59 protein-coding genes, 1 riboswitch and 1 other annotated feature (2 of these 61 cut by a window edge) are annotated in these 57,036 nt (G+C 45.6%); of the genes, 28 read left to right on the top strand and 31 right to left on the bottom strand.

Annotation, left to right across the window (positions count from 1 at the left end):
- The 7 genes from F0265_RS14175 to F0265_RS14145 form a co-directional block, all read left to right on the top strand.
- On the top strand, window positions 1-1,730 hold the 3' portion of the coding sequence (locus F0265_RS14175; protein WP_171749368.1) for a response regulator. Its footprint begins 787 nt before the window's first position; the window shows 1,730 of its 2,517 coding nt (coding positions 788-2,517); its start codon lies beyond the left edge, outside the window; it ends in the stop codon at window positions 1,728-1,730.
- A 291-nt stretch (window positions 1,731-2,021) separates the two neighbouring features.
- On the top strand, window positions 2,022-2,264 hold the full coding sequence (locus tag F0265_RS14170) for a hypothetical protein (protein ID WP_171749367.1): 243 nt from the start codon (window positions 2,022-2,024) through the stop codon (window positions 2,262-2,264).
- A 125-nt stretch (window positions 2,265-2,389) separates the two neighbouring features.
- Window positions 2,390-2,941, top strand: a complete 552-nt coding sequence (locus F0265_RS14165) for a septation protein A (RefSeq protein ID WP_171749366.1) — start codon at window positions 2,390-2,392, stop codon at window positions 2,939-2,941.
- Between the two features lie 92 nt (window positions 2,942-3,033).
- A complete protein-coding gene (gene yciA / locus F0265_RS14160) occupies window positions 3,034-3,432 on the top strand; it encodes an acyl-CoA thioester hydrolase YciA (RefSeq protein ID WP_171749365.1) in 399 nt (132 codons plus the stop codon).
- A gap of 113 nt (window positions 3,433-3,545) precedes the next feature.
- Entirely contained in the window at window positions 3,546-3,842 is a 297-nt protein-coding gene (locus F0265_RS14155) for a YciI family protein (RefSeq protein WP_171749364.1), read from the top strand.
- A gap of 1 nt (window position 3,843) precedes the next feature.
- A complete protein-coding gene (locus F0265_RS14150; protein ID WP_171749363.1) occupies window positions 3,844-4,242 on the top strand; it encodes a GspS/AspS pilotin family protein in 399 nt (132 codons plus the stop codon).
- Window positions 4,243-4,581: 339 nt separating this feature from the next.
- Window positions 4,582-4,803 carry a hypothetical protein gene (locus F0265_RS14145; RefSeq protein WP_006962739.1) on the top strand — a complete coding sequence of 74 codons (222 nt, stop codon included), beginning with the start codon at window positions 4,582-4,584 and terminating at the stop codon, window positions 4,801-4,803.
- Window positions 4,804-4,865: 62 nt separating this feature from the next.
- Here the strand turns inward: F0265_RS14145 and F0265_RS14140 are convergent, their stop codons facing one another.
- Window positions 4,866-5,114, bottom strand: coding sequence for a DUF1289 domain-containing protein (locus tag F0265_RS14140; protein WP_006962740.1), 249 nt, complete (start codon window positions 5,112-5,114; stop codon window positions 4,866-4,868).
- 213 nt (window positions 5,115-5,327) lie between these two features.
- Between F0265_RS14140 and F0265_RS14135 the strand changes: the two genes are divergently transcribed.
- From F0265_RS14135 to F0265_RS14115, 5 genes are all read left to right on the top strand, one after another.
- Entirely contained in the window at window positions 5,328-5,774 is a 447-nt protein-coding gene (locus tag F0265_RS14135) for an META domain-containing protein (RefSeq protein WP_019277059.1), read from the top strand.
- Window positions 5,775-5,977: 203 nt separating this feature from the next.
- Window positions 5,978-7,120 (top strand): ABC transporter substrate-binding protein, encoded by a 1,143-nt coding sequence (locus tag F0265_RS14130; protein WP_171749362.1) that lies wholly within the window; start codon window positions 5,978-5,980, stop codon window positions 7,118-7,120.
- Between the two features lie 27 nt (window positions 7,121-7,147).
- The gene (locus F0265_RS14125; protein WP_171749361.1) at window positions 7,148-8,857 is read left to right on the top strand and encodes a thiamine ABC transporter permease; all 1,710 of its coding nucleotides are present in this window, start codon (window positions 7,148-7,150) and stop codon (window positions 8,855-8,857) included.
- The gene (locus F0265_RS14120) at window positions 8,823-9,470 is read left to right on the top strand and encodes an ATP-binding cassette domain-containing protein (protein ID WP_171749360.1); all 648 of its coding nucleotides are present in this window, start codon (window positions 8,823-8,825) and stop codon (window positions 9,468-9,470) included. Before F0265_RS14125 ends, F0265_RS14120 begins: the two co-directional genes overlap by 35 nt.
- The gene (locus tag F0265_RS14115) at window positions 9,463-10,068 is read left to right on the top strand and encodes a CDP-alcohol phosphatidyltransferase family protein (RefSeq protein ID WP_171749359.1); all 606 of its coding nucleotides are present in this window, start codon (window positions 9,463-9,465) and stop codon (window positions 10,066-10,068) included. Before F0265_RS14120 ends, F0265_RS14115 begins: the two co-directional genes overlap by 8 nt.
- A gap of 272 nt (window positions 10,069-10,340) precedes the next feature.
- Here the strand turns inward: F0265_RS14115 and F0265_RS14110 are convergent, their stop codons facing one another.
- The 3 genes from F0265_RS14110 to F0265_RS14100 form a co-directional block, all read right to left on the bottom strand.
- A complete protein-coding gene (locus tag F0265_RS14110; RefSeq protein WP_171749484.1) occupies window positions 10,341-11,273 on the bottom strand; it encodes a class I SAM-dependent methyltransferase in 933 nt (310 codons plus the stop codon).
- An 11-nt stretch (window positions 11,274-11,284) separates the two neighbouring features.
- Window positions 11,285-11,980: a TIGR01621 family pseudouridine synthase gene (locus tag F0265_RS14105; RefSeq protein ID WP_171749358.1), complete on the bottom strand. Its 696-nt coding sequence runs from the start codon at window positions 11,978-11,980 to the stop codon at window positions 11,285-11,287.
- Window positions 11,981-12,102: 122 nt separating this feature from the next.
- Window positions 12,103-13,533: a sodium-dependent transporter gene (locus F0265_RS14100; RefSeq protein WP_029236244.1), complete on the bottom strand. Its 1,431-nt coding sequence runs from the start codon at window positions 13,531-13,533 to the stop codon at window positions 12,103-12,105.
- 406 nt (window positions 13,534-13,939) lie between these two features.
- On the opposite strand from F0265_RS14100, the gene cls reads away from it, so the two are divergent.
- From cls to F0265_RS14080, 4 genes are all read left to right on the top strand, one after another.
- Window positions 13,940-15,394, top strand: a complete 1,455-nt coding sequence (gene cls / locus F0265_RS14095) for a cardiolipin synthase (RefSeq protein WP_171749357.1) — start codon at window positions 13,940-13,942, stop codon at window positions 15,392-15,394.
- Window positions 15,395-15,481: 87 nt separating this feature from the next.
- Window positions 15,482-16,687, top strand: a complete 1,206-nt coding sequence (locus tag F0265_RS14090) for a cystathionine beta-lyase (protein WP_171749356.1) — start codon at window positions 15,482-15,484, stop codon at window positions 16,685-16,687.
- Window positions 16,688-16,916: 229 nt separating this feature from the next.
- On the top strand, window positions 16,917-17,852 hold the full coding sequence (locus F0265_RS14085) for a triacylglycerol lipase (RefSeq protein ID WP_171749355.1): 936 nt from the start codon (window positions 16,917-16,919) through the stop codon (window positions 17,850-17,852).
- A 10-nt stretch (window positions 17,853-17,862) separates the two neighbouring features.
- Window positions 17,863-18,720: a lipase secretion chaperone gene (locus F0265_RS14080; RefSeq protein WP_171749354.1), complete on the top strand. Its 858-nt coding sequence runs from the start codon at window positions 17,863-17,865 to the stop codon at window positions 18,718-18,720.
- A 21-nt stretch (window positions 18,721-18,741) separates the two neighbouring features.
- Here the strand turns inward: F0265_RS14080 and F0265_RS14075 are convergent, their stop codons facing one another.
- The 7 genes from F0265_RS14075 to pspA form a co-directional block, all read right to left on the bottom strand.
- On the bottom strand, window positions 18,742-19,302 hold the full coding sequence (locus tag F0265_RS14075) for a DNA-3-methyladenine glycosylase I (protein ID WP_171749353.1): 561 nt from the start codon (window positions 19,300-19,302) through the stop codon (window positions 18,742-18,744).
- 61 nt (window positions 19,303-19,363) lie between these two features.
- Window positions 19,364-22,465, bottom strand: a complete 3,102-nt coding sequence (locus tag F0265_RS14070) for an efflux RND transporter permease subunit (protein ID WP_171749352.1) — start codon at window positions 22,463-22,465, stop codon at window positions 19,364-19,366.
- On the bottom strand, window positions 22,458-23,543 hold the full coding sequence (locus tag F0265_RS14065; RefSeq protein WP_171749351.1) for an efflux RND transporter periplasmic adaptor subunit: 1,086 nt from the start codon (window positions 23,541-23,543) through the stop codon (window positions 22,458-22,460). The genes F0265_RS14070 and F0265_RS14065 overlap by 8 nt, the downstream gene beginning before the upstream one ends.
- Window position 23,544: 1 nt before the next feature.
- On the bottom strand, window positions 23,545-24,576 hold the full coding sequence (locus F0265_RS14060; protein WP_038155884.1) for an efflux RND transporter periplasmic adaptor subunit: 1,032 nt from the start codon (window positions 24,574-24,576) through the stop codon (window positions 23,545-23,547).
- A 134-nt stretch (window positions 24,577-24,710) separates the two neighbouring features.
- Window positions 24,711-25,100 (bottom strand): envelope stress response membrane protein PspC, encoded by a 390-nt coding sequence (gene pspC, locus F0265_RS14055; RefSeq protein ID WP_171749483.1) that lies wholly within the window; start codon window positions 25,098-25,100, stop codon window positions 24,711-24,713.
- Complete coding sequence (gene pspB / locus F0265_RS14050; protein ID WP_006962759.1) at window positions 25,093-25,326, bottom strand: envelope stress response membrane protein PspB; 234 nt, start codon at window positions 25,324-25,326, stop codon at window positions 25,093-25,095. Before pspB ends, pspC begins: the two co-directional genes overlap by 8 nt.
- Before the next feature lie 183 nt (window positions 25,327-25,509).
- A complete protein-coding gene (gene pspA / locus F0265_RS14045) occupies window positions 25,510-26,178 on the bottom strand; it encodes a phage shock protein PspA (RefSeq protein ID WP_006962760.1) in 669 nt (222 codons plus the stop codon).
- Window positions 26,179-26,393: 215 nt separating this feature from the next.
- On the opposite strand from pspA, the gene pspF reads away from it, so the two are divergent.
- The 7 genes from pspF (at window position 26,394) to F0265_RS14010 (ending at window position 33,552) form a co-directional block, all read left to right on the top strand.
- Window positions 26,394-27,392, top strand: coding sequence for a phage shock protein operon transcriptional activator (gene pspF / locus F0265_RS14040; RefSeq protein WP_171749350.1), 999 nt, complete (start codon window positions 26,394-26,396; stop codon window positions 27,390-27,392).
- A 110-nt stretch (window positions 27,393-27,502) separates the two neighbouring features.
- A complete protein-coding gene (locus F0265_RS14035) occupies window positions 27,503-29,122 on the top strand; it encodes an ABC transporter substrate-binding protein (RefSeq protein WP_171749349.1) in 1,620 nt (539 codons plus the stop codon).
- Complete coding sequence (locus F0265_RS14030; protein WP_019277075.1) at window positions 29,122-30,084, top strand: ABC transporter permease subunit; 963 nt, start codon at window positions 29,122-29,124, stop codon at window positions 30,082-30,084. The genes F0265_RS14035 and F0265_RS14030 overlap by 1 nt, the downstream gene beginning before the upstream one ends.
- Window positions 30,071-30,958, top strand: a complete 888-nt coding sequence (sapC, locus tag F0265_RS14025) for a putrescine export ABC transporter permease SapC (RefSeq protein ID WP_171749348.1) — start codon at window positions 30,071-30,073, stop codon at window positions 30,956-30,958. The genes F0265_RS14030 and sapC overlap by 14 nt, the downstream gene beginning before the upstream one ends.
- Window positions 30,958-31,956 carry an oligopeptide/dipeptide ABC transporter ATP-binding protein gene (locus F0265_RS14020; RefSeq protein WP_038510673.1) on the top strand — a complete coding sequence of 333 codons (999 nt, stop codon included), beginning with the start codon at window positions 30,958-30,960 and terminating at the stop codon, window positions 31,954-31,956. The genes sapC and F0265_RS14020 overlap by 1 nt, the downstream gene beginning before the upstream one ends.
- A complete protein-coding gene (locus tag F0265_RS14015; RefSeq protein ID WP_006962766.1) occupies window positions 31,953-32,738 on the top strand; it encodes an ATP-binding cassette domain-containing protein in 786 nt (261 codons plus the stop codon). Before F0265_RS14020 ends, F0265_RS14015 begins: the two co-directional genes overlap by 4 nt.
- A gap of 28 nt (window positions 32,739-32,766) precedes the next feature.
- Entirely contained in the window at window positions 32,767-33,552 is a 786-nt protein-coding gene (locus F0265_RS14010) for a DUF2927 domain-containing protein (RefSeq protein ID WP_171749347.1), read from the top strand.
- A gap of 16 nt (window positions 33,553-33,568) precedes the next feature.
- Here F0265_RS14010 and F0265_RS14005 read toward each other — a convergent pair whose 3' ends face one another.
- A complete protein-coding gene (locus F0265_RS14005) occupies window positions 33,569-33,952 on the bottom strand; it encodes a DUF2750 domain-containing protein (RefSeq protein WP_171749346.1) in 384 nt (127 codons plus the stop codon).
- Window positions 33,953-34,021: 69 nt separating this feature from the next.
- Window positions 34,022-34,927, bottom strand: a complete 906-nt coding sequence (locus F0265_RS14000) for a manganese-dependent inorganic pyrophosphatase (RefSeq protein WP_171749345.1) — start codon at window positions 34,925-34,927, stop codon at window positions 34,022-34,024.
- 184 nt (window positions 34,928-35,111) lie between these two features.
- On the opposite strand from F0265_RS14000, the gene F0265_RS13995 reads away from it, so the two are divergent.
- Window positions 35,112-36,326, top strand: coding sequence for a putative manganese transporter (locus tag F0265_RS13995; protein ID WP_171749344.1), 1,215 nt, complete (start codon window positions 35,112-35,114; stop codon window positions 36,324-36,326).
- Window positions 36,327-36,392: 66 nt separating this feature from the next.
- Here F0265_RS13995 and F0265_RS13990 read toward each other — a convergent pair whose 3' ends face one another.
- From F0265_RS13990 to F0265_RS13945, 10 genes are all read right to left on the bottom strand, one after another.
- Window positions 36,393-37,136, bottom strand: coding sequence for a YebC/PmpR family DNA-binding transcriptional regulator (locus F0265_RS13990; protein WP_006962771.1), 744 nt, complete (start codon window positions 37,134-37,136; stop codon window positions 36,393-36,395).
- A gap of 86 nt (window positions 37,137-37,222) precedes the next feature.
- The gene (gene hisIE / locus F0265_RS13985; protein ID WP_006962772.1) at window positions 37,223-37,858 is read right to left on the bottom strand and encodes a bifunctional phosphoribosyl-AMP cyclohydrolase/phosphoribosyl-ATP diphosphatase HisIE; all 636 of its coding nucleotides are present in this window, start codon (window positions 37,856-37,858) and stop codon (window positions 37,223-37,225) included.
- Window positions 37,855-38,628, bottom strand: a complete 774-nt coding sequence (gene hisF / locus F0265_RS13980; RefSeq protein WP_099080561.1) for an imidazole glycerol phosphate synthase subunit HisF — start codon at window positions 38,626-38,628, stop codon at window positions 37,855-37,857. Before hisF ends, hisIE begins: the two co-directional genes overlap by 4 nt.
- Window positions 38,610-39,347: a 1-(5-phosphoribosyl)-5-[(5-phosphoribosylamino)methylideneamino]imidazole-4-carboxamide isomerase gene (gene hisA / locus F0265_RS13975; protein WP_171749343.1), complete on the bottom strand. Its 738-nt coding sequence runs from the start codon at window positions 39,345-39,347 to the stop codon at window positions 38,610-38,612. Before hisA ends, hisF begins: the two co-directional genes overlap by 19 nt.
- A 12-nt stretch (window positions 39,348-39,359) precedes the next feature.
- Window positions 39,360-39,974: an imidazole glycerol phosphate synthase subunit HisH gene (hisH, locus tag F0265_RS13970; RefSeq protein ID WP_171749342.1), complete on the bottom strand. Its 615-nt coding sequence runs from the start codon at window positions 39,972-39,974 to the stop codon at window positions 39,360-39,362.
- A gap of 26 nt (window positions 39,975-40,000) precedes the next feature.
- Entirely contained in the window at window positions 40,001-41,074 is a 1,074-nt protein-coding gene (gene hisB / locus F0265_RS13965; RefSeq protein ID WP_019275701.1) for a bifunctional histidinol-phosphatase/imidazoleglycerol-phosphate dehydratase HisB, read from the bottom strand.
- A gap of 68 nt (window positions 41,075-41,142) precedes the next feature.
- Window positions 41,143-42,183 (bottom strand): histidinol-phosphate transaminase, encoded by a 1,041-nt coding sequence (gene hisC / locus F0265_RS13960; RefSeq protein ID WP_171749341.1) that lies wholly within the window; start codon window positions 42,181-42,183, stop codon window positions 41,143-41,145.
- A 12-nt stretch (window positions 42,184-42,195) separates the two neighbouring features.
- Window positions 42,196-43,488, bottom strand: coding sequence for a histidinol dehydrogenase (gene hisD / locus F0265_RS13955; RefSeq protein WP_171749340.1), 1,293 nt, complete (start codon window positions 43,486-43,488; stop codon window positions 42,196-42,198).
- A gap of 5 nt (window positions 43,489-43,493) precedes the next feature.
- Complete coding sequence (hisG, locus tag F0265_RS13950) at window positions 43,494-44,390, bottom strand: ATP phosphoribosyltransferase (protein ID WP_006962779.1); 897 nt, start codon at window positions 44,388-44,390, stop codon at window positions 43,494-43,496.
- A 40-nt stretch (window positions 44,391-44,430) separates the two neighbouring features.
- Window positions 44,431-44,567 (bottom strand) — a sequence feature (His leader region).
- A 174-nt stretch (window positions 44,568-44,741) separates the two neighbouring features.
- Window positions 44,742-46,343, bottom strand: coding sequence for a Na+/H+ antiporter NhaC family protein (locus F0265_RS13945; RefSeq protein ID WP_171749339.1), 1,602 nt, complete (start codon window positions 46,341-46,343; stop codon window positions 44,742-44,744).
- 113 nt (window positions 46,344-46,456) lie between these two features.
- A riboswitch (Lysine riboswitch) is annotated at window positions 46,457-46,639 on the bottom strand.
- Between the two features lie 609 nt (window positions 46,640-47,248).
- On the opposite strand from F0265_RS13945, the gene F0265_RS13940 reads away from it, so the two are divergent.
- On the top strand, window positions 47,249-47,656 hold the full coding sequence (locus F0265_RS13940; protein ID WP_171749338.1) for an H-NS family nucleoid-associated regulatory protein: 408 nt from the start codon (window positions 47,249-47,251) through the stop codon (window positions 47,654-47,656).
- Window positions 47,657-47,745: 89 nt separating this feature from the next.
- Here the strand turns inward: F0265_RS13940 and F0265_RS13935 are convergent, their stop codons facing one another.
- Both F0265_RS13935 and F0265_RS13930 read right to left on the bottom strand, forming a co-directional pair.
- Window positions 47,746-49,050 carry an inosine/guanosine kinase gene (locus F0265_RS13935; RefSeq protein WP_171749337.1) on the bottom strand — a complete coding sequence of 435 codons (1,305 nt, stop codon included), beginning with the start codon at window positions 49,048-49,050 and terminating at the stop codon, window positions 47,746-47,748.
- 222 nt (window positions 49,051-49,272) lie between these two features.
- Entirely contained in the window at window positions 49,273-49,542 is a 270-nt protein-coding gene (locus F0265_RS13930; RefSeq protein ID WP_006962783.1) for a hypothetical protein, read from the bottom strand.
- Window positions 49,543-49,736: 194 nt separating this feature from the next.
- On the opposite strand from F0265_RS13930, the gene mnmA reads away from it, so the two are divergent.
- From mnmA to purB, 3 genes are all read left to right on the top strand, one after another.
- Window positions 49,737-50,858, top strand: a complete 1,122-nt coding sequence (gene mnmA, locus F0265_RS13925) for a tRNA 2-thiouridine(34) synthase MnmA (RefSeq protein ID WP_006962784.1) — start codon at window positions 49,737-49,739, stop codon at window positions 50,856-50,858.
- A 28-nt stretch (window positions 50,859-50,886) separates the two neighbouring features.
- On the top strand, window positions 50,887-51,504 hold the full coding sequence (gene hflD / locus F0265_RS13920) for a high frequency lysogenization protein HflD (RefSeq protein ID WP_171749336.1): 618 nt from the start codon (window positions 50,887-50,889) through the stop codon (window positions 51,502-51,504).
- A 149-nt stretch (window positions 51,505-51,653) separates the two neighbouring features.
- A complete protein-coding gene (gene purB, locus F0265_RS13915; protein ID WP_171749335.1) occupies window positions 51,654-53,024 on the top strand; it encodes an adenylosuccinate lyase in 1,371 nt (456 codons plus the stop codon).
- 87 nt (window positions 53,025-53,111) lie between these two features.
- Here purB and F0265_RS13910 read toward each other — a convergent pair whose 3' ends face one another.
- The 6 genes in view from F0265_RS13910 to F0265_RS13885 are tightly spaced (at most 2 nt apart) and all read right to left on the bottom strand, a layout consistent with a single transcriptional unit that may run on beyond the window.
- Window positions 53,112-53,645: a DUF3833 domain-containing protein gene (locus tag F0265_RS13910; protein ID WP_171749334.1), complete on the bottom strand. Its 534-nt coding sequence runs from the start codon at window positions 53,643-53,645 to the stop codon at window positions 53,112-53,114.
- Window position 53,646: 1 nt separating this feature from the next.
- Window positions 53,647-54,198, bottom strand: coding sequence for a chalcone isomerase family protein (locus F0265_RS13905; protein ID WP_171749333.1), 552 nt, complete (start codon window positions 54,196-54,198; stop codon window positions 53,647-53,649).
- Entirely contained in the window at window positions 54,152-54,679 is a 528-nt protein-coding gene (locus F0265_RS13900; RefSeq protein WP_171749332.1) for a DUF2878 domain-containing protein, read from the bottom strand. The genes F0265_RS13905 and F0265_RS13900 overlap by 47 nt, the downstream gene beginning before the upstream one ends.
- 2 nt (window positions 54,680-54,681) lie before the next feature.
- A complete protein-coding gene (locus tag F0265_RS13895; protein ID WP_171749331.1) occupies window positions 54,682-55,920 on the bottom strand; it encodes a cyclopropane-fatty-acyl-phospholipid synthase family protein in 1,239 nt (412 codons plus the stop codon).
- Window positions 55,917-56,714, bottom strand: a complete 798-nt coding sequence (locus F0265_RS13890) for a DUF1365 family protein (protein ID WP_171749330.1) — start codon at window positions 56,712-56,714, stop codon at window positions 55,917-55,919. Before F0265_RS13890 ends, F0265_RS13895 begins: the two co-directional genes overlap by 4 nt.
- A protein-coding gene (locus F0265_RS13885; RefSeq protein WP_171749329.1) for an NAD(P)/FAD-dependent oxidoreductase crosses the window boundary here: on the bottom strand, window positions 56,714-57,036 show its end. 958 nt of this gene lie beyond the right edge of the window; the window shows 323 of its 1,281 coding nt (coding positions 959-1,281); the start codon falls outside the window, past its right edge; the stop codon is at window positions 56,714-56,716. Before F0265_RS13885 ends, F0265_RS13890 begins: the two co-directional genes overlap by 1 nt.

Raw genomic sequence — 57,036 nt, 5'->3', positions numbered from 1 at the left:
CCCTTATTTATGCGAGTTTGATTTCAATACCTTACCCCTTTGGTGAGATGACATTGACCGACGTATTATTATTGGTCTTGCTCGTTGGTATGACCTGGCAAACACTCTACAAAAAGATTCAAAAAGGTGTCAGCCTACTTCTATACGGCGATTCATTATGTCCGGTGGAACGTATTTCTCGTTTGGAAGAAGAATTTCAGCGCTCACCTGCTCAAGCAATGGAAAGCCTTGCCGATTATTTAGAAGTTCCCAAAGACAAGCTTCGTTTACTTGATGACTATCAAGGAGCAAATCTTTACCGTGCATATTTTAAAGGTCACAGCGCCGCACTCGTCATCGAAGAAATTGAAGAGGTGTTATCGCAATCCGGAAATCATACGTTAAGCCTGATTCACAACAACATGAGCAAAACGCAATCTGCCCTTGTTCTGCCTATATATGAAAGTAAAAACAATCTTTCACATGTTTTAGTTTCAAGCTCTAAGAGCGATGGTGTGTATTTTTCTTTTGAAGAGCTATCAGCATTAGAGCGAGTGTTTCAAAAAGTACAAGTACATATTAACTACGAACGTGAGATTCGTCAGTCACAAGCTTTAGCCAGTTCAATTGCTCATGAGATGCGTAACCCCTTTGCCCAAGTCCAGTTTCAGTTTGAACATCTAGGGTCGGGAATCAATAACAACCGACCACCTGAGGAGCTTGTGACGCATGTGAACAAAGGAAAACAGGCAATAAAACGCGGTCACCAGCTAATTGACATCATCATGCGAGAAGTGGGTAATGCATCACTCGCTCAAGAGCCTGTGATCCCTTCATCTATGTCATCGGTGATACTTGCAGCAGTGAATCAGTATGGTTTTGATGACGACTCTATGCGTCAAAGAGTCCACTTAGATATTGAACAAGATTTTGTCGTCAAAATAAACGAAACCTTATTTAATTTCGTTCTCTTCAATTTACTACGTAATGCGATATATTATTTTGACTCCTACCCGAACAGCACAATAACAATACGAACGTTAAAAGGTGATGACCAAAACCAAGTCGTATTTTCTGATAGTGGTCCCGGAATTCCTGAAGCATACCTATCTCAAATATTCGACGATTTCTTTAGCCACAAAAAGAGCGGTGGCAGTGGACTAGGATTGGGATACTGTAAGCGAGTCATGAAAGCCTTTGGTGGTTCTATACGTTGCGAGTCGCAGGAAGGTCAATTCACAACATTTTATTTGTCTTTTCCATCGATGCCTGACACCACTAATGTCAAAGTTAATAACGAGATTTGCCCACACTCAGAGGTCGTTACCTGCACACCAGCAATCGCGATTTCAAACCAAGTCGAGACTTCAGCCAAAGTCGAGGAAAAACCGTTAATCCTCGTCGTAGACGACAAACGAGTTCAGCTCTCCCTTGCTAAGCTTTATCTTGAACAGTTGGGTTATAGCGTCCTATTGGCAAATAACGGGAAAGCCGCGGTCGAGGCGATTCAGAATAACCCTGTTGATCTCGTATTTATGGACATTCAAATGCCCGTCATGGATGGGTTTGAAGCAGCCAGCATCATCAAGCGCTCACACCCGTCTCTACCCATCATTGCTCTGTCAGGGGAATCGGGAGAAAACGAGCTAAGAAAAATCAGTGAGCTTATGGATGGACGTTTGTCCAAGCCGACATCAAAGCAAGCGCTCGATCAGATCCTGACATCGGCTTTGCCTGCAACGATGCAATAACAATTATGTAGTTTCAAAACGACTCGCAATTTGCGTGTCGCTCAGAAGTGATAAAGAAAGACACAAGCTTTCTTTATCATCTTTTATCTGGCGTTTGAAATTTGACGCCTAAACTTAGCCCTCTAACTATTTAATAAATATAGTAAAGATTCGTCATAACTCTATGTTATTCGGTTGTGGCACTCATTATGCTTCTACATCACTATGTATCAACAAGTGGCAATGTTTTGTCTTCGCCACTTTCTCAGCCTGAGGCTGTTGTCAGGCTGGCATAGATAAGAGAGGCAGCTTATGGAAATTCATCGTCATACGTATTATCGCCTTATTCATCATGGCATTAAAAGCTTGTTGGTTGACCGCATTGGTCATTTTACCGAGCACGAGTACCATGATTACCTCAATTACATGACTGGCAAATCCAGCTGTTTCGCCATGACCAATGAAGAACTCGAAGTTGCCGTCATCAACCTGAAAAACGAAGGCTATTTGGAAGACATCAAACCCTTGATTCGACACCTCGAAATGCACTCTTAGTCTGCGGTTCTAGGTCAGCAATGTATCGCTGGCCTTAAGTTGTTACGACGAGTACTACTTAAGCGTTTGTGATTTGCTCAGATTTGGTTAGACTGAAGGCAACTTCGGAATCGATAGACCTGACAATGAAACAACTGATTGATTTTATTCCGCTCATTATATTTTTTGTCCTGTATAAGATGCACGACATCTACGTGGCTACAGGCGCTCTCATCATCGCTACTGCGATTCAAATCATCGTTACTTACACCTTGTACAAAAAAGTTGAGAAAATGCAGCTTGTAACCTTTGTGATGGTGGCATTTTTTGGTGGCCTGACCATATTTCTACACGACGACAATTTCATTAAGTGGAAAGTCACCATCGTATATATGGTCTTCGCCATCGGTCTTGCCGTCAGCCATGCCATTGGCAAATCCGCGATTAAGAGCATGCTAGGTAAAGAGATTAGCCTACCCGATCAAGTATGGGCAAAGGTCACTTGGGCGTGGGTTGTGTTCTTTTCTGTCTGTGCTGGTCTTAATGTGTACGTGGCTTTTGAGCTACCACTTGATGTGTGGGTCAATTTCAAAGTCTTCGGTCTACTCGCAGCGACTTTTGGCTTTACCTTGCTGACCGGTATCTACATCTACAAACATCTGCCAAAAGACAAACCCGAAGCCAACTCTGGTGATTAGTCACGCGCTTTTGATATAATCCACACTAATTTTTCCCCATTGGGGTATTACAGTGGCTCTATTGGCCGCTGTTTAGTTTTATGGATGTCAAAATGAGTAATGAAATCACTTCCCCTCGTGGACAAATGCTTTTACGCACCCTTGCCATGCCTGCAGACACCAATGCAAATGGCGATATATTTGGTGGCTGGATCATGTCACAGCTCGATTTAGCAGGTGGCATTCTGGCAAAAGAGATATCGGGTGGACGTATTGTCACTGTGTCTGTTTCAAGTATTACGTTCAAAAAGCCAGTTAAGGTTGGCGATGTTGTCTGCTGCTACGGTGAATGCACCAAAATTGGCCGTACATCAATGAGCATTGATCTGGAAGTGTGGGTAAAACCGGTCAAAGAGCACGGCGTAGAAGATCGCTTCATGGTGTGTGACGCGACGTTCAACTATGTGGCGATTGACACCGAGGGTAGACCCCGCCCAATCAAACAAAACTAATCTCACACTTTGCTGTCAGAAAGTCTTTAAAAAGCTGTTACATTCTGTAGAGTTAGGCTAATCACACAATAAGCGACTTTGCTGTCGCTTATTCATTATAAGGACATCAATACATGTGGTATGTAATTTTCTCTCAAGACGTTGAAAACTCATTGAAAAAGCGTTTAAGTGCGCGCCCTGCTCATCTTGAGCGTCTACAAACACTTCAAGACGAAGGCCGACTGCTGACCGCTGGCCCAATGCCAGCCATCGATTCAGACAACCCTGGCGAAGCGGGCTTTACAGGCTCTACCGTTATTGCTGACTTTGATTCTCTTGAACAAGCTCAGAGCTGGGCTGATGCGGATCCGTATATCGAAGCAGGTGTCTACGAGAAAGTGATCGTCAAACCTTTCAAGAAAGTATTTTAAGATGAAATTGAAGATTGTCTTAGGTGCGCTTTCTGCTGTTCTTTTGGCGGGATGTGCATCGCCGGAGGGAGACAAGCAACGAGAGCTGGAGTTACTTGCGAGCAACCGTGCCAGCCTACTGGCTTCAGAACTGCCAATGGAAGCCGGCCCGCTTTCTATCATGAGAGCCACTGCGAAAGGCACTATGATAGAAATCATGATGGTATACAACCAAGATGCCAGAGGCGCCAAACCCATCCAGCAAGTGCTTCGCCACAGCATCAACAGCTACTGTACGAATCCTGATACCAAAAACAATTTGGATGTCGGGTTGAGCTATCGATTGAAGATGCGTAACAGCCGCGGACAATTAATGGTTGATGAAATAGTGACTCAGCAGACTTGCCAAGCGAAACCGTAACCTTCCCTTCAGAATGGTAACGACTCCTTAGACCTCGCGACGCGGGGTCTAATTTATTGAAGCATCTGATCACGTAATCTCACCGTTAGATTGGATAACAACCTAGTTGAATAATGGACCTAGCACGAGTAAATGAAGTTTTTATGACACTGATATTGAGTCAAAAAACGGACAAAAGTTGCTAAGTGCATATTGCCTATCAAAATAATCCACCTTAAATCGACCATTTACCCAACAACGAAAAGACAAATAATCTTTAAAACTGTGATCTTGCATTGACGCTTACCCAATCGCCTTCTAACTTTTCATATTAGTGTCATAACCAAGGAGGATCACCCAATGAAGCGCGCAAGCAATTCCTACCGTCTGCAATTAATAAAAGAAGTCGCCACCCGGCAAGAGCGGCTGAGCTGCGGTGATCCCATGGCCAACTACATCCAACAACTATTAGACTCCAAATCTGAGTCTGAGCTACATGAAGAAAAAAATTATCGCTTTAGCGGCAACCACTTCGACGATCATGTCGGGGGGTGGGTAAGTGACAAGTGGGGATTAAAATAACCCGTGAGATTAGGACCATAAGCGAGAGGACACACTTCTCGCTTTGTTGTTTAAAGAGAGTGTTAAAAGAGATCTTGCTGAGGACTTTTCGGATCGGATTCCGCTTGCTGCTCTATTCTAGAGCCTAGCATTTTTCGGCGATAACGCTGTCGACAAAGTTTAATAATGTGCAATTGCTCGGCTGGGGTAAAAGTCAGCCAATTGAAGCGTTCTTCACGCTTACGCATACAGCCCTTACAGTAGCCTTTTTCATCTACTGTGCATACGCCTACACATGGGCTTGGGACGACAAAAAATTCTAGCTGCTCCATTTGTGCCTCTTCATAGTTTTCTCAGCTACGCTTTAAGCACCTATTACTACTTTATTGCATCTATAATTAAATAAAATTCAATAACTTTCATTATGTGACTGTAAACAAACTATGACCTTAACCTGACAAAAACAGTGTTTTATAACCTATACTTTGTGCCATTAAAGTCGACAAAGCGTCGATTAACGTTTCTATATTTCGGAGTTCATTACTATGAAGTTTAGTCCAAAAACATTACTTGCAGCTGTCACCCTACCGTTTGTTATGACTGCTTGCGCGAGCAATGGAGGCGATGTGAAGCAAATAACAGTTCAAGATCTTCAGCATCATAACTGGGAACTGGTTAGTATTGATGGCAAAGAAGTAAAAGCGGAAGGCCACCAAAAACGACCTCGCCTAGAACTGGGTGAGAACATGATGGCCAACGGTAACGCAGGTTGTAACAACTTCTTCGGTCAGGCTGAGCTCAAAGATAATCAGTTCCGTATTGAGAAAATGGGCATGACGATGAAGATGTGTATGGGTGACGCGATGGATTTAGAGCAGTCATTCTCGAAAACACTCGCTGAATGGAGCGACATGTCCCTGACCAACGAAGGTATGGTACTAAAAAATGACCTTCATACTCTGACTTTCAAGCTAAGTGATTGGAAAAACTAATCACCCACAACTAGAAACCAAAGCAGTCAATTATGACTGCTTTTTTGTTGCCCGTAGAAAAAGAGAACAAATCTCATACAACCCGCCTACAATTCCTTCAAATACATAAAAAAATTAAATTTTTTCAGTCATAATGAATGAAAAACATGGATAGCACGGTCTATCACAAAACTTATAGATTCATTCAAAGGGTAAGGACAACCATGAAAAGGCTGATCACTCTCATCTCCACTGTACTTCTGTCTGTTGGAGTAACAGCACAAGACAATTGGCAGCAAGTAACAGAGAAAGCAAAAGGACAAACCGTATACTTCCATGCTTGGGGTGGCAGTCAAGAAATCAACAACTATCTGCGCTGGGCAGATAAACAGTTGCAATCACAATATGGCGTGACACTAAAACATGTCAAAGTTACTGATATCGCCGAAACCACAACACGCTTGATTGCAGAGAAAGCAGCTGGAAAGAACACTGGCGGCAGTGTCGATATGGTTTGGATCAATGGTGAGAACTTCAAATCAATGAAGAACAACCAATTGCTTTTCGGTCCTTTCGTCGAACGTTTACCGAGTTGGCAACAAGTCGATAAGTCCTTACCCGTTGATAGTGATTTCTCAGAGCCTACCGAAGGATTAGAAGCACCTTGGGGGGTAGGTCAGTTGGTATTCATCCACGATAAGATGACACTCAACAACCCTCCAGCATCGTATGCTGAAATGCTCAGCTATGCTAAAGCATTCCCGAACAAATTGAGCTACCCTCGCCCACCCGCATTCCATGGAACCAGCTTTCTTAAAGCCGTGTTAATCGAACTGACCGCTAATGATCCGTCTTTAGCCAAACCCGTTGAACAGGTGGATTTCAATGCCGTCACTGCGCCTTTGTGGAAATACCTAGACGAATTTCACAAAGTCGCATGGCGCCAAGGCAAACAATTCCCTGCGAGCTCTGCTGAAACAGTGCAATTGCTTGACGATGGGCAATTGGACTTAGCCATCACATTTAATCCAAACTCAGTTTATTCAGCACAAGCGAACGGTAATCTGGCTGAGACTACCACTGTTTACGCAATAGATGGCGGCGCTTTGTCGAACATTCATTTCCTAGCGATTCCATGGAATGCGAACGCTACAGAAGGTGCATTAGTCGCGATTAACTTCCTATTGAGCCCTGAAGCACAGTCACGCAAGGGGGATTTGTCTATCTGGGGCGACCCATCCGTACTTCAAAATCAATACCTGACAGGAAGTGCAAAGAAAACGACGTTGTTTAAATCCGTTGCCGAACCACATCCTAGCTGGCAGGCTGCTCTGGAAACAGAATGGCAAAAACGCTACGGTAATTAAGAACAATCATTAGGTTACGAGAGCCAGATGTTAAGAGCTGCGTACATAGTACTAATTTTGCTTTGCATTGCACCAACAATCCCCGGATTAGTTGGTGTATTGCTCTCATCATTTGGCTATGTTCCTCCTGTCGGCCTGTTCAATTTCTCACTCAGCAGCTATCAGCAGTTTTTCGAATGGCCGGGGATAGAGCACTCCATTGGGCTTACGTTATTCAGCTCCATAACCAGTACTTATCTTTCTTGTTTAATTTGCTTTGCGATTCTTCAAAGCCTTTGGTTAGACCGCCATTGGCGTAAAGTTGAAGCATTGCTATCACCTTTACTGGCAATGCCTCATGTCGCTTTCGCGATTGGATTTGCTTTTCTGTTCGCCCCTACAGGCATGGTTGCACGTTTGCTGGCTCAAACCTTAGGTATTGACGTCGACACACATGACGCAACTTGGCTGGTGCACGACCCTTATGCACTAGGGTTAGCCTTGGCACTTTCATTTAAAGAAGTACCATTTTTGCTGCTCATGAGCATTCCCGTTTTGCAGCAGATTAAAATCGACAAGCTGTATCAAGTCAGCACCTCTTTGAGGTATTCACCAGCACAAATGTGGTGGAAGGCGGTCTTCCCTCTTTGGTTAGTAAGAATGCGCTTCGCCTTGTTTGCCGTGATGGCTTATGGCGTTTCTGTAGTCGATTTGAGTTTGATCTTGGGCCCAACCAATCCACCTACTTTAGCAGTATTGGTTTGGCAGTGGTTTAATGACCCCGATTTATCACTGATACCTCGTGCGGCGTCAGGTGCGGTTATGTTATTTGTATTAGCCAGTTTGCTTTTAGTCTTAATCGTACTGGTCGAAAAACTTCTCGTCGGCCATTTTGGTCAGTGGCAATACTCAGGTCGAAGAGGATTTAGTCTGCCCGGGAAAACGCTTTTTACCTTTTCGGCCATTTTAGCCGGCGTCATGTTTCCACTGATGTTGATCTGGAGCTTCGCTCATCGATGGCGCTTTCCGGACCTTCTCCCTACCCGATATAGTGACCGCTTTTGGAGCAATGAGTGGCTCAATATATTACCGACGATTAACCAAAGTTTGATCATTGCCGCCGTTACCGCTTGTTTTGCTTTGATATTGGGCGTGGTGGCTCAGGAAAGCCGTATCCGCTTTCGCTTACACTTGCCGGGTTATGTCATTGCTTTACCCATGCTTATCCCGCAGCTTTCTATCTTGTTTGGTATCCAGATTACCACTCTCTACTTGTCCGGTGATGCCTATTACATCTGGGTCATTTGGTCACACGTATTCTTCGCTTTCCCATTTGTGTATTTAGCACTGGATGGCCCGTGGCGAAGCTATGACAACAACTATACCCGAGCGGCATTAAGCCTTGGCAAAACGCCACTTTTCGTCTTTTTTCATATCAAGGTTAAGTTGTTGCTCCCTGCCACCTTGTACGCGTGGGCTGTCGGAGCCAGTGTGAGCTTGGCGCAGTATCTACCGACTTTAATGCTCGGTGGGGGCAGGATTGCAACCGTGACTACCGAAGCCGTCGCTCTTTCGAGTGGCTTCGATCGACGCGTTACTGCCATCTACGCTATTTGGCAAGCCATCTTGCCATTTGTTTTCTTTGTCTCTGCCATCCTTATTGGTAGATTCGCATTGCGACAACCCGATTATCAACAACAAACGAACAAGGATGCCCTAACGCATGACGCTGTCTCTAGAAAGCCTCGCCATCCATAAAGCAAGCGGTGAAGCCCTATTTTCTGATTTAAATATATCCGTTTCAGCGCAGGAAGTCGTTTGCCTAATGGGCCCCAGTGGATGTGGAAAATCAACCTTGTTGAGCTTAATTGCAGGACATATGAGTAGCGAGTTTGTCCATTCTGGACGCGTGCTACTGAATGGCATTAACTTGGCTGAACTTGAACCCCATCAGCGACAAGTTGGAATTCTGTTTCAGGATGATTTGCTGTTTCCACACCTAAACGTGTGGCAAAACCTCGCTTTTGCACTTCCTAACTCGATCAAAGGCGAAGAAAGACGCCACCAAGCTATGACTGCATTGAACAAGGTTGAGCTCTCACAACTCGCAGATTCATTTCCTGACCAGATCTCTGGAGGCCAACGTGCTCGTGTCAGCTTGCTCAGAATGCTGCTGGCCAAGCCTAAACTAGCGCTGTTAGATGAACCGTTTAGCAAACTGGACAAAGAGCTTAGAACACAGTTTCGTGACTGGGTCATCGCTCAACTGGCAGAAGCAAATATTCCTACCTTGATGGTCACGCATGACAAGGATGATGTTCCTGAGAACGGGCGGGTATTAAGTTGGCCGTGGGAGACTCATCATGCTTGATCGATTCAGTATCAAAGTCATTCGCTCCCCTTTGGCCGTTGCCGCCGCAGGTTTAGACAAGCTCGGTGTGACCGCAAACCAAACGACGCTAAGTGGTTTTCTTCTTGGGTGTCTGGCGTTTCCTGCTCTGTACTTTGAGCAATACGAGCTGGCACTTGTGTTCATCGTTATTAACCGAGTATTTGATGGTTTGGATGGCGCGTTAGCTCGGCGTCAGGGCATCACAGATGCAGGTGGATTTCTCGATATCAGCCTCGACTTCCTGTTTTATTCTCTGATCCCATTTGGCTTTGTGGTTGCTAATCCAGAGCAAAACGCAGTTGCGGGCGCCTTTCTCATTTTCTCATTCATTGGTACTGGCTGCAGCTTTCTTGCTTTTGCCGTCATGGCAGGGAAACGTGGAATTGAGAATCCTATTTATAAAAACAAATCCCTTTACTATATGAGTGGGCTGACTGAAGGCACTGAAACCATAGCGTGTTTCATTGCGTTTTGTCTTTTCCCGCAGCACTTTGCCATCATTGCATACCTGTTTGGCACAGCCTGCTGGTTCACGACCTTTACTCGCATCTATTCAGGTTTCCACACTCTGAAATAGACATAAAAAAGGTCGCTCAATGCGACCTTTGTTAAGAGACAAAATTGATTATCACTGCGGCCAACAATCCGGAGAAGAAACTCGGAACATGAAACTGACGTTTCGGCATAGATTGATATTCTAGTGCAGGCTCTTCCTGAAATGTTTTCTTTGATAATTCCTTGATGTAGTCATTTTGCATATCCGTTCTCCCAACTGAAGTGATTCTGACTTCAGCATAGAAGCTCAAGTTAAGTTGAGGTCAATATGGAATTACAAAGATCTCAGTAAATTTAGCGGAACAGCATCACTTTAAGCGCCGCTTCACTATCAACATCAGCAAATTCTGGCGGATTATCTAACCGTTGAACAAAGCTCAGCTCTGGCGCTTCTTCCTTCATGCTTTCAATTAGGAAATCGCTACTGACCTGAGGAGAGTTCACACACGCAAGTACTTCGCCCTTATCGGTAAGCAACTCAGGTAAACGACGCAGAATTCTCTTGTAGTCTTTGGTTAGCGCAAAGCTACCTTTTTGAAATGACGGTGGATCGATGACGACTAGATCATACGGCCCTGATCTTTTGATTTTTCCCCATGACTTGAATATATCGTAAGCCAGAAACTTCACTTGATTTAGGTTGTGCTCATTCAGCCTATGGTTATCTCGCCCTTTCGATAATGATGCTCTTGCCATGTCGACATTAACTACTTGATCTGCACCACCATCGATAGCTGCAACCGAAAATCCACAAGTATAAGCAAATAAGTTGAGAACATTTTTATGCTTAGCATGCTGCTGAACCCACTCTCGGCCTAGGCGCATATCGAGAAACAAACCAAAATTTTGGTTGCGACCAATATCGAGTTGGTACTTCAGCCCTGACTCAACCACAACAGGTTTAGTGTTCAGTTCACCGATAAGCACTTCCGATGGCGCACCTTCGCTGTATCTATGTTGGATAACCACACACTTGACGCCTTTCTCCTGCCAAAACGCAGTCTCAGAAAGCCCATGCAATCCCTGTTTGAGCTGTCCAAGAAACTCATCGTCAACACTCTTGAATATATTGATCAGCAATTGGCAATCGACCCAATCACAAGTGATCTGCTCTAAACCTTGGTAAACACGGCCTCGACCATGAAATAAACGCCTGACTTCGTTGGAAGCACTCGATAACTGCTCCGAAATGTGAGCGAAGAATGTAGGAAGTTGTTCAACCTGCATACTGGTTCCTGTTATTTTTTGATTTTCGGCCATGAAAGCTCCCAAGGTTTTAACCAAGCATCAATGCCTTGGCTGACATTTTCCTGCTGCCATTTTTCTCCAAGCAGAGCAGTTTCTCTCGGGTCACAGACAAACTGGAATGCTTTTCCATAAAGCTCAAATTCAAGCGCAAATGCATGGAGGTAACCTCGGTCTGATTTACTGGCGGGGGTATAAATCGCATCACCGACGATAGGTGAACCGACCGACTTTAGTGCCACCCTGATTTGATGAGTTTTACCTGTGTGGGGCTTGCACAAAAACAAACGCTCACCCGGTTCTGCGCTAGTTGAAAGAAACTGCGTGATCGCAGGGTTTGAATGAGAGCTGGTCAGTTTCCATGCCGAGCGACGCGAGCGCTCCATATCACCACTGACAAGCCCTTGTTTCTTCTTCGGCTTCTTACTACCTATCGCCAAATAGAACTTTTCCACACGGCGCTGAGCAAATTGTGCCGATAACTCACTCGCAGCCGTAGCGTTGCGCGCCAGCAAAAGAAGCCCAGAAGTCATCTTATCCAATCGATGCACAAGATAGAGTTGCTCATCACCAGTAACTAATGCCACTTCATGTAGCAACATGGTTTCGCCATCATCTTTATGAACGGAAACATTGGGGTGTTTGTTAATGACGACAAAGTCTGAGTGAGAAAAAACGATATCAAACATAGAGGGCTCCACTTTGGACGCATGAGTATACCTGTTATGCGATCTAATTCCATAAGTAGATAAGCAAATAAAAACGGGGAGCCATGCAGGCTCCCCGTTTATGCTGTTATCTGGATTCAGCGTTACAGTTTCTTAGAAAGAACACCTGCAAACGCAATGATTCCGATACCCAGTAGCATGATTTCACCTTTGCCACTATCGAAGCCGGACTTGATGCCCATGAAAGCAACGATTGCGATAGCAACAGGGATAACGTATTTCACTAGGTTGTACCATAGGCCAAACAGCGGGAAAGAAACTTCACCGTCGTTAGTGATTTCTTTCTCAAGGTCAGCACGGCTTAGACGCCAGCCCGCAAAGATACATACCAACATACCGCCAACTGCTAGGAAGATCTTATCAGTCAGTAGGTCGAAGATATCAAATGCACCAGTACCAAACAGAGTTGGACCAACGCCACCCAGAGATAGAGAAGCAAACACACACAGTGCTGCCATTACTGAGCTCGCTGCGATTACCGCTGTTGGGCGCTTCATACCTTTCTCATCGATTAGGTAAGAAACCACAACTTCAAGCAATGATACAGAAGATGTCAGTGCCGCTACTGTTAGACCAATGAAGAACAGTAGTGCGAACAGAAGACCAATAACGCCGCCCATTTCAGCAAATAGCTGAGGCACAACAACAAACACCAGACCAGGACCTGCTGCCGGCTCCATACCGAATGCGAACATTGCTGGGAACATTGCCACACCTGCTAGGATAGCAACACCCGTATCCATAGCCGTTACCATACCGGTAGTCTGAACTAGGTTCTCTTTCTTCTTCAAGTAAGAACCGTACGTCATCATACAACCCATACCAAGACTTAGAGAGAAGAACGCCTGACCTAGCGCCGCTAGCACTACGTTACTATCCACTTTGGAGAAGTCTGGCATGAACAGGAACTCTAGACCTGCCATCGCACCTGGAAGCATCAGACCTTTCACTGATACAACGATCAAGATAAGGAATAGCAGTGGCATCAGAATCTTACCTGCTTTTTCGATACCGCCAGAAATACCTTTCATTACGATAACGATGTTAAACATCAGGTAAATACCCATCCACATCAGTGGTTGTACTGGGTCAGAGATAAAGCCACCAAAACTATCACCGATAGCTTCTGGCGTGCTGAGCAGACCACCACCTACTTTAAAGATGTATGCCAGTGCCCAACCACCTACTACTGGGTAGAAACCCATGATAAGCAAGCCACTTACAACACCGATAACGCCGGTAAATGTCCAACGACGATCAGTAGACTTAAACGCGCCTACTGCAGATAGACCTGTCTTACGGCCAATAGCGAATTCTGTCAGCATAACGCTAAAGCCGATGAAAATTACAAAAATCAGGTAGATAGCAACGAACGCACCGCCACCACTCTCACCTGCTGTGTATGGAAACTTCCATATGTTGCCCAAACCTACAGCAGAACCTGCTGCGGCCATTACGAAGCCTAATTTAGACCCCCACGTATCACGGGGCTGTGCACTTGTACTAGTAGCCACGGTTACTCCATTAAAAAATTTTATCAGTTGTGTTTGCTACGTTAGGCGTCGAAAAGTTGAGTGTATAAAAAAATTTACACTTATTAGAATTCTAGGTGACCCTAACAATGTGGCAAGTAAACCAGTTTGAGATTAAAATTGGAACCCCAAAAAGTGTAAATTCCCACCACCGCACTGTATAGCATGCTTAAACGCTGCTTTTTTAACCAAAAACCTCCCCTTTTATCTACATTTTACATTGTCATAACATAATAATTCTATTCCTGACATTTATCTAACCACTTGTGTCACATTACTTGTAAGAACATTTGGCAACGAAATGTTTGTTGTCGGCGCTTCGAACTGGATTTAATATCTAGGTTGAACATCAACCTTACTCAAGCGATTGATTTACGCAGGAAATTGAATGGAAAAGTTCTATCACTTCCTCACATTGGCGGGCATTGTCTTTTACTGGATCCTAGTAGCAGGGGTGACTTTGCGCGTCGTTCTGAAACGAAGAGCGGTGAGCGTCTCTCTCGCGTGGCTGATGATCATCTATATCATTCCCATTGTCGGGGTCATTTGCTACTTCCTATTTGGTGAGTTGAATCTCGGGCGAAAAAGAGCCGAGCGCGCAAAAGAGATGTTTGCCCCTTTTGCCAAATGGTTTTCCAGCCTGAATGAATGTCATGCCCACGACACAACCAGCTTTGGCCGTCATATCTATCGCATTGATGAGCTTTGCAACAATCGCCTAGGCTTACCTGCCTTAAGTGGCAATACTCTGTCTTTGCAGAGCTCGCCCAACGAAATACTCCATTCGATCATTGATGATATTGAGAATGCACAAACTAGTGTAAGAATGGTGTTTTACATCTGGCACCCAGGTGGGCTCGCGGATGCCGTGGCTTCAGCGCTGATAAGAGCAGCCAAGCGAGGTGTAGAAGTGAAGCTGCTTCTCGACTCAGCTGGTAGCCCGCGCTTTTTTCGCAGTCAGTGGCTCAAGATGATGCAAGCCGCCGGCGTGGAAGTCGTGCAAGCCTTAGAAGTGAGCCCTTGGCGTATTTTCCTGCGTCGCCTCGATCTTCGTCAGCATCGCAAAATCATCGTTATAGACGACAAAATTGGCTATACAGGCTCAATGAACCTCGTTGATCCAGCGTTCTTCAAACAAGAATCAGGTGTCGGGCAGTGGATCGATATGATGGTCCGCGTGACTGGCCCGACGGTTAACGTTCTTTCTGCTATTCACTGCTGGGATTGGGAGGTGGAAACCGGCTCGCGTTCACTCCCTCAATTACCTGAATGCCAGCTGGATCCAAATGAACCTCAACATCCCGTGCAAGTTGTGCCTTCTGGTCCAGGAATGCCAGAGCATCTCATTTCCCAAGTACTGACACTCGCCATTAATCAGGCCAACCAGTCGGTGAGGATCACCACACCTTATTTCGTTCCCAGTGCCGATTTACTCGAAACGCTGAAAATGACGGCACAAAGGGGCATTACCGTTGAACTTATTATCCCACACAAGAACGACTCGCTCATGGTGCAATGGGCTTCACGAGCGTTTTACGCTGAGCTGATGGAAGCAGGTGTAGAAATTTATGAGTTCTACGGTGGCCTGCTGCACACCAAATCTGTTGTTATCGATCAGCAGTTCTGCTTAGTGGGAACAGTTAATATGGACATGCGCAGCCTATGGCTCAATTTCGAGCTCACATTGGCGATCGACGACGAAGCTTTCACTAAAGAGATGTACTGGCTTCAGCAGAACTACATGGAAACCTCCCATCAAGTGAAGTTAGAAGAATGGAAAAAGCGCTCTCTATATTCACGCTTCTTAGAGCGTACTTACTACCTATTTAACCCACTTCTGTAATCCGTTATTTCTTACTCCTGACCCACTTGCTATTAATGCGTTGCCATGTTTTAAATAGGGCAACGCATTTTCAGATAAGGACTTCCAATGTCAGAAGGTAAGCAAACAAAGCTGGTCACCGCGGGTCGTGACGAAAAATGGACCAATGGTGTCGTTAATCCACCAGTTCAACGAGCTTCTACTGTCGTGTTTAATACGGTTGCCGAAAAACACCATGCGACCGTCAACCGCGCAAACAAAACACTCTTTTATGGCCGTCGCGGCACCAACACTCACTTTGCTTTCCAAGATGCAATGGTTGAAGTTGAGGGCGGCGCTGGTTGCGCTTTGTACCCTTGCGGTACCGCAGCTATTTCCAACGCAATTCTCTCTTTTGTTGAGTCGGGCGATCATATTCTTATGGTGGATACCTGCTATGAACCAACCCGTGATTTCTGTGACAAGATCATGAAGAAGATGGGAGTGGAAACCACCTATTATGATCCGGTGATTGGAGAAGGTATTCGCGATTTAATTCAGCCTAATACCAAAGTGCTGTTTCTAGAGTCACCTGGCTCTATCACTATGGAAGTGCAAGACGTTCCAACATTAGCCAAGATTGCTCACGAACATGACATCATTGTAATGCTCGACAACACTTGGGCGGCTGGCGTGAACTTCTCGCCTTTTGAACATGGCGTTGATATTTCTATTCAGGCTGCGACCAAGTACATTGTTGGCCACTCCGACGTCATGTTAGGTACAGCGATCGCCAATGAGAAACATTGGGATCAACTGCGTGAACAAAGCTATCTGATGGGTCAATGTGTTTCACCAGATGATGCCTATCTCGGGTTACGTGGTATTCGCACTCTGGATGTCCGACTACGTCAACATGCCGAGAATAGCCTCAAAGTTGCACAGTGGCTGCAAAGCCGACCTGAAGTCGATCACGTGCGCCACCCAGCTTTAGAAAGCTGTCCTGGTCACGAGTTTTTCCAGCGCGATTTCACTGGCGGTAACGGCCTATTCTCATTCGTACTAAAAACCAGCTACCCACGTGCTACTACAGCACTGCTTGATGGTATGAAGCATTTCAGCATGGGCTATTCTTGGGGCGGTTATGAAAGTTTAATTCTGGCCAACGAACCAAAAAGCTTCAATAGCTTGAGAACCATTGCCAATCCAAACTTTGATGGCACATTGATCCGTCTGCATATCGGTTTGGAAAATGTTGAGGATCTGATCGCTGACCTTGAGCGAGGTTTTGAACGCTATAACTCACTCATTTTAGAGCAGTCCGCGACGGCTTAACACTAGCCAATTCAATCAAGCCCCTGACTCAGGGGCTTTATTTTTAACTCAATGATATTATTGAATATTTTATCAATTACCTACTTAATAATGACACGTTAAACAATTGTGTTGTTTTCCATCTCCAATTCACAATTCTATTGCTTACTTTTCATTCAAATTTCGTATAGCTCATTTTCTATTCTACTGTTTAGTTACTCATCAGAGGTCATACCAGAAGGAGCTAATTTTGAAACACAAACTGATACTTGCTGTGCTCTGTATCTTCAGTTTAGGGCTATCGGCAACTGCTAGCGCATCCAATGCTAGTGGCTACACTCAAACTCAATACCCCATTGTGCTAGTTCACGGATTATTCGGCTTTGATACATTAGCGGGCGTTGACTATTTCTATGGCATTCCGCACGCCCTAACCAAAGACGGTGCAAGCGTTTACGTTGCTCAAGTCTCTGCGACGAACAGTTCTGAAGTTCGTGGCGAGCAGTTGCTAGAACAAGTGGAAACTTTACTTGCAGCGACAGGCGCAGCAAAAGTTAACTTAGTCGGACATAGCCACGGTGGCCCTACTGCGCGTTATGTAGCGTCTGTCAGACCAGACCTCGTCGCTTCTGTGACCAGTATCGGTGGTGTCAACAAAGGCTCTAAAGTGGCTGATCTTGTTCGCGGTACCGTACCAGAAGACTCGGGTTTAGAGGCCTTGGCAGTAAAGCTGGCTGAAGGACTGACGACACTGATCAACCTATTGTCTGGCGGTGGTGACCTCGACCAAGATCCTCTTGCCTCTTTGGATGCATTAACCACCGAAGGATCACTTGCGTTTAACCAACATTACCCAGAAGGCATTCCGGCCACAGAGTGTGGCAACGGTGATTTGCTCGCTGGTAACGGTGTTTATTACTACTCTTGGACGGGTTCATCTACCTTTACCAATATCTTTGATCCAACGGATGCCGCAATGACCATTCTTGGCCTCGCATTTAATGAACCGAATGACGGTCTGGTTGGCGCTTGTAGCACTCACTTAGGTCAAGTTATTCGTGACGACTACAAAATGAATCATTTGGACGAGATTAATGGCTTACTTGGTATCCACCACTTGTTTGAAACCGATCCAGTGACCCTTTATCGCCAACATGCCAACCGCCTGAAACTGCAAGGTTTGTAGGAACTATAAGATGAAAAAGACCGCTCTAATAACAACAGTGATGATCGCCTCGATGAGTCTTGGAGCGGTCTATTTTATCAATCAAGAAGGCAGTGAAGAAATTGCAAATCAATCGCATTCCCAACGAGATACCCAGATCGATACCTCCTCAAGTCGAGATTTGTTTGATTACGCTTTAAGCAGTTTAGGAGAACAAGAATTAGACCAAATTAAAGCTCGGATACAAAGTCTTCCTAAAGACCAACAAGGGCTAGTCGTCGATGAAGCACTTTTCGAGACCTATTTACAATACAAAACCGAACTTGAAACTCTGGAGTCTATAACCTCACAACAAATCACCTTGACCGATTTAGAGCAGCTTCATCAGCAGATTATGGCGCTGCAAAGCCAGTATTTTACTGACGAACAGATACAGACATTGTTTGGTGAAGAAAATCGATTACGCCAGCTCGCGATCGATAAACTCGCGATAGCCAATCAAAACTTGGATGCGGAGTCGCAAGCGCAATGGTTAGAAGAGACCTTAGCCGACCAACCTGACTACATTCAGCAGGCAGAACGCAACAATCAGCTCATTATCGGGCTTAACCAATCGGCTCAGATGGATGAGCAAAACAAACATTTGACACGTGTCGAGTTAGTAGGGGAAGAAGCCGCAGAAAGGCTGGATAAACTAGACGCCAAACGTGAACAATTTAACACTCAGCTCGACAGCTACTTGCAGCAAAGAAGTGTAATCCTATCTGACAACACCTTATCGGACGATGACAAGCAATCTCAAATCGCATATCTGAGAGAGCAAAGTTTCGATTCTGTGCAATGGCGAAGAATCGAGGCATTAGAACGCATCCATGATCAAAATTTGTAGTCGTAGGATGCGTCTAACCCGTTAATACTTAGGTTTCTTAGGGCAACTCACCATATGGTCGTCGACCATACCTACCGCCTGCATAAACGCGTAGCAGATGGTCTCGCCCACAAATTTGAAGCCTTTCTTTTTCAGGAATTTGCTCATAGCCTTTGACTGCTCTGTCGAGGCTGGCACTTCGCTCATCTCCTGCCAACGGTTGACCTTAGGCTTGCCATCCACAAACTGCCATAACGCCTGTGATAAGCTACCGTATTCTTCAATCAGCGCTTTCGCCGCTCGCGCGTTACTGAACACAGATTTAATTTTTCCTCTGTGCTTCACCACATCATAATTTTCGACAATATGCTCAGCGTGCTCGTCCTCAAACGCTGCCAATTTATCCAGATCATAGTTTTCAAAAGCTTGTCGGTAGCCTTCGCGTTTTTTTAGGATGGTGATCCAACTCAATCCTGCTTGGGCTCCCTCTAAAGTAATAAACTCAAACAATACCTTATCGTCATAAACGGGAACGCCCCACTCTTTATCGTGGTATTCACGCTCAAGCTCATGGTTCATCGCCCATGCGCAAGTGGTATCCATTGCTTTCTCCTTAAATAAAACGCCCCCGACAAAGTCAGGGGCGTCTTCGATCTTAGTTGAATCAGTTTGGCACTTTCACTTTGTGGAATATACGATACAACACTGGCACGACAATAAGTGTCAGTACGGTCGCAAATCCCAAACCAAACATGATGGTCACTGCCATTGGTTTAAAGAATATGTCCGGTAGCAGCGGAATCATGCCCAGAATCGTGGTGATGGCAGCCATACAAACTGGACGTACACGACTGAGCGAAGCATCCACAACGGCCAGATATGGGTCTTTACCTGATTTCATTTCGATTTCTATCTGGTCGAGCAGTACGATACCGTTTTTAAGTAGCATGCCCGATAAGCTGAGGAAGCCGAGTAGCGCCATAAAGCCAAACGGAGTATTTAACGCCAGCAGGCCAGTTGTCACACCAATAATGGCGAGCGGAACAGTTAGCCATACGATCAGAGGCTCTTTCACGGTATTAAACAGGAACACCGTCACGAGGAACATGAACAGGTAACCCATCGGCATGGTCGTGAACAACGATGCTTGTGCATCACCAGATGACTCGTATTCGCCCCCCCACTCCAATGCATAGCCTGGTGGAAGTTCAATGGCTTCAATCTGAGGCTGCAAGCGTTTTTGTAAGGTTGCTGCCGTCTCTTCACCAAGCAAGTCTGGATCTGCCATCACCGTCAGCATGCGTTTTCGGTTCTTACGCACGATGATTGGGTCTTCCCAGCGCATGTCGTAACCTAGCGTCACTTGTTGCAATGGGATGTATTCGCTTAATGCCGGGCTCCAAATTTTCATCCCTTCAATGTTACGAATATCCACACGCTCTTCTTCTGGCAATCGAGCCACAATTGGCATCAGCGTCGTACCATCACGGTACACACCGACCGATTTACCAGAGAATGACATAGCAAGAAATTCATCCACATCTGACTTGGTGATACCGTAACGTCGAGCCTGACCTTCGTTAAACTGTGGTTCCAGCACTTTCGTACGTTCACGCCAGTCATGGCGGATGTTGGTCGCCCCCGGGTCGGCATGCATGATGTCTTCAACTTGCTTCGCAATTGTTCTCAGTACGGTCGGATCTGAACCGATCACACGAGCTTCTATCTTCGCACCACCACCCGGGCCCAATTCAATTTGCTTAAGCTTATAATTGATTTCCGGGAACCCTTTTTCGACGTGAGCTCGGAAATCAGACATCAACTTAGCTAATTGGTCATAGCTCTCAACCCGAGTCGTGATCTCACCATACGCCGAATAACTCTTCTCTGGGGCGTAAGTAAGCATAAAACGTTGTAAGCCTTTGCCCGCTGTCGTCGTAATGTGCTCAACACCATCTTGCTCGGATAACCAAGACTCCAATGCTTTCAGCTTTGTGTTGGTTGCTCGAATGTCTGTCCCTTCCGGAAGCCAGATATCCGCTTGAAATATTGGCGTTGTAGACGATGGGAAGAATGACTGCTTAACGAAAGTGAAGCCGTAGATACTGACTACCAAGCCAGCAATCATCACAGCAACGGTCAACCAAGCGCGCTTCATACAAAACTCTAGGAAACCCTTGTACAGCACGAATATCATGCCGTTATATGGATCGCTGTCTTCTCCGCCACCTTTAATTTTTTGCCCTTTAAAGAAGATATCTGCAAAGAACGGCGTCAGAGAAATCGCAGTAAACCAGCTGAGCATGAGAGAAATTAGGAGCACGGTAAATAGAGTGCCACAGTATTCGCCCGTTGCATCCTCAGACAGTCCAATAGGTGCAAACGCTGTCACAGCGATGACTGTCGCCCCCAGCAACGGCCACTTGGTCTGGGTAACAATATCAGTGGCCGCCTGCATTCGCGTTCGGCCTTTTTGCGTCCCTATCAGTATCCCTTCGACCACCACGATGGCATTATCCACCAGCATACCGAGAGCGATAACCAGTGCACCAAGCGAAATACGCTGTAAATCGATGGCAAAATACTTCATGAAGATGAAGGTGCCCAATACAGTGAGCAACAAGATCAAGCCAATAAGTAAACCTGAGCGCAGACCCATAAAGAACAGCAGGACGATAATGACGATCGCTACGGCTTGCCCTAGGCTGACGACAAAGCCACTGACTGACTTGTCCACTTCTTTTGGCTGGCTGTAAATTTCAGAGATCCCGACACCAACAGGTTGTTGATATTTAAGCTCTGCGAGACGGCGATCAAAGCGTTTACCCACTTCAACCACGTTAACGCCTTGTGCAAAGGAAACACCTACGTTCAACGCCAACTTACCGTTAAAGGTAATAATGTTGTCCGGTACGTCGATATATCCGCGCTTAATTTCCGCAACGTCACGAAGATAAATCAGCCCTTGAGCACCGCTCTCGGTAATGATCAAATCTCCTAGCTGATCGACATTCTGGAACTCACCCGTCGGCTGAATACGTATATACTCATCGCCAACCCGAATCGCACCAGCGTCGGACACCACGTTTTGCGTCGACAGTAGGTTAAACACGGTATCAGGGGCCAAGCCCAAACTGCTTAAGCGTTTCATCGAAATTTCGATGAAGACTTGCTCTTGTTGTTGGCCAGAAACAGAGACCTTACTGACGCCATCAATCAGCTCCAATTCACGCCTTAAATAGTCGACGTAATCGAGTAACTCCTTATAGCTGTACCCTTCCCCCGTCACGGCTAGCAAAATACCGTAAACATCACCAAAATCGTCAATCACCTGAGGGTCATTGACGCCGGGAGGAAACTGGCCTTTAAGGTCATTCACCTTACGACGCAACTCATCCCAGATTTGCGGTAAATCGTCCGGGCCGTAGTTGTTCTTCATCGTCACAGTAATCTGAGATAACCCGCGACTAGAAATTGAGTTTATCTCATCAACATAAGTGAGCTGCTGAATGGCTTTTTCTATCGGGTATGTGACTTCTTCTTCGACTTGTTGAGGCGTAGCCCCCGGATAGGACGTCACGACCATGGCATCTTTAATGGTGAAGGCTGGATCTTCCAAACGGCCTAAACCGAAGAACGCCGCTACACCACCAATAAGGAAGATCAGTGAGATCATCCAACTGATGACGCGATTGCGAATAAAATACGCGGCGATGCCTGTTACATCTTCGTCCTTCTGAGACAGTTGATTATTTTGCTCACTCATTGCCTGCCTCCTGCTTCACGACTTCCACCTTCATTCCTTCTCTTAGGCGGGAAATTCCTGCCACAACCACTTGTTGTTTACTTTCGAGGCCATCCAGAATCTGCAAATCTTGTTTGGTGACTTTACCAATCGTCACTGCTTGCTTAGAGACGGTGTTGTCATCATTCAGCACCCAAACATATTTATTCAGCCGATCAATCTTATCCCCATCGGCATTGAACACAGCTTCAATCGGAACCAAAACACCAGCGTTCAAATTCAGCCCTACGTCATCACCTTCCGAAGTCACTTCAACGGCCATACCGTCCAGAATGTACTCCTCTTCTGGCATAGGAAGTGACAGAGTCACGGTAAATGTGCCAGTAGCAGGATCTGGCTCAGTGGTGAACTCTTTGATAGAGGCTGAATATTCATTACCACTTGGTACTTTGACCAATGCTTCAATGCGTGACAGTGTTTCCTGATCAGGCTGATTGACATACAGCCGGTCAGGCAATTGAATCAGAACTTCAACGTTTTCGAGACTATGGATATTGACGATCTGTTGCCCAACTTGAATGTTTTCAAACTGGTCAACATTAACGCGAGAAATAATGCCATCCACAGGAGCAAGTAATTTGGTGAAAGAGAGCCTGAGCTGAGCAAGCCTCAATTCCGCAAAAGCAATCTGTCGATTCGCCGCAATCTCATCGAATTGAGATTTTGCCAACAGGCCTTTATCGACCAAAGGTTTAGAACGCTTGTACTGGCTATCGACCACGCTATATTTCGCCGAGGCATTATCGACATCCAGTTTATAATCTGTAGGGTCTAGCTTGGCTAATACATCACCCTTTTTAACTTGGTCGCCTTCTTTAACATTTAACTCACTGATTTCCCCCGCAACACGGAAACTGAGATGGGAGCGTTCTGCGGCGTTGGCCACTGCCGGGAAGTACAAATTGTCGCCTTGTATTCCACTGCCGATCTCCATGATTTTTACTTTAGGTAAACCAAAATCCACATACTGAGTTTCTGTACCACAGCCAGCAAGGACTGCAGCTGTAGAAAGCATACCTAGGCTAATCCACTGCTTCATATTACAACCCTCGCTCCTTGACCCACTCTCTCACTTTGATGCCAGGCTCAATACCGCTAACACCAGAGATGATGATTCGATCGCCGTCATTCAAACCGCTTTTCACCTGACGCTTGTCGTTTAACACAATCGTGGCTTTCTCAACCACGCCTGTCTGCCCGACGCGCCATACACAGGTTTTGCCGTTTTCTTCGAAAATAGCGGCACTAGGAATTCGAGTCGCACCCGTTGCATCCACTTTGACGTGCACTTCACCCGCCATACCCGGAAGAATACCGATGTCGGTTGGGCGCTCCATCACCATGGTGACTTTGTATGAGCCGGTTTTTGGGTCTGCTTCAGTATCGACTTCTTGGAAAGTGAGGTCGTAGCTGTTCTCGGGGAAAGCATCAAACTTCATCGTAGCGGTAAGGTTGATACCACTCGCGAAACGATTTAAGAGATGATCAGGTAGTTGGAATTGCACTTTCATCAGCTGATTGGTCTGAATGTTCATTACGCCTTCTTTAGCCGCAATGTATTCATAGTTCTCAGCTGGAATGATTGAGATCGTGCCATCGTATGGCGCAACCAATTTGGTGTAGCGCAAATTGGCGCGTGCTTGTTCCAAAGTGGCTTTTGCCGAATTATGGTTGGCTTTGGCTTGGTCAAAGTCTTGCTCAGAAACGACTTTATCAACGCGAAGCTTTTTATAACGTTCATATTGAACGTCGGCCAAACGGTATTGTGCCTCAGCCTGTTTAGCCAGCAACGAATATTCGTCTGGGTTTAATGACGCCAGTACTTCACCTTTACTCACAGGCTGACCTGAAAGCACATCGATAGATTGAAGTTGCCCTGGGACTCGGAAAGCTAAAACAGCTTTGTCACCGGCTTCAGATGTGGCGGGAAAATGTCTTTCAAACTGAGCGTTGCCAACTGAAACGGTAAAGAGTTTTGCGGGTCTGGATTCGGGTTCAGGGACAGGAGGGAGCTCCTTACCACAGCCACCTAGTGTTGCGGCAATGGCAAGAAGCACGAGATTTTTGTGCATAGTCAAACATCCATTTGTCACTTTTAGTTACAAAGATAGATGAATGATTACGCGACTGCCAGAGACATACCAGTAAATTATTATGAAAATTAATAATTTGCTGACAAAATATAGCTTAAGTTCTCATTATTGAGTTATAAGCTTTTAAACTCTCGGTCGACCTTAAAAGTATCAGAAGTGACGTATGCCTCAAGGTCACGGATTTTACCTTCCAGCCCGTCAAAGTCTTTCTCCAACGTATCCAAAAGCGCTTCTGGGGTCTGCCCTTGCTGCCACGGTTTACTTTTCAGCTTATGTTCTTGTTCCGTTTTAATCGACTCTACGTAATTCGCGGGCTGTTTTTCTATCATAAACGTCATTGCAATATAGGCCAGCAAGACCAAAAAGCTGCCACCGAGTAATGCCGCCGAAATAACCAGAATTCGAATTAACCAAACTTCAGTGCCGAAGTAATTTGCCAATCCAGCACACACACCAGAGATCTTACCATTGGCGGTATCACGATATAGCTCTCGCTTATTCATATCGGCGTCTCCAGTTAGGTGTTTCGGCATCCAAAATACGCTCTAGTGTATCGACACGCTTTTGCATTTTTTCTGCCTTTTCAGACAGTGTCTGTAGCCTTTGAAAATCATCTTCTGACAACCCACCTGCTGTTTTCTTCTTACTGCGGTAGTGAAGTATCAACCACAGAGGTGCGACAAAAATCAGAAATACAATCAAAGGTCCGGCAATAAGAAAAGACGACATACGCGACTCCTAAATAGACAACAGTTTTACGTGAGTAGATCCTCTACTCTGCCGTAAGATGTTATAAAATCAATTAAATAAAGGTAAGAACTTCGAAATAAAAATGGAAAGCGGTAAGAATAATCTGAGACTGGTCAGGCGACAGACGCCCGACCTATCGTGCTTTCTCGCTCGCGACTTTAATTACTTTTTGTCGTTCATCTGTTGCTTAAGATTCTCTAGCTCTTTTTCAATTTCGTCTTGAGCTTGTAACTCAGCAAATTCTTGTTCCAAGGACTTAGAGTTACCTGTTTTAGCGTACACATCTGCTTCCGCTTCCAACTCGTCCACTTTACGAGAGTACTGCTCAAACTTTGCCATAGCTTCGGAAGTACGTGCGGTGTGGAGATGCTTTTGCACATCACGTCGGTTAGACGCCGCCTGAGAGCGGATAGCCAGCGCTTGTTGCTTAGCTCGTGTTTCCGTAATTTTGCTTTCAAGCTTGCTAATCTCACCTGTCAGCTTCTCAATGGTTTCTTCTACCAATGTCTGCTCAGTGTGTAAGCCTTTCAAAACGTCTTGCAGCTTCTGCTTTTCAATCAAAGCAGCACGAGCAAGATCTTCGCGTTGCTTGGTCAAAGCCAGCGTTGCCTTTTCTTGCCATTCGCTAATTTGGTCTTCTAGTGCTTCAACTTTACGTGCCAACTCTTTCTTATCGGCAATCGCTTTGGCTGAGTTAGTACGCACTTCAACCAAGGTATCTTCCATTTCCTGGATAATAAGGCGAATCATTTTTTCAGGATCTTCAGCCTTGTCTAGCAATGCGCTAATGTTTGAATTTACGATGTCGGCAAAACGAGAAAAAATACCCATAGTTTACTCCTTAATTCTACAGTCAATCACTTCTAAGGCGGTTTGGCTGTATCTGATGTTCATTGTAGGTTTCACTTACTTATCTAGTAACCAAGATACGTGCCAACTTATAAACTCATATAAAACATTAAGTTACGAAAACAACCATTGTAATTCAATCTAATCTATGATGAATTTAGCTAACAGTAGGTAAATTTCACCAACGGAGTGGTTTCATGCAACAAAATCTCATCGGCGAGTCACCCGCTTTCCTTTCAGTGCTCGACAAAGTGTCGAAACTGTCCGCCATAGAACGACCGATATTGATCATTGGCGAGCGAGGGACAGGTAAAGAATTGATTGCTCAACGCCTGCATTACCTCTCCAAACGTTGGGATCAATCGCTGATATCACTTAATTGTTCGACACTCAGCGAAGGCCTGATCGATTCTGAGCTATTTGGTCATGAACAAGGCGCGTTTACCGGTTCTAAAGGCCGACACAAAGGCCGATTTGAGCGAGCGGAGAATGGCACCTTGTTTTTGGACGAACTGGCTACCGCTCCACTGCTGGTTCAAGAGAAGCTACTCAGAGTGATCGAATACGGCCAGTACGAGCGTGTGGGTGGGCATCAATTGCTCAATGCGAATGTAAGGCTAGTCTGCGCTACCAACGCCAATCTGCCTGAAATGGCGGCCAATGGTGAATTCAGAGCAGACTTGCTCGATAGGCTGGCGTTTGATGTTATTCATTTACCGCCACTGCGCCAGCGCAAAGAGGACATTCTGCTGCTAGCTGAATACTACGCAATAAAAATGTGTCGTGAGCTAAGCTTTGAATACTTCGTTGGTTTCTCTCCCAAAGCCGAGCAAGCATTACTCGATTACCAGTGGCCGGGTAACGTACGAGAACTGAAAAACGTCATTGAGCGAGCAGTCTATCAACACGGGCAACAAGAACACCCCATCCACGACCTGATCTTCGATCCCTTTGCGACTCAATGGCAACCTGAACCTGAAGAAGTCATTGAAGCAGCCGAACCAGAGACCGCCAGCACGAATTTTACCTTTCCAATGGATTATAAAGCTTGGCAAGAGAGCCAAGACATTCACCTGCTAAAAGTGGTGTTGGAACAGAGTAAGTTTAACCAACGGAAAGCGGCCGATATGCTGGGTCTGAGCTATCATCAGTTAAGAGGGATGATCAGAAAGTATGACCTCTCGACACTCTCCTGATCGTGCGCGTGTTATTTTAAAAACCATTAAACTAATAATGGTAAACTACTGAGATATTAGGGCATAATGGGGAGTTCTATTATGCTTTGTCTCTGGCAATTGTTCTTTCTATGAAAGCATTCATTCAACTGACATTGAGTATCTTCGGCGTCACCCTGCTTACAGGCTGCGGTGAAGAACTTGATCACAACAAAATTCGTCAAAACGGCTTCGTATACTGTGGTCAAGGCGGTCCGACAAGTTTTAACCCTCAATTGGTCGATAGCGGAATTACATCTGAGACATTGAGCCCGCAGCTCTTTGATACGTTACTGACGTTGGACTCGAATAACTTCAAGCCGATACCAAACCTTGCCACCAGTTGGTCGGTGAACAAAGCAGGCACGGAATACACCTTTAATTTGCGCAAGGGCGTGAAGTTTCAGAAGACCGCTTGGTTTACGCCAAAACGTCCAATGAATGCAAAAGATGTCGTGTTTAGCTTCCGCCGGATTATCGATTCTTCACACCCTTATCATTACGTTGGCAGTGGCTTGTACCCTTGGTTTAGTGGTATCGACTTTCAAAATCTCTTGATTGATGTAAAGGCCATATCTGAATACCAAGTCCGATTCACCTTAAGCCGCCCAGACAATACTTTTTTATCCAACATTGCTACCAGCCATGCTGTAATTCATTCGGCAGAATACGCCAGCATGCTTGAATTGACCGATGACAAAGCGATGCTTGATAGCCACCCTGTCGGGACCGGCCCATTCTACCTTGATGACTTTCAGGTCAACGATTTAGTACGCTTAAAACGTCATAATGATTACTGGAAAGGTCGCCCTAAAATGGCTCAGGTGGTGTTCGATATTTCTCACCGTGGTACAGGAACACTCGCTAAGTTGCTGCGCAATGAGTGCGATGTGTTAAATTCACCGCTCTCTAGTCAAATCCCCATCATTGAGCAGCAGAGTGATATTGAATTGATGGCGAAACCCGCAATGAACATTTCGTTTATTGCCGTCAACACCACTCACCCAGCCCTCAACGATCCACGAGTACGTAAAGCGCTCAACTACGCGATTAACCGCCAAAACATTCTGGAATCTGTCTATTACGGCACGGGCAGTCAGGCCTACTCTGTTCTTCCACCCAGCTCTTGGGCTTATCTAAAAGACAGTGTCCAGATTCGTTATGACCGAAATTACGCCATCGCGTTGATTAAAGAAGCTGGGTTCGATAAAGGGTTAGAACTGACCATGTCAGTGCCGCTGGAACCAAGAGCATACAACCCAAGCCCACGCAAAACCGCTGAGCTTATCCAGGCAAACTTGGCCGATATCGGTATTACCCTCAATCTGCTCACCGATGATCGCTACGATCGCACAGACGTTGCCAGCAACGCTAATATCGACCTTTATCTAACAGGCTGGATTGCCAATACCGGTGACCCAGATAATTTCTTGCGACCACTACTGTCCTGTGACTCAAAAAGAGTGGGGCTAAACGTGTCGAGCTGGTGTAATTCTGATTTCGACTTCCTGCTCGACCTTGCTTTGGAAGTCGACAAGCCACGCTACCGTCTCAACCTATACAAGCAAGCGCAAAACATTCTTAATGAAGAATTCCCTGTGATTCCACTCAGTCACGGCATGCAATTCCAAGCTTATGATGCTTCGTTACAAGGGTTTAAAGTGAGTCCATTTAACGCACAACCTTTCGATGCAGTAGAGAGGGTCAAATAATGTTTCTCTATACTGTTCGACGTATCAACCTGTTTATCATCACTTTGCTAATTCTGACCATGGTCGGTTTTAGTCTGCTTAGGCTAGACCCTAACTCTCCATGGGCAATTCAGGATTTCTGGCCCGGCTGGATGACCTATATTGGCGAGCTAATGCACCTAAACTTTGGCGTCACCAAAAGCGGTGTTCCTATTGCCGACGAACTGGCATTGGTCTTCCCAGCAACACTAGAGCTGTGCTTGATCGCCTTTGTCCTATCTCTTCTGGTCGGCATTCCAATTGGAACCTTGGCTGGCATGAAACAGGGTAAATGGATTGATACCGCGATCTCCTTTACCTCTATGTCTGGCTACTCAGCGCCGATTTTCTGGGTCGCGCTCTTGATGATCATGGCCTTTTCGCTGCATTTTGAAATATTCCCCGTTGCTGGCCGTTACGACCTTCTCTATGAAATAGACCACATCACTGGTTTTGCCATTGTGGATGCCTTTTTCGCTCGTGGAGAATACCGCGCCCACGCACTGCAGAGTGTGCTGGAGCACCTAATGCTGCCTTGCTTGGTACTCGCGCTTGCACCAACGACGCAAGTCATCGGTTTAATGCGCACCTCGGTAGCAGAAGTCATGGGGCAGAACTACATTAGGGCGGCGCGTATCAAGGGTCTTTCAACCCATGAGATTGTGACTCAACACGTACTGAGAAATGCCATCCCGCCAATCATTCCTAAGATTGGTGTGCAGCTTTCAAGTATGTTGACGCTGGCAATCATCACTGAATCAATCTTTAACTGGCCGGGCATTGGGCGCTGGCTTCTGGATGCGTTGTCCAATCAAGATTACGTCTCGATTCAGGCAGGTGTTATTGTGGTCGCCACGTTAGTGCTGACTGCCAATATTCTTTCAGATTTGATTGGTGCTATGGTCAATCCGTTAGTAAGGAAAGAGTGGTATGCTAACCGATAACGTATATCAGGAAGAACAGATCCCAACCCAGTTCGAGCGTTTCTGGCGCAGCTATCGAGCTAATGGCCTGGCGATGTTTGGGCTCTGGTGCCTTGGTTTAATCGTCTTAGTGACTATCGCCTCTCCTTGGCTTGCACCGCATGATCCTCAAGCTCAAACAGGTGAGCTACTGGTTCCGCCGTCATGGAATCCAGCAGGCACTGTCGAATACTTCCTTGGTACGGATGATTTAGGCAGAGATATTCTATCTCGTCTCATCGTTGGCTCTCAGCTGACCTTTGGTGCTGCAGTCATCATTACCCTCATCGCAACCGTTGTTGGCTGCTTGATTGGTATTCTGGCCGGAATGACCAAAGGACTGGTGTCGAGTACGCTGAACCACCTACTAGACACGGTTATGTCGATTCCCTCGCTGCTGCTCGCGATCATTTTTGTCGCCTTTCTGGGCTTCGGCGAATTCAATATTCTCCTCGCGATATGCCTTGCGTTGATACCTAGGTTCGTTCGCTCGGTTTACATTGCCGTGCACACAGAAGTGGAAAAAGATTACATCATGGCAGCACGCCTTGATGGAGCAAACGACTTCTACCTGCTTTGGAACTCAATCTTGCCCAATATATTGGTGGTGATTGCTTCTGAGGTCACACTTGCCTTATCGATCGCCATTCTTGATATCACCGCCCTTGGTTTTCTTGGCTTAGGCGCACAAGCGCCTAGCACGGAATGGGGAGCCATTCTTGGTGATTCAGTCGAGTTAATTTACTTAGCACCTTGGACCGTGACACTGCCGGGCCTCGCCATCATGTTCATCGTGATAGTCATCAACTTAGTCGGCGAAGGGGTTCGTCAGGCACTCAACGCGGGGATCGAATAATGCCATTACTAGATATTCGCCACCTGACGATTGAGATTGAAACGCCTCAAGGACTGATGAAAGCTGTAGATCGCATGAGCCTTACCATGAACGAAGGGGAAATTCGTGGCTTGGTAGGCGAATCGGGTTCAGGTAAAAGCCTAGTCGCTAAAGCGATTGTTGGCGTATGTAAAGAAAACTGGAAAGTGACTGCTGACCGAATGCGTCTGGGCAATGTTGACTTACTCCAACTGACACCAAAAGAACGTCGCCGCGTAATCGCACGAGATATCGCGATGATCTTTCAGGAACCATCGACCTGTCTTGACCCTTCGGAAGAAGTGGGCAGCCAGCTGATCGAATCGATTCCTGCGCATTCTTTTGATGGCAAATGGTGGGAACGCTTTAAGTGGCGTAAGAAACAGGCAATTACCCTACTACACAAGGTTGGGATCAAAAACCACGAGCAAATCATGTCTAGCTACCCGTACGAGCTGACTGATGGTGAATGTCAGAAGATCATGATTGCCATGGCTATCGCGGCGAAGCCTAAGCTTCTGATTGCGGACGAGCCAACCAATGACCTCGACCCAATCACTCAATCTCAGATCCTACGTCTGCTAAGTCGAATGAATCAGGTCAACAACACATCGATCATGCTGATCGGTCACGATCTGACAACCATTACTCAGTGGGCAACCAGAATTACGGTTATGTACTGTGGCCAGTCCGTTGAGTCCGCAGACACCAAAAAGATTTTAGAAAAACCAAAGCATCCGTACACGGTAGCTTTACTCAAAGCGATGCCGGACTTCAGTGAGTGGATCCCTCACAAAGAGAAACTGCAATCTCTCCCCGGTACCATCCCTCCATTGCAGCACTTACCGATTGGCTGCCGACTCGGACCACGTTGCCCTTATGCACAGCGTCAGTGTGTTGAGATGCCAATGACACGACGAGTTAAGAACCACAAGTTCGCCTGTCACTTCCCGCTGAATATGGAGAAGAAAAAAGTATGAGTGCGCTGCTAGAAGTTAATGGCCTGAGCAAAGAATTCGTTACCCGTTCAGGCTTGTTTCGTAAAAAGGTCCATCAAGCAGTAAAGCCCGTCAGTTTTACGCTTGAAGCAGGCCAAACCCTTGGTTTTATCGGCCAGAATGGTTCCGGAAAGTCGACGTTAGCGCGCATGCTAGCAGGCATGGTCGAGCCCACCGCCGGTGAAATTCGAGTCAATGGCGAGCTTTTAGAACACAAAGATTACTCAACTCGCTGTAAGTTGATTCGGATGATCTTTCAGGACCCAAATACCTCGCTCAATCCACGCATTCAAATTGGTCGAATTCTTGAAGGTCCTTTAAAGCGAAACACCAATATGACACCTGAAGCGCGTATGAAGCGGGTCAAAGATGTCTTGCTGAGAGTCGGTCTACTTCCTGAACACGCCTACTTTTATCCGCAGATGTTAGCGGCAGGGCAGAAACAACGTATATGCCTAGCACGCGCTTTGATTCTACAACCTTCGATTATTGTTGCCGATGAAGCGCTGAATGGTCTTGATATGGCCATGCGTTCCCAGATTATTAACCTATTCTTAGAATTACAGGAAGAGATGGGCGTGTCGTTTATCTACGTATCGCAACATCTGGGGGTCGTGAAACACATCACAGACAAGGTGATGGTCATGCATAATGGTGAAGTGGTCGAAGCAGGAGAAACTCAGCAGATTCTAAGCTGCCCGGACAACATCATCACTCAACGTATGGTGGAAAGCCACTTCAATAAAGCGACCTGTTTTAAGTAATCTGTTTGAAGATTGACAGGAGTCCCACATGCTAAGGATAGCGATTGGGTTCGTATTTGGTTTGCTTCTACTCAGCCCCACACTGGCTTACACCACCACCAAAACTTGGCTAGATCCTAGCTTTATCAATCAAGCATTTTTGGATGTCGCGTTAAAGAACGAGTACTCAGAGGGCAATAAACCTCTAGTTAAATGGAAACAACCGATCAAGGTTTGGGTTGAACACAAAGTGGCCGACCAAGATCTCCATGATGAGCTAACCAATGCTCAACTTAGAGATCTCTCGTCGATAACTCGCCACCCAATCGAACGTGTATCCAGCAGAGAACAGGCCAATATCATCTGGATCTATACCCGCGAATCAGACTGGCGAAAAGATATCGAAAAAGAAATCGGCCCGAGTGCTCTCAAAAACATTCATGGCGCCCTTTGCAAAGCGGGATATAGGGTAAACCAGGCCACGAGTGAAATTGATTCTGCAACTGTCATTATTCCGGTCGACCAAGCAAGAGAGCATGGAAAATTGTTGGCTTGTATTGTAGAAGAAATCACTCAGGTGATGGGATTGCCCAATGATGCCGAGTCAGCCTATCCATCCATTTTCAATGATGAAACGCCCGAGGATCTACTTTCACCGTTGGACGTTATTCTATTGAAAATGCTTTATGACCCAACGTTAGAGCCAGGGATGGAGCGAGCTCAAGTGAAAAAGCTCGCTAAGAAGATATTGGATCAGTATCAACGCCAAGGAGTGCTGAATAACGCCGTTGCTGTGTCCAAGTCAGGTGAGTTGTTTCAGATTGCAGGGTATTAATAGGCTAGATTAGTTCCTATTTTCCTGCTTTTTTCAGCTCAAACTCGAACTCATCCGGATAGAGCACTAAACCTTCTTCATTTTGGTTTGGGAATACCACGATAGACAGTTCATCGTCTTCAAGGCCGTAAGTCCAGCGGCTAAACCATTTTGCCGTCGAGATCGACTCTGCTTTACAGTGTTCCCAATCACCCGTTGCCCACTGATTGGCAAACTCTTCGTGAGGCCAAACAGGTACACAATCCTCATCTTCAGTGTTGAGCATCACACAGCCGTGTTCATCAGTAAGAATCCAAACTTTTCTGTGCTTAGCGATTTCTTTAACTGTGTACTTCAGTCGCTCGTCTTCACGCATTTTAAGCACGGATTCAATCTGCTGCGGTGAAAGTGGTTCTGACATTTCCTTACTCCTCAAATAAAACGCCCACGGAAGTCCGTGGGCGTCGAATTTTGTTAATGAACCGGCGAATTAAGCCAGTTCAGTCTGAAGCCAAGGCCAACCTTGCTTCTTACGGCTTAGCGTGTTTTCCATCATCAGCATGCCGTCTTGCTCGTGCTGAGTCAGTTTCTCTGCCCACTCACCTTTGTATAGTAGACGAGTTTGAGCTGTAGTGATGTCAGTTAGCATTACTGCAGCAAAGGCTAGGCTTTCTTCAGCACAGCGGCGTTCTAGATCAGATTCCAGCGCTTCAATCATGCCGTCTACTTGCTCTAGAGTCGCAAGTTCAACCTGACCGATAACAACATCACGGCCGTTAAATGGATAGCCTTTCAGATCTTTTTCTACAAGCTCAGCCGCCGAAAGACCTTCGATGTTTGTTTTTGCGATAAGAAGATCTTTAATGAAAGCGTCAACATCACATACGTCTGCAATTTTCGCTAGCTCTTCAACAGCATCTTTATCTTTCTGTGTGCAAGTTGGAGAAGCAAAGCCGACGGTGTCAGACAGGATAGCCGACATCATTAGCTTAGCGATTTGCGGTGAGATTTCATGACCTTCAATTTTGAACATGTTGAAAAGTACTGTGTTCGTACAACCAACAGGCCAAATCCACGCTTCCATTGGGTTTACAGTCATAACATCACCTAGGCGGTGATGGTCAACGATACCTAAGATTTCTGCTTCGGCCACGTCATCCGGTGCTTGCGCTAGATCTGAGTAGTCAACCAACCAAATTTTCTCACCAGCAACAGAGGTGCGAAGTTCAGGTACTTCTGCGCCTGCGACTTCAAGAATGTGCTGTGTTTCACGGTTGATTTCGCCTTGGCGAATTGGCATTGCTTCAACGCCACGAGCTTTTAGCAGCTCAGTTGCTACCAATGCACTACAGATGCTATCACTATCAGGGTTCTTGTGACCTACAACTAGAATCATCTTTTTTCCTATTACGACTTAAATAGGCCCGTATTGGGCAATTACTCACAAAGGCCGATACTTTACCTGAATTTTGAAATTTGTCATGAGTTAGCAAAAAGAAAAGTGTAAATCACAACTTTTAGTTGCAAATAATTCTCATTAACATATATTGAGAATTATTCGTATTTGCATTTAAAGCTCAATGGACTCGATAAGACTTTCTCAAACACTGCCAGGTTGGCTGTCTTTTTCCCAGTTTCGGCCTGCCTATAAACGCCTTCTCCTGCCTGTGACTCTACTGGCACTGGTACTGAGTGAAACGACACGTGAAGTCACCGTTTCTACTCTGTCTGATGCCTTCTGGGCAGTGTCTGCCTACGTTGCTTTTACTCTGGTCATCTATCACTACGTTTCCCTGTGGATGAACAAGGAGAGCAAGCTGGTTAACCTATACCAGAGCTCACGTGGCTATCAGGTTTTCTTTGCTTCTTTACTGGGCGCCCTGCCTGGGTGTGGCGGTGCCATTATAGTAACAACTCAATTTGTCAGCGGGCGGGTTGGCTTTGGCGCCATTGTCGCAGTATTAACCTCCACTATGGGTGATGCTGCGTTTCTGCTGTTGGCTAGTAAACCTGATATTGGTTTGGCCGTTGTTGCACTGGGCGTTGTGGTAGGCTCGGTGTCTGGATGGGTCGTCAACGCTATTCACCAAGATGATTTCCTAAGGCCGACCGTTAAGTCGGTGCTTGCGGATAAATTTTGTTGTCGTTCAGAAACAAGCGATCCTTCTGGTCTTGAAAAGAAAGCCATCAACCTGCAAGGGGCCTTCTGGAAGTGGCTCATCGTTCCTGCGACTGTGGTAGCAGTATTGGGTTCATTCCAGGTCGATATCAATGAGCTTCTTTCTCTACCTGCTATGAGCATTGAGTGGCTCGGTGCTGGGCTGATAATTCTGAGTATGCTGCTTTGGTCACTGACTAAAGAAATCAAAGATTACGAGTCAACAGTATCAGAAGATAAGAAGACCGTTTCATCACATCCTCTACAGAAAGCCGCTCAGGATACCAACTTCGTTACCGCATGGGTTATTCTGGCCTTTATGGCGTTTGAGCTGATTGCTTTCTTTGGTCACATCGACTTAGCCACGACCTTTTCCGGTTGGGGAGTGTGGATGCCACTGATGGGGCTAGCGGTTGGCATGCTGCCTGGGTGTGGGCCTCAAATTCTGGTAACCAGCTTATATATTTCTGGTGCCGCGCCACTGTCTGCTCAATTAGCCAACGCGATTTCAAACGATGGCGATGCACTATTCCCAGCTATCGCTCTGGCACCAAGAGCAGCACTGGTGGCGACGATCTATTCCGCTATTCCTGCGCTGTTCGTCGGCTACGGCTACTATTTCTTATTCGAGATATAATAACGTGTTGGCTAATACGTAAATACGAAAACGCCCTCAATTGAGGGCGTTTTTGATCAACCTACGTTATAGCGTTGCTGCTACCTCGTCAGAAATGTCACCATTATGGTAGACCTCCTGTACATCATCTAAGTCTTCCAATGCATCGATCAAACGAAGTAACTTCGGCGCGGTATCAGCGTCTAACTCAGCTTTAGTCGATGGAATCAGTGATACTTCAGCGTTTGCCGCTTCGAATCCAGCAGCATCGAGTGCATCTTTTACCGCACCAAAATCATGAGGCTCCGTAAAGACATCAATGGCGCCATTTTCTGCAGTTTCAATATCATCTGCGCCACTGTCGAGTGCCACTTCCATTACTTCATCTTCGTCTAATCCGGGAGCATAAGAGATCACGCCTTTCTTATCGAACAGATAATTTACGCTGCCATCCGTACCTAGGTTTCCGCCTGCCTTAGAAAATGCGTGACGGACACCAGACACAGTTCGATTACGGTTGTCTGTCATACACTCAACCATTACCGCGGTACCACCAGGTCCATATCCTTCGTAGATGACGGTTTCCATGCCATCATCCCCTTCGCCACCAGCACCACGAGACACTGCGCGATTCACCGTATCACGCGTCATGTTATTGGAAAGAGCTTTGTCGATAGCAGCGCGAAGGCGTGGGTTATTCTCTGGCTCACCGCCACCTTCTTTAGCTGCAACTACGATTTCTCGGATCAGTTTAGTGAAAATCTTACCGCGCTTTGCATCTTGTGCTGCTTTGCGGTGACGGATGTTAGCCCATTTACTATGACCAGCCATAAATGAATACTCCCTAGCAAAAAGAAAAGCCGTAAGTGATGCTTACGGCTTTGAATTTTCTTCAGTTTATCACAATGAAGACAGCTTTACTTGTGACGCTCTTTCAGCTTATTAACCACGTCGTTCATTGATAAACCTTGGTCCTGAAGTAGAACCAGTAAGTGATAAATCAAATCCGCTGACTCACACACTAGCTCCGCCTTGTCACCCGACGTCGCCGCAAGCGCGACTTCAACGCCTTCTTCGCCCACTTTCTGCGAAATACGCTTGGTGCCACGGGAATAAAGGTTGGCAGTATAAGAGGAATCAGGGTCGGCACTCTTGCGGGCAGCCAATAACTGCTCAAGTTGATGAAGCCACACCATTTGCGACTCCTCTTGCGGATCGACGTCCCAGCAAGTGGTGTTGCCCAAGTGACACGTAGGGCCAATGGGATTCACTTTCACCAGTAGCGTATCGTTATCGCAATCTAACTGCATGTTCACCAATTGCAATACGTTACCTGAGGTCTCACCTTTGGTCCAAAGACGCTGTTTGGTACGAGAGAAAAACGTCACTTGACCCGTTTCACCCGTTTTTGCCAACGCATCTTGATTCATGTAACCCATCATCAGCACTTGGCTTGATTGGAAATCTTGTACGATGGCAGGCACTAAACCATCCACCTTGTCCCAGTTGATGCGCTCAGCTAGAGAGCTGACTTCGGTGGTGTTCAAACTCATAGTCGCACCTCAATACCTTGTTGTTTCAAATACTGCTTTAGTTCACCAATGTTGATGACCTGTTTGTGGAATACCGATGCAGCAAGCGCACCATCCACATTTGCTTTTTGGTAAGCTTCCGCGAAGTGATCCATGGCACCTGCACCACCTGATGCAATCAGCGGTACGTTACACACTTCACGCACCATGTTCAGTTGTTCGATGTCGTAACCGTTACGCACACCGTCTTGGTTCATCATGTTCAATACGATTTCACCAGCACCACGCTTTTGCACTTCTTGCACCCAATCACGCGTTTCCCATTGGGTCGCTTTAGTGCGTTCTTCATCACCCGTAAACTGGTAAACCTGATACTTGCCCGTCTCTTTGTCGTAGTAAGAGTCGATGCCAACTACGATACATTGAACACCAAATTTATCAGCAAGGTCGGTAATCAACTGCGGGTTCGCCAATGCCGGTGAGTTGATCGACACCTTGTCCGCGCCAAACTCAAGAATGCGTGCTGCGTCTTCGGCTGATTTAATACCACCAGCGACGCAGAACGGAATATCAATCACTTCTGCAACGCGAGCGACCCAGCTTTTATCGACGACACGTCCATCACTTGAAGCGGTAATATCGTAAAACACCAGCTCGTCAGCGCCTTCTTCCGCATAACGCTGCGCGAGAGGAACGATGTCGCCAATGATTTCGTGGTTGCGGAACTGAACGCCCTTCACCACTTGACCATCGCGAACATCAAGACATGGAATTATTCGCTTTGCCAGCATGCAAATGCCTCCTCTGCTGTGAACTTGCCGTCTAGCAGTGCTCGACCGACAATCACGCCAGCTACACCACTACCTTTTAGTGCTTTGATATCCGCTAGCGAGCCGATGCCACCTGAAGATTGGAACTGCACTTGTGGGTACTGTTTACATAGGTCAACATAAAGCTCTACGTTTGAGCCTTCTAGCGTACCGTCACGTGAAATGTCGGTACAAAGTACGTGCTGCAAACCTACTGTTAGGTAGTCATCGATCAGAGCTTCAATCGTCACGCCTGAGTCTTCTTGCCAGCCGGAGATTGCCACTTTACGCGTGCCGTCTTGGTCGATATTGATGTCGAGTGCAAGAACAATTTTCTCTGCACCGTATTTTTCCATCCAACCTTTCACTAGCTCTGGCTGTTTGACTGCTGTAGAACCTACTACAACGCGCTGTGCGCCTGCCTCTAGCAGATCAATCACGTCTTGCTCGGTACGCACGCCACCACCGATTTGGATGTTCGCTGGCGTACTTGCTAATAGCTTTGCAATCAAGTCCAGTTGGCGCGCTGTGGTGTCTTTTGCGCCCGTTAGATCGACTAAGTGAAGCCAGTTAGCACCCGCTTGGTGGTACAAGTTAAACTGCTCTGCTGGATCAACTTTGTATTCGGTAACTTGGCCGTAATCACCTTGATAAAGGCGAACCACCTGTCCTTCAATTAAATCAAGAGCTGGAATAATCACACTAAATCCCTTTTATAATTCTAAGAAGTTTTGAATAAGCTTCGCGCCCGCTTTTGAAGAACGCTCAGGGTGGAATTGCACACCGTAGTAATTACCGCTTTGTACTGCTGCCGTGAACGGATTTCCGTATTCACATTCTGCAATGGTGTAGTCCCCTACTGGCATGGCAAAGCTGTGTACAAAGTAGAAGTACTCACCTTCTTCAATGCCTTTGAACAGCGGGTTGCCTGATTTTGCGGAGACTGTGTTCCAGCCCATATGCGGCAGCGGCAAGTCGCCAGTTTGTAGTAGCTTCACTTCGCCATCACAAAGTCCAAGACACTCAACCAATTCATCTGCTTTCTGCCCTTTCTCTTGAGACACTTTACCTAGCAGTTGCATGCCTAAACAGATGCCTAACAGCGGCTTCTCTACCTGTTTTACCAAGCTGATAAGAGCACGCTCAGCTAGGTTTTTCATTGCTTCACTGGCGGTTCCTACACCCGGTAGGAATAGCTTGTCAGCCGACAATACAATTTGTGGATCTTTTGAAATCGTTACGTCATAGCCTAGGCGTTCAATGGCAAACTTCACCGAAGAAACGTTGGCACAGCCAGTATCGATGATGACAACTTTCTGTTCTGTCACTGTTTTTCTCCTTGCTCGCGCTAGCCTTAAAGCACGCCTTTACTACTTGGCAGCTCAGTACCTTCTACTTTGATTGCTTGGCGCAGAGTACGACCAAACGCTTTAAATAGACTCTCAATGATGTGGTGATCATTGTCGCCAGCAGAAGAAAGGTGCAGCGTACACGCTAGGGTGTCAGTTAGAGAGCGGAAGAAGTGAACGACCATCTCGGTTGAAAGGTCACCAACTTGCTCACGGCTGAACTTCGCGTCGAACTTAAGGTAAGGACGCCCTGACAGGTCTAGCGCACATTGTGCCAAACACTCATCCATTGGCAGGCTAAAGCCAAATCGGCCAATACCACGCTTATCACCTAGCGCTTCTTTCAGCGCTTGGCCCAATGCAAGTGCGGTGTCTTCTACTGAGTGGTGATCGTCAATGTGTAGGTCGCCCTCCACTTTACACACCATCTTAAATCCACCGTGTGTTGCGATTTGATCCAACATATGGTCAAAAAAGCCTAGGCCAGTAGAAATATCATTACCGCCTTGGTCATCAAGATTTACCGCGACTTTAATATCAGTTTCTTTCGTAGTACGGACTACTTCAGCAACGCGGGCTTTCACCGTCAGATCTTTCAGGATCTGTTTCCAGCCCATGGTTTCTGGGTTGTACTGAATGCCACGAATCGCCATGTTTTCTGCAAGTTGAAGATCGGTTTGACGATCGCCAATCACAACAGAGTTTTGGAAGTCCACTTTGCCACCTTGAAGGTACTCTTTCACCATGCCTAATTTAGGCTTGCGGCATGAGCAGTTATCTTCTTCAAAGTGAGGGCAGATCAATACGTCATCGAATTTCACACCTTGAGATTCGAAGATTTCCATCATCATATCGTGCGGTGCATCAAAATCTGCTTGTGGGTAGCTGTCAGTCCCTAAACCGTCTTGGTTCGTTACCATCACTAGACGGTATCCTGCATCCTGCAACGACAGCAGACTTGGGATAACAAATGGCTCTAGCTTTAGCTTATCTAAACGGTCTACTTGAAAATCAACCGGCGGCTCAACAATTAAGGTGCCATCACGGTCAATAAAAAGGATTTTTTGTTGTTTGCTCACTCGAACTTCCTTATTGCTAATCTTTGGCGCCCCCACTATTTAGTGGCAGCGATAAATTCTGTCTCTACTTATGAGTAGTAGTTTCTAATAAATCCGAGTGTTTTTTCGCACTCGTCGCGGTTACCTACACTGATACGTACGCAGTTCTCAATTGGCGAGTTACGCAAGATAATGCCTGTCTCCCAAGCGGCTTTGAAAAGATCATCGCCATCTGGAAATTTCACCAATAGGTAGTTACCCCACCCTTCAAAGACTTCCAAACCCGGAATCATCGACAAGCCCACCTGCAAGTAAGCACGGTTTGCGTTCAAATCGAGAACTTGGAACTTCGCTCGCGCTAAACCTGCTTCAGAAAGCGCTTGAGTGGCAATTTCCGCAACAGGAACTGGCACTGGGTATGGTGCGATAACTTTAAGAAGTACATTAATCAGCTCTTCGTTCGCAAGCGTAAATCCACAACGTAGACCCGCAAGCGCAAAAGCTTTCGACAGAGTACGCAGAATTGCGAGATTTGGATATTGTGTCAGTAAATCTACCGTTGACGCTTCTGGGCAAAAGTCGATGTATGCTTCGTCCATCACCACAATGGCTCGGTCTTTTGTCATCTCAAGCAGAGAGACAATATCTTCACGCTTAACCAAGTTACCCGTTGGGTTGTTTGGCGAACACACAAAAACCAATTTGACGTCATCTAGGTTGGCTTCAATACCAGCAAGATCAAGCTGCCAATCCGAGGTTAACGGGACGGTTTTACGCTCGACACCAATGGTTTCAGCGCTGATAGCGTACATACCGTAAGTCGGTGGGCAGTAAAGAATCGCATCTTCACCTGGCTCACAGAAAGCACGAATCAGTAACTCGATGCCTTCATCTGCACCGCGAGAAGTCAACGTTTGTTCTGGGTTCACCCCTGCATACGCAGCGTATGCAGAAATCAGTTCTTTAGGCTGGCATTCGCTGTAACGATTAAGACGAGCAAAATCTGTTTTGTATTCATTGTTGAACGGCGATTCGTTGGCGTTCAGCCATACATCACCCGTACCACCAATACGACGAGCCGATAAATAAGGGGTCAGTTTTTGGACCTGTTTACGCGCTAGCTTTTCCATCTCATTGCCCTCTTACTTAGCTGCTAGTTTTTCTACACGAATAGTCACGGCACGTTTATGTGCATCCAAACCTTCTGCTTCAGCCATGGTCACCACTGTTGGAGCAAGGTTTTTTAGACCATCAGCAGACAGCTCTTGAACTGTCATACGCTTAGAAAAATCCGCCAAACCTAAGCTTGAATACGTACGTGTGTAACCGTAAGTTGGAAGAACGTGATTAGTACCCGATGCGTAATCACCCGCTGATTCAGGAGACCAATCACCGAGGAAGATGGAACCTGCGTTATCGAGTAAAGGTAGAAGCTCGCGAGGGTTCTTGGTCTGAACAATCAAGTGCTCAGGGCCGTAGTAATTTGAGATTGAAACCGCCTGAGTCAACGACTCTGCGATGATAACCAAGCTTGAAGCGAGTGCCTTCTCAGCAATATCCGCACGAGACAGTTCTTTGAGTTGGCGCTGAACTGCATCAGTGACTTGGTCCGCAATCACAGGTGAAGGCGTCACAAGCACTACTTGAGAGTCAGGGCCGTGCTCTGCTTGACTGAGCAAATCGGCAGCGATGAAGTCAGGGTCCGCAGTTTCATCAGCCAAAACCAGCACTTCTGAAGGACCCGCAGGCATGTCAATCGCTGCGCCGCGAAAATCATTGCTCACCTGACGTTTTGCTTCAGTCACGTAAGCGTTACCCGGGCCAAAGATCTTATCAACTTTGGATACTGTTTCTGTGCCATAAGCCATCGCAGCAACGGCTTGGCCACCGCCGACGTTGTACACTTCATCAATGCCGCACAGCTGCGCGACATACAGAATTTCATCTGCGATTGGTGGTGGAGAACACAACACCACTTTGCGACAGCCCGCAATTTTCGCAGGGACGCCAAGCATCAAAACAGTCGATGGCAATGGCGCGCTGCCACCCGGAATGTACAAGCCCACTTTTTGAATTGGGCGCGTTACCTGCTCACAAAGTACACCCGGTTGAGTTTCTACTTTGATAGGTTGTGGCTTCTGCGCTTTGTGAAACTTAGAGATGTTGGCATAAGCTTGCTCAAGTGCGCTCTTCATCTTCTCGGAAAGACGCGCTGACGCTTCCTCAATCTCTTGAGCCGACACACGAATGGATTCCGGTTTCACGCGGTCAAACTTCTCAGTCAATTCAAGCAGGGCCGAATCGCCCTCACTACGAACTTTCGCGATAACTTCAGAAACCGCAGCCGTGATGTTTGCACCTTCAGTAATTGCCGGACGCTCTAAAATAGAATCTTGCTGCGTTTCACTTAGTGACTGCCATACGACGGTTCTCATTGCGATTACTCCATCATTTTCTCAATTGGTAGTACCAGAATTGAGCTCGCACCCAGTTCTTTCAGTTGTTCCATGGTTTCCCAGAACAGGTTTTCAGTACTGACCAAATGAACCGCCACTTTCTGTTGGTCCGCAGAGAGGGGTAATACAGTTGGATCTTCCGCACCAGGTAGCAATGACTTGATTTGGTCTAACTTATCCGTTGGAGCGTGTAGCATGATGTACTTCGACTCTTTCGCTTGCTGTACACCCTGCATTCGAGTCAACAGTTTTTCGATTAGCGCCACTTTGTCCGCATCGAATTCGCCTGTACGTTGAATCAACGTTGCTTTTGATTTAAAGATGATTTCCGCTTCTTTTAGGCCGTTGGCTTCCAATGTTGCACCAGTAGAAACTAAGTCAGCGATGGCGTCAGCAAGGCCAGCACGTGGAGCAACTTCAACAGAGCCAGTCAGCATACAGGTAGAAAATGGTACACCTGCTTCATCCATGTACGCTTTAAGAAGTTGTGGGTAGGTAGTTGCAATTCGTTTGCCTGCCAGATCTTGAGGGCCGTTGTATTCTTCATCTTTGTCGATGGCGATAGACAAACGGCAACCACCGAAATCGAGACGACGAAGTGGCACAAACTCGCTTGGTTCACCCAAAGCGATACGGTCAAGACGGACTTCTTCAAGCTCGTTTTCACCAATGAAACCAAGGTCAACGACACCATCCATAATCAGGCCAGGGATGTCGTCATCACGAACTAACAGTAGGTCAATAGGCATGTTCAGCGAGTGAACGACTAAACGCTCACCCATGATGTTGAATTTTACGCCGCACTTTTTAAGCAGTTCTTGGCATTCTTTGCTTAGGCGACCTTTCTTTTGGATTGCGATTCTTAGGCGTTGTGTTTGCATTGCTTTTATCCCTGTGCAAATTAATTTTTAAATCGTTAAAACTAAAAAACCCTCGGAAGAGTTGGTCTCCCGAGGGTTCTGAATCTTGTAGTTTGCGATTTCTGCCTCCGGGAGTTTCCTGTCCCCCGGGTATGCGTACATCTCCCGAAAGACTAGACTGGGTGATGATGGTGATGAATGTTCATTACAAAATTACGCATACTTATAAGCTCTTCAGTTCGCTTGCTTGGTAACCACACTAACCAAGGCAAAACCATTTTTCAACTAAAAATTGAAGATTTTTTTAATTTGTATAAGACAAATAAAAAGGGAGCGAATGCTCCCTTTAAAATTCTTTTATCGTTCAAATCATTAAACGTTTTGACAGCTTGCCATCTTCGCTTTTGAAAGAATCGATAGCAGGACACAGACGCCAACAAAAGCAACTGCGGATACAGCGAACGAGATGCCTACAGATGCGGTCATACCCAACGTGATGAAACCAATACAAGAGACAGCAGCGACAGATAGTGCGTACGGCAGCTGAGTGGCTACGTGATCAATATGGTTACAACGTGCGCCCGTTGAAGAGAGAATCGTCGTATCTGAAATTGGTGAACAATGGTCTCCAAATACCGAACCTGCCAATACAGCGCTTAGCATAGGCAGCATCAAAGCAAGATCCGTGGCTCCTGCCATATCACCAGCAATTGGTAGCATGATACCAAACGTACCCCATGACGTACCGGTAGAGAACGCCATCAGACCAGATAGCAAGAAAAGGATAACTGGCAACCAATGAGGGTTGATATTACCTTGTGCTAGTGTCGATAGGTATTTACCCGTGTTCATATCACCGATCACAGAACCAATAGTCCAAGCAAATATTAGGATCAGAATCGCACCAAACATCGATTTCGCACCGATCCAAAGCGTGCGAGATATTTCGCTAAATGCGATGCCTTGCTTAAGCACTGTAAACAGAGCTACAGCCAACCCGACAAGACCACCGTAGATCAACGAAGTACCTACATCTGTGTTCTCAAAAGCGCCCAGAACATTAAAGGCTTTGTCGTCTGCGGCTAATGCCTGCCCGCCCGTATATAGCATTGAGGCGATCGTTGCCACAATCAGGAATACAATCGGTAGAACTAAGTCAGAGACTTTGCCGCCTTCACTTTCCTGGATATCTAATTCTTCGTTGATATCATGCGCTTCCTGAGAGTCACCCGCTTGTTCTTTTTCAAAGCCATGCCCTTGAGACGCTGCGATTTCGTGATTACGCATCTTGCCAATATCAAGGCCAAACCAAGCCACTGCAAATACCATTAGCAAAGCGAAAACAGCATAAAAGTTCATTGGAATAAGGCGTACATAAGCACCAAGAGCCGAATACTCAGTGATGCCATGAGAGACGAGAATGCCACCAATGATCGTCATGATATAGGCACCCCAACTAGACGCTGGCATGATCACGCACATAGGTGCAGCGGTTGAGTCTAAGATGTAGGCCAGCTTAGCGCGGGATACATAAAAACGGTCCGTGACAGGTCGGGAAATCGCGCCAACGGCTAGGCTATTAAAATAGTCATCAACAAAAATAAATACGCCTAGAAAAGCCGCCAGTAACTTAGAACCGCGCTTACTTTTAACACGTGATTGTGCCCATTCAGCAAAAGCGCGAGTACCACCTGATAACGTCAACAACGCTGTCATCATGCCTAGCAATAGCAAAAAGCCGACAATACTCATGTTCCAAGTATTGATACCGCCATCTTCGATAAAGACGCTTGATACTGTTGAACCAACGTAACTTAGAGTATTACCCACCGAATAGTCATTAAGAAGGATGGCCCCAAGAGCGATACCAACACCTAAAGACACCAATACACGGCGAGTAATAATTGCCAGACTCAGAGCTACCAAGGGAGGTAACAAAGAAATAGGAGATGATGCAAAATCAATTAAATTCATGATCTTCAAAAACCAGTAATAAATGGTTAGAGATCTACTGCAGACAAATTGAAGGAAAAATTTCCAAGCAATTAAGTTGAACTAAGCGAAAGGGAAGCGAAAACTTCACCCTGCCCTACAGTAGCGCTCCATAGTTTTACAAAATTATAGACTATGGCAGTGTTACCCCTTTCGAGTGTAACCCCAGCAAGCATCTTTGATTTGAATACTCACTTCGGCGAAACAACCTTTCGTATTTGTTCATTGGCATCACCCCAACAAATACTACTGATTTATTTCGCGCCTCTACCGCGAATGTTGATATTTTAAACTGTCAAAAACAAAATTTAACAACAATTTAACCAACACATCGCATTAGGTGGCGTCCATTGTACTCATCTAAAGCGCCATTTCAATACATCATGCCAAATTTACTCACCCTATTGTCAGCGCAATAATGCGTAAGGTTTCTCAACAATTGCATAGCCATCAACCAATATCATATTCAGGCTACTCTACATGGCGCTAATTATTCACAATTTGAGTCACCAATACAGATTTGCACATCTAAAACTAGGCCTTAAGCTCTAACAACGAAAATTAGAGTGAAAAATTCGTGAATTGATGAAGATTTGTTACTATCTTGATAAATAGCTGACAAAAGGATAATCCAAATTATTTTGACGTTATAAAATAAATATCGTCCAACGTATGAAACTTATCCGCTATAAGTATTGTCAAAATCACAAAATCCCCGATATTTTATGCAACAAGAACTTGTTGATTAATTTGAAAGGCCTCATTATTCAAATGAGCTAGCGATTAATTAATAAATTTTTATAACAATTTAACCAGAAAATATTGTATTGCTAATAATACGGGTTTAATATTTATTTTATCGGCTCCTTAAATAAGTGGGAATTTACATGTCGGAACTAACAAAAACTCTATTAAACATTCGCAGTCTACGCGCATTTGCGCGTGAGCTAACTCTGGAACAACTAGAAGAAGCTCTAGACAAGTTATCAACTGTTGTAGCTGAACGTAAAGAAGCTGAAGAAGCTGAACGTGAAGCTCAAGCGGCACAAGAAGCTAAATTAGCCGATATCGCAGAACAAATTAAACAACTAGGTCTTGATAAAGACATGGTTATTTCTGCACTGGCAGGTGAAGCAGCAGGTAAACCAAAATCTAAACGTGCTCCTCGCCCAGCAAAATACAAATATCTAGATAACACTGGTGAAGAAAAGACGTGGACAGGCCAAGGCCGCACGCCTTCAGCAATCCAAGAACAGATAGACGCTGGTAAGTCTCTAGATGACTTCCTAATCTAATTAAATTTATAAAGTGCTAGTTGTTAGCATTTTATAACCCAATAAAAAAGCCTCGCAATAGCGAGGCTTTTCTGTAATTAATGCCTTAATTAACGTTCCCAGTACGCCTCTTCTAAGCTGTCTTCTCGCTCAGGTAAACCTCGAGACAAGCGCGGTGAATGCTGTACTAATACTTCGTAACTGGCACGATTTGAATATTTACATACTTGAGAAAAAGAAGAATATGTCAGGTAAGTATGGGCATGCTTACTCGAATTAGGCACATTTTCTTTGTGGTATTTATTCGCAGCCATATCATGCAACAGCGCAGATAATGCAGCATCGCCAGCACCGTTGGTGTTTTTAATTTTTTCCGGCCCGCCCATGTAAGGAGATATATGTGAATACACTTTGATTGGGTTGTCACACGCCCATTTTGCAGCAGGGCGGCTGAACTCATATCGGTTAAATTCAGCAATACTACCGGGAAGTAATGGCAGAGAAGTCTGACGCTTAGCCGCTTCTTCCGTATAACCCGCCATAAATAAACCTACAGGGCCTGCGGTACAAAGCACCAAGTCCACCCATTCAAGCGTTTTATCTGATGCCGCTAGTGGATCGGATTCGCCCGTTAACGCTTCTGCTTCATCTTCATTCATCGCAACAACGCTGACGTGGTCACGTAAAAAGTTTTGCCAAAATACAGGGTCATCCTGAATAACGAATTTTGTTCCAAGTGTTAGTACGACAGGAACATTATATTTCTTCGCATATTCGATCGCTTTCATCGTTGCTTCTGGCATTGGGTCGCCTTCTTTACAACGAACCAAATAAGCTGTGAGTACTAAAGCAGAAGCATTTTCAAAAATATGTTCCGGAATACTATTTGGGTGAAGCTGATTCATCTGACCTTCACTGATGGCAAATGTGCGCTCACCATCATCGGAGATCAAAGCAAAACAGCGACCAATTGCGCCATCGACACCTTGTAAATAATTCAGGTCCATTCGACTGGAGGTATTACACAAATAGCGGAAACCATAGCTCCCGATCTTAATATCTTGGCTCATGACACCCAAAAGTGTTGAGCGGTCATCAGCTAAAACAGAATAGTTATGAAGAGTATTACCAATGGTGCCACCGGCGTATTCATTGGTAATCAGTTCATTTTCCTTTAGCTCATTGTAAAGCGCTTCCGCAGTCACATCGTCAATAACGAGTGAATGACCTTTACTCAACTGATACTTCTCAATGAGTTCCGAACTTACTTTCGCTTCAATGTCGACCAAAGTTTGGTCAATACCAATAATGTGCGTGCTGGACATTTTCTTGCTTTCTTGAGATTGACTCACTAATGGGTCACGCGCATGAACAGGAAAATAGTGCTTGGACTTTCGTTGGCCTGGAAACTTCATAACAAAATATTCTGAGTAAGGGGTCAAAGGATGCCGGATTCTACCGCGCACTATCTAACGCGGCAATAACCGGAATTATAGCAAACGATTGCGATAAAAATTAAATTCTGCCTATCGAGAGGTAATAAATAAGAAGCGCTGAAAAGGAGAGAAAATTGTTGGTGATTAGCACACAGATAGCAGGCAAAGCCAACTGACCACCAGCTGGCGTTGGATTACAGCTTATTCACCTTCCATAAAACTAATGTCCGGCAAGCGGTCAAGGTGCTCTGAGTAACGTTTGAGATTAAACTCACCTTCGTTTTTCATTACATCGAAGATCTCAATAGAGACAGCACAAGCCATCATTGCAACAGCCTCGTCTCGCGGTGTTCCTGTCATCATCAAACGCATCAAAGTTTCTTTCACTTTGAGCGGTTCACCATCTTCCAACTGATTCTCAACAATTTCAATCAGCTCTGCTTCTGCCATGAATTGACTGTCATCACTCATGTTTTTGTACCTTGTCTAACTTGAATTTTGCCAACTATGCCACATATAGCCTGTCTATAGTGAAAATTCGCAGATTAAGATAGTGAACGAGTAAAATTGCGGCAAATTTGAAGTGTGAGTTCGATCTCGGATCTGTCACCTCGAAACGCTTTCTGTTAAGATCTGCCTCCAGTTAAATTGTGTGGTGTTTAGTAATGTCTGAGAACTGTACTGACAACAGTAAAAAGAAAGTTATCGTCGGCATGTCTGGCGGTGTGGACTCATCCGTTTCCGCGTATCTCCTAAAGCAACAGGGCTATCAGGTCGAAGGTCTGTTCATGAAGAACTGGGAAGAAGACGATAACGAAGAATACTGTACAGCTGCAGAAGACTTGGCCGATGCACAAGCGGTTTGTGACAAGCTGGGAATACACCTTCACACCATTAATTTTGCTGCCGAATACTGGGACAACGTGTTTGAGTATTTTCTGGCGGAATACAAAGCGGGTCGCACACCGAACCCAGACATCCTTTGTAACAAAGAAATCAAGTTCAAAGCTTTCCTTGAGTTTGCAGATGAAGTACTAGATGCAGATTACATTGCAATGGGTCATTACGTTCGACGTACTTTCCCTGATAACGGTGAGAAGCCTCAAATGCTGCGTGGCCTAGATGGCAACAAAGATCAAAGCTACTTTCTATATACGCTGAGCAGCGATCAGATAGCTCGTAGCCTATTCCCTGTCGGGGAACTAGAAAAACCTGAAGTACGCCGAATCGCAGAAGAGCAAGACCTTATTACTGCGAAGAAAAAAGACTCGACTGGCATATGCTTCATCGGTGAGCGCAAGTTTACCGACTTCCTATCTCGTTATTTGCCAGCTCAGCCAGGCAAAATTGAGACACCTGAAGGCAAAGTAATCGGTGAACACCAAGGTTTGATGTATCACACATTGGGTCAGCGTAAAGGTCTGCATATCGGCGGTCAGAAAGGCGGCGGTGGTAATGAAGACCCATGGTACGTGGCAGACAAAGATCTTAAACGTAACGTACTAATTGCGGTACAAGGTGCTGAACACCCACTGTTAAAATCTCAGGGATTAATTGCTTCTCAGCTTCATTGGGTTGATCGCGAGATTATTAAAGCACCGCTTCAATGCAGTGTGAAAACACGTTACCGTCAAACGGATATCCCTTGTACCATTATCCCAATTGATGATGAAAATATTAAGGTCATTTTCGACGACCCTCAGGTAGCCGTAACCCCTGGCCAATCTGCGGTATTTTATAAAGATGATGTTTGCCTTGGTGGTGGCATCATTGAAAAACGTATTTAATTCAATGTATTTTCAGGAGTAATACTACGTGGCTAACGCTCTTTACGACCGCACCATCGCATTTGCAGGAATTTGCCAAGCTGTCGCTCTGGTTCAACAGGTCGCGAAAAACGGTCACTGTGACTCTGACGCATTTGAAACTTCGCTCAAAGCTATCTTAAACACAAACCCAAACAACACCGTGGGTGTTTATGGTCGAGAATCAGATTTGAAACTCGGCCTAGAATGCTTGGTGAAAGGCATCGATAGTACGCCTTCTGGCAGTGAAGTAACTCGCTATATCATTAGCCTGATGGCGCTTGAACGTAAGCTAAATGGACGTAACGATGCAATGTCTCAATTGGCTGATCGTATTCAAATGATAGAGCGACAACTTGATCATTTTGAGCTTCTAGACGACCAGATGATCAGCAACCTTGCCAGCGTATATTTAGATGTCATCAGCCCGATTGGACCGAGAATTCAAGTAACTGGAACCCCTTCTGTACTGCAACAGACAGGTAACCAACATAAAGTTCGAGCCTTGTTACTATCAGGTATTCGCAGTGCTGTACTATGGCGCCAAGTCGGCGGAAAGCGTCGCCACCTCATTTTCGGACGCAAAAAAATGGTTGAACAGGCTCAAATCCTCTTAGCCAGAATGTAATGACTTAACAATACAGCTCGCGCCTATCGCGAGCTGATTTTTTCTACCAAAATAAACTTAACGCAAACGATTGCGCAATCTGCGTGACAATCTATGCGGTTATTGGTATAAAGCACACGAAATTTAGAAACTCAATTCAGGAGAACATCATGGAACTGTCAGCACTGACTGCTGTTTCACCAGTAGACGGCCGTTACGGAAGTAAGACGATTGCACTTCGCAGCATCTTTAGTGAGTTTGGCCTTCTAAAGTACCGCTCTATCGTTGAAATTCGTTGGCTGCAGAAGCTTGCTGCAACTGATGCAATCAAAGAAGTACCAGCTTTCAGTGCAGAAGCAAACCAGTTTCTTGATGATCTTGCCGCTAACTTCAGTGAAGAAGACGCTGCTCGAATTAAAGAAATTGAGCGTACGACGAACCACGACGTAAAAGCTGTTGAATACTTCCTGAAAGAAAAGGTTGCAGGTGTACCAGAGCTCCATGCCGTCAATGAATTCCTTCACTTTGCTTGTACTTCAGAAGACATTAACAACACGTCTCACGCACTAATGCTTAAAGAAGCTCGTGATGAAGTAATTCTTCCTGAGATCAAAAACATCATTGACGCTATTAAAGCACTTGCTGTTGAATACCGCGATATTCCTCTTCTATCTCGTACACACGGCCAGCCAGCTTCTCCATCTACTATGGGTAAAGAAATGGCGAACGTTGCGTACCGCATGGAGCGTCAATACAAGCAAATCGCTAACGTAGAAATCCTAGGTAAGATTAACGGCGCTGTAGGTAACTACAACGCTCACCTATCAGCTTACCCAGAACTAGACTGGCACAAGTTCTCTGAAGAGTTCATCTCTGAGTCTCTCGGCGTAACTTGGAACCCATACACAACTCAAATCGAACCACACGATTACATCGCTGAACTATTCGATGCGGTTGCACGTTTCAACACTATCCTAATCGACTTCGATCGTGACGTCTGGGGTTACATCGCACTAGGTCACTTCAAGCAGAAGACAATCGCTGGTGAAATCGGTTCTTCAACCATGCCTCACAAAGTTAACCCAATCGACTTTGAAAACTCTGAAGGTAACCTAGGCCTTGCTAACGCGGTATTCGGCCACCTAGCACAGAAACTGCCGATCTCTCGCTGGCAGCGTGACCTAACTGACTCAACCGTTCTACGTAACCTAGGTGTTGGTGTTGGCTACGCAATCATTGCTTACACTTCAACGCTAAAAGGCATCAGCAAGCTAGAAGTTAACCGTGAAGCACTACTTGCTGAACTAGACCAAAACTGGGAAGTTCTTGCAGAGCCAGTACAAACTGTGATGCGTCGTTACGGCATCGAGAAGCCATACGAGAAACTCAAAGAGCTGACTCGTGGTAAGCGTGTTGATGGTGAAGCAATGCGCAACTTCATCGACGGTCTTGAGCTACCAGAGCACGAGAAAGCTCGCCTAAAAGAGATGACGCCAGCAAACTATATTGGTCAGGCAATCGAGCTAACTGACAAGTTATAAGATCAAGCACCAATAAAATTTAAGGGTTGACGTGAAAGCATCAACCCTTTCTTTTTTATACCTACTCGTAGATGGGCATCACATTAACTACACATCTGACTTTTGAAAGAACAAAGTAATTTTACCTACTTCAATACCTAACTTTCGGATGCTCGTAATATTAAAGACATGTCGCTCGTCTTGCCTGAATAACCAATCGTCAAAAGCGACAGTTACCTTTGAACCATCCACGACAAGCTCAAAGTCATATACCCAGTGGAGCGCATTACCCATTTCGTTACCTTTCGCCGTACCTAGTATGTCTCCAGCGTCTCCTTCGTAGGTACTATCGCTCAATCGCTTAATCTTCCAGATTCTCTGGTCAAGCTCGCCATCGTCAAATACGAAATCCTCCACAAGTGTTAAAGTATCTCCATCGATTGAGCCTACAATATCGACCCTAAAACGACGTTGCTGCTTGTTGGTATAATCCTGAACCATCCCCCAAGCGATCACCTCGCCGTCAAAGTACTCGAATAGATTGAAAGCAGGTGTGCTGTCTTTATATTCAGAGATATCTGCCGAACACCCCGTTAGTAAGATGAATAGGCTAGCGACAATTAGCGTTTTAATCTTTCGCATTCTACTCACCTCCTATCAGCTCTTGTCTGAGTTTTGGGTATTGCGTCTGTGGAGACAGCCAGATCGCGAGAAACGCATCATTTAACTGAGGATCGGTAATAGAACCTATCAACTGATTTTTTTCGCTATGAGAGGAAAAAAAGAACCTGCCTATGTCTCCATCGGAGACATAGGTCAGTTGTTGGCCATCTTTGATGTCTGGAAAAATGTCTTCGAGCTGAGTCACCCAAGAGCTAGTGTCGGAATAACCCAGTTTTTCCCATTGCTCAATGGTGGCATCGACCAACTGTTTTTGACTAATATCTCTTTGATACTCAATGGATAAAGCGAGTGGATGTGGTGAAACATCTTTACCCTGCGCGTAGTCTCCAGAAGGTGTGAGAAGCTGAGATTTGTATACGTCAAAAAAGAAGTAAGTGAGCTGTGCGCTACCCACTTTACGCCATTCATGCCATTGTTCATCGTTAGCAGTATTTGCTTTTACACTTGCGCTAACAATCAAAGAGCTAGCGATCAACCCTGCTGCCAGCGTACCCCATTTTATCCGATGCATTTCCATAAACCTTTATTATGACTGCCGCAATAAGCAGCCATTCCACCATTAATACAAGAAGTGTGGTTGTCGTTGGTAAAGGAAAATAGACTGCACCCAATTTTTCTCCTGCTAAATAACTGAGCGCTCCTCCGACTCCCCCGAAAATAGATACGAGTAAGATAGAAAATCGGCTCACTATTGGCACAAGAAAATACGCATACCAAACAAAAATAAACCAAAGTGCCATAAGCCAAATAGGGAATTCATTGAATTCAAAACGAAAAACGCCAAGCGCCATATTGGCGTAATCGACCATGACACCGAATAACGCCATCAAAAACACTCGCTCAAGCTTAATCGGTGCAACTAATTGGCTGTATACATAGGTACCGACGACAAGACTAACTGCTAACCACTGCAGTTTCTCCTGTCCAAATACTGCGATGATCCAGACAATTTGAAACCAGAGAGAATAGAGAATTAGCCTCTTCGTCGTCATATTCACGCCTTTTGAAAAGTCATGTGGACAGTGCTTATACTTTTCGCTCGAAATCCACCTTCGCAGTAACAGAAATAGTATTTCCACATACGGATAAAGGTGTCATCAAAGCCTAATTTCCTGACATGGCTTTCGGCTGCCATAAATCTTGTGTGCCATTCTTTCAACGTCTGCGCATAATCTAAGCCTATGTCGAACAAGTTCTTCAAGACTAAGTCGCTGTGTGCAGTTGTTGCTTGAGTTAAAGCAGTAATAGAAGGCAGGAAGCCACCCGGAAAAATATACTTCTGGATAAAGTCTACGTTATTACTGTAGTAGTCGTATCTTTGGTCAGCAATGGTGATGGCTTGGATTGCCATCAATCCTTTTGGCCTTAAAAGAGACTGACACTTTTCAATGTATGAGCCCAAATACTCCTTGCCTACTGCTTCGATCATTTCAATGGACACCAGCTTGTCGTAATGCCCCTTTAGCTGCCTGTAGTCCTTTTTTAGCAGTGTTATCTTATGCTCGAGTCCCTTTTCAACTATTTTCTGCCGAGCGTACTGATACTGCTGCTCGGAAATCGTTGTGGTTGTAACGTGACAACCATATGTCTCCGCCATGTATATCGCCATACCACCCCAACCTGTACCAATCTCAATAACTCGGTCGCTGGATGTGAGTTCAAGCTGCTGACATAACCTTTCCATTTTGTTGATCTGAGCCTGCTCTAAACTATCAGCAGCCGAGCTGAACACTGCAGCGGAGTACAACATTTCTTGGTCAAGGAACGTTTGGTAAAGCTCGTTACTCAAATCATAATGAGCACTAATATTTTTAGCAGCATTCTCCTCAGTATTTCGATTGAACCAATGCCCAAGCTGGTAAGATATTCGAGAGATAAAGCTACTCTGTCCTTCAATAGAATCGAGAGTTTTTAAATTTAAGGCCATTAGTTCCATAAGCTTGGTTAAATCTGGGCTATCCCACCAGCCTTCCATATAAGCCTCCCCTGCTGCAATACTCCCACCTTTTAGCATTCTTGCGTAAAAGCCCGGATTTTTGACTTCAATTACCGCGTGTAAGCGTGACGTCTGGGGTGCACCAAAGGTGGTCCTGTATTCTGACTGTGAGAAAGAATCAATCACAGTTAATGAACCTGAGGTGATTTTTTTTAGGAATGACATTGCCAAACTACGCGCTGTTTTTTGTCCTGTGCTTAGTGACGATGAGTAACCTAAAGTTTGGGAGTTCATCATGTCCTATGCTCCTTAACCTGTTCTCTCGATTTATATTTTTCAGAAGATGCTTCTGGCTTTGTTTTGTATTTAGGATGAGAGTAAAACGGAGCACCTTTACACCAGAGCTTAAACGCATGCCAGTAGATACCGACCAACATTTTAGCTGCCATTAGCGGTGTCCTAATCAGTTGTTTTAGGAGTATCCTTGATGTAAGTGCTTGCTTACTCATGCTGAGCGTGGCATCAAATTCCTTTTGATCCCGATGGCACTCAAGATGAATCGAAAGCTTTTTCCCTAAGGGTTTTAACCGCCAAACATATTCTTGTTCTAAGGGATTAAAAGGTGACACGTGAAACGCTTTGCTATGCCGCCACAAAGTTTCATCAAAAGCAGGAACAGCATAGTAGTGCCTTTGATTCCAGGGAGTATTACTTACCTCAGCCAACAGATAACGCCAACCTCCATCCTTGTTATAAACATAATAGAAGTTTACCGGACTGAAATAGATCCCGAGATATCTAAGATGGATGACTGCCTCAACATGACCGTCTACTTTCTCTCCTGTCAGCTCTTTTATCTTGTCAAATACCGCGTGTTTTAAATCTCCCTCTCCCAGATAATCATCACGTTTGAATCTCGCCCAATGCCACCACTTTTGCCCGAAACCCCACACAGATTTCTCCACCGCGCTGATCTGGTCTAAATCGATACAAGGCATAAAAATTGGGTATTTTAGCTGATGCTCTACCGGACTAAAGCGGCGATGTCTTACCTCCCCGACAAGCAATGAGCAACTGTGCTCTGAGTTCATTATGCCGCACCTCTTTGGCGCTCAACTTTGTTGAGCTGTTTAAGCTCTTTCACAACATCTAAAGCACTTTTGACCCCATCCTCATGAAATCCGTTGTACCAATACGCACCACAGAACCATACCTTGTCCTGACCATTTATTTCTTGACGTCGTTTCTGAGCCTGCATCGATTGCTCACTGAAAACAGGATGATGATAAGTAAACGTTTTGAGCACTTTGTTCGGCTCAATCAGGTGCGCGCTGTTTAATGAAACACAAAATGTCACAGGCGCTTGTATATGTTGCAATATGTTCATGTTATAGGTGAGCGTTGGCGGGCGTT

It is taken from the genome of Vibrio sp. RE88 (assembly GCF_013113835.1).
Classification (GTDB): domain Bacteria; phylum Pseudomonadota; class Gammaproteobacteria; order Enterobacterales; family Vibrionaceae; genus Vibrio.
Note: the sequence above shows the minus strand (reverse complement) of the source record. Positions and strands in the feature narration are given on the sequence as shown.

What these genes read in the sequence shown, in the direction of transcription:
- F0265_RS14030 (WP_019277075.1), top strand. Translation starts at nt 29,122, where the DNA reads ATGTTTCTCTATACTGTTCGACGTATCAACCTGTTTATCATCACTTTG.
- F0265_RS14130 (WP_171749362.1), top strand. Translation starts at nt 5,978, where the DNA reads ATGAAAAGGCTGATCACTCTCATCTCCACTGTACTTCTGTCTGTTGGA.
- F0265_RS14120 (WP_171749360.1), top strand. Translation starts at nt 8,823, where the DNA reads ATGACGCTGTCTCTAGAAAGCCTCGCCATCCATAAAGCAAGCGGTGAA.
- pspB (WP_006962759.1), bottom strand. Translation starts at nt 25,326, where the DNA reads ATGTCGTCTTTTCTTATTGCCGGACCTTTGATTGTATTTCTGATTTTT.
- F0265_RS14015 (WP_006962766.1), top strand. Translation starts at nt 31,953, where the DNA reads ATGAGTGCGCTGCTAGAAGTTAATGGCCTGAGCAAAGAATTCGTTACC.
- hisF (WP_099080561.1), bottom strand. Translation starts at nt 38,628, where the DNA reads ATGCTGGCAAAGCGAATAATTCCATGTCTTGATGTTCGCGATGGTCAA.
- F0265_RS13895 (WP_171749331.1), bottom strand. Translation starts at nt 55,920, where the DNA reads ATGATGAACTCCCAAACTTTAGGTTACTCATCGTCACTAAGCACAGGA.
- hisD (WP_171749340.1), bottom strand. Translation starts at nt 43,488, where the DNA reads ATGAGAACCGTCGTATGGCAGTCACTAAGTGAAACGCAGCAAGATTCT.
- F0265_RS14170 (WP_171749367.1), top strand. Translation starts at nt 2,022, where the DNA reads ATGGAAATTCATCGTCATACGTATTATCGCCTTATTCATCATGGCATT.
- F0265_RS14110 (WP_171749484.1), bottom strand. Translation starts at nt 11,273, where the DNA reads ATGCAGGTTGAACAACTTCCTACATTCTTCGCTCACATTTCGGAGCAG.
- hisG (WP_006962779.1), bottom strand. Translation starts at nt 44,390, where the DNA reads ATGCAAACACAACGCCTAAGAATCGCAATCCAAAAGAAAGGTCGCCTA.
- F0265_RS13940 (WP_171749338.1), top strand. Translation starts at nt 47,249, where the DNA reads ATGTCGGAACTAACAAAAACTCTATTAAACATTCGCAGTCTACGCGCA.
- F0265_RS13900 (WP_171749332.1), bottom strand. Translation starts at nt 54,679, where the DNA reads ATGACGACGAAGAGGCTAATTCTCTATTCTCTCTGGTTTCAAATTGTC.
- pspA (WP_006962760.1), bottom strand. Translation starts at nt 26,178, where the DNA reads ATGGGTATTTTTTCTCGTTTTGCCGACATCGTAAATTCAAACATTAGC.
- F0265_RS14135 (WP_019277059.1), top strand. Translation starts at nt 5,328, where the DNA reads ATGAAGTTTAGTCCAAAAACATTACTTGCAGCTGTCACCCTACCGTTT.
- F0265_RS14070 (WP_171749352.1), bottom strand. Translation starts at nt 22,465, where the DNA reads ATGAGTGAGCAAAATAATCAACTGTCTCAGAAGGACGAAGATGTAACA.
- F0265_RS13935 (WP_171749337.1), bottom strand. Translation starts at nt 49,050, where the DNA reads ATGAAGTTTCCAGGCCAACGAAAGTCCAAGCACTATTTTCCTGTTCAT.
- hisC (WP_171749341.1), bottom strand. Translation starts at nt 42,183, where the DNA reads ATGGAAAAGCTAGCGCGTAAACAGGTCCAAAAACTGACCCCTTATTTA.
- pspF (WP_171749350.1), top strand. Translation starts at nt 26,394, where the DNA reads ATGCAACAAAATCTCATCGGCGAGTCACCCGCTTTCCTTTCAGTGCTC.
- F0265_RS13890 (WP_171749330.1), bottom strand. Translation starts at nt 56,714, where the DNA reads ATGAACTCAGAGCACAGTTGCTCATTGCTTGTCGGGGAGGTAAGACAT.
- F0265_RS14010 (WP_171749347.1), top strand. Translation starts at nt 32,767, where the DNA reads ATGCTAAGGATAGCGATTGGGTTCGTATTTGGTTTGCTTCTACTCAGC.
- F0265_RS13910 (WP_171749334.1), bottom strand. Translation starts at nt 53,645, where the DNA reads ATGCGAAAGATTAAAACGCTAATTGTCGCTAGCCTATTCATCTTACTA.
- F0265_RS13990 (WP_006962771.1), bottom strand. Translation starts at nt 37,136, where the DNA reads ATGGCTGGTCATAGTAAATGGGCTAACATCCGTCACCGCAAAGCAGCA.
- F0265_RS14035 (WP_171749349.1), top strand. Translation starts at nt 27,503, where the DNA reads ATGAAAGCATTCATTCAACTGACATTGAGTATCTTCGGCGTCACCCTG.
- F0265_RS14005 (WP_171749346.1), bottom strand. Translation starts at nt 33,952, where the DNA reads ATGTCAGAACCACTTTCACCGCAGCAGATTGAATCCGTGCTTAAAATG.
- F0265_RS14115 (WP_171749359.1), top strand. Translation starts at nt 9,463, where the DNA reads ATGCTTGATCGATTCAGTATCAAAGTCATTCGCTCCCCTTTGGCCGTT.
- F0265_RS14065 (WP_171749351.1), bottom strand. Translation starts at nt 23,543, where the DNA reads ATGAAGCAGTGGATTAGCCTAGGTATGCTTTCTACAGCTGCAGTCCTT.
- F0265_RS14145 (WP_006962739.1), top strand. Translation starts at nt 4,582, where the DNA reads ATGAAGCGCGCAAGCAATTCCTACCGTCTGCAATTAATAAAAGAAGTC.
- F0265_RS13905 (WP_171749333.1), bottom strand. Translation starts at nt 54,198, where the DNA reads ATGCATCGGATAAAATGGGGTACGCTGGCAGCAGGGTTGATCGCTAGC.
- F0265_RS14000 (WP_171749345.1), bottom strand. Translation starts at nt 34,927, where the DNA reads ATGATTCTAGTTGTAGGTCACAAGAACCCTGATAGTGATAGCATCTGT.
- F0265_RS14165 (WP_171749366.1), top strand. Translation starts at nt 2,390, where the DNA reads ATGAAACAACTGATTGATTTTATTCCGCTCATTATATTTTTTGTCCTG.
- mnmA (WP_006962784.1), top strand. Translation starts at nt 49,737, where the DNA reads ATGTCTGAGAACTGTACTGACAACAGTAAAAAGAAAGTTATCGTCGGC.
- F0265_RS14140 (WP_006962740.1), bottom strand. Translation starts at nt 5,114, where the DNA reads ATGGAGCAGCTAGAATTTTTTGTCGTCCCAAGCCCATGTGTAGGCGTA.
- cls (WP_171749357.1), top strand. Translation starts at nt 13,940, where the DNA reads ATGGAAAAGTTCTATCACTTCCTCACATTGGCGGGCATTGTCTTTTAC.
- F0265_RS14020 (WP_038510673.1), top strand. Translation starts at nt 30,958, where the DNA reads ATGCCATTACTAGATATTCGCCACCTGACGATTGAGATTGAAACGCCT.
- F0265_RS14060 (WP_038155884.1), bottom strand. Translation starts at nt 24,576, where the DNA reads ATGCACAAAAATCTCGTGCTTCTTGCCATTGCCGCAACACTAGGTGGC.
- purB (WP_171749335.1), top strand. Translation starts at nt 51,654, where the DNA reads ATGGAACTGTCAGCACTGACTGCTGTTTCACCAGTAGACGGCCGTTAC.
- F0265_RS14080 (WP_171749354.1), top strand. Translation starts at nt 17,863, where the DNA reads ATGAAAAAGACCGCTCTAATAACAACAGTGATGATCGCCTCGATGAGT.
- F0265_RS13995 (WP_171749344.1), top strand. Translation starts at nt 35,112, where the DNA reads ATGGACTCGATAAGACTTTCTCAAACACTGCCAGGTTGGCTGTCTTTT.
- F0265_RS14150 (WP_171749363.1), top strand. Translation starts at nt 3,844, where the DNA reads ATGAAATTGAAGATTGTCTTAGGTGCGCTTTCTGCTGTTCTTTTGGCG.
- sapC (WP_171749348.1), top strand. Translation starts at nt 30,071, where the DNA reads ATGCTAACCGATAACGTATATCAGGAAGAACAGATCCCAACCCAGTTC.
- F0265_RS13945 (WP_171749339.1), bottom strand. Translation starts at nt 46,343, where the DNA reads ATGAATTTAATTGATTTTGCATCATCTCCTATTTCTTTGTTACCTCCC.
- F0265_RS14090 (WP_171749356.1), top strand. Translation starts at nt 15,482, where the DNA reads ATGTCAGAAGGTAAGCAAACAAAGCTGGTCACCGCGGGTCGTGACGAA.
- F0265_RS14105 (WP_171749358.1), bottom strand. Translation starts at nt 11,980, where the DNA reads ATGTTTGATATCGTTTTTTCTCACTCAGACTTTGTCGTCATTAACAAA.
- F0265_RS14155 (WP_171749364.1), top strand. Translation starts at nt 3,546, where the DNA reads ATGTGGTATGTAATTTTCTCTCAAGACGTTGAAAACTCATTGAAAAAG.
- F0265_RS14075 (WP_171749353.1), bottom strand. Translation starts at nt 19,302, where the DNA reads ATGGATACCACTTGCGCATGGGCGATGAACCATGAGCTTGAGCGTGAA.
- F0265_RS14125 (WP_171749361.1), top strand. Translation starts at nt 7,148, where the DNA reads ATGTTAAGAGCTGCGTACATAGTACTAATTTTGCTTTGCATTGCACCA.
- F0265_RS13930 (WP_006962783.1), bottom strand. Translation starts at nt 49,542, where the DNA reads ATGAGTGATGACAGTCAATTCATGGCAGAAGCAGAGCTGATTGAAATT.
- pspC (WP_171749483.1), bottom strand. Translation starts at nt 25,100, where the DNA reads ATGAATAAGCGAGAGCTATATCGTGATACCGCCAATGGTAAGATCTCT.
- yciA (WP_171749365.1), top strand. Translation starts at nt 3,034, where the DNA reads ATGAGTAATGAAATCACTTCCCCTCGTGGACAAATGCTTTTACGCACC.
- hisIE (WP_006962772.1), bottom strand. Translation starts at nt 37,858, where the DNA reads ATGAGTTTGAACACCACCGAAGTCAGCTCTCTAGCTGAGCGCATCAAC.